Here is a 57,671-nt window from a genome sequence, read left to right as displayed (position 1 = left end):
CGTCATCGACGCCACCGGGCACGACCTCCGTGCCGGGATGGCTGCGGCGGCAAGCCTCGCGGCCTACCGGAACGCGCGCCGACAGGGCCACGGTCTCTTCGCGCAGGCCGAGGCCGTCCACCGCACCCTCGCCGAGCACTTCGGCGGCCAGTACATGTTCGCTACCGGAGTTTTCGGCGAGCTGGACTTGGACTCCGGCCGCCTGCGCTACTTCGTCGCCGGGCATCCCGCTCCCCTGCTCCTGCGCCGGGGCAAGGTCGTCAAGATTCTCGACCAGGGTCGTCGCTCGCTCCTGGGACTGGACGTCTCGAGTGCGGCGTTGGGTGAGGAGCGGCTCGAGGCCGGTGACATCGTCGTCGTCTACACCGACGGCATCACCGAGGCCCGCGACTCCGAGCGCGAGTTCTTCGGGACGGCACGACTTGTCGACACCATCGAGCGCGCCGCCGCCGACGGCAAGCCGCTGCCGGAGATCTCCCGCACCGTCCTCCGAGCGCTCCTGCACCACCAGGACGGAGTCCTGCAGGACGACGCGTCGCTCGTCCTCGTCCAGTGGACCACCGAGGGCCAGGCGGATCTGGACCCCACGCTCCTACAGGAGTGACCTTATGGGGCGCGCGCCCTGCTACCCGCAGAGGCGACCAGGTGCTCGCGAGCGGCGCCGGGCCGGGCCCACACCCTCCGCCCGGCGCGCGCACCCGCCCCGGCGGCGAGAGACTCGACACTCCTAGCGGCGTCGAGCAATGGAGCATGGGATGTCTCAGCAGAACACACTCGTCCGAAGCCTTCACGACCTCGGACTGGCGGCCTGGTTCGGTGGCTCGCTCATGGGGGCGATCGGCCTCAACGGTGCGGCGGCGGAGGCCGACAACCCCCGCGAGCGCCTCACCCTGTCCTCGGCGGGCTGGGCCCGGTGGGCGCCGGTCAACGCCGTCGCCATCGCCGCGCACGTCTACGGCGGCCTCGGGCTCCTCGAAGGGAACAAGGCACGGCTGGCCAAGCAGCCCGAGACGCAGGCGAACACCACGCTCAAGACGGTGCTCACCGGTGCGGCCGTCCTCAGCACCGCCTACAGCGGCCTGCTCGGCAGGAAGGTCGCCACGCTGGCCGACGAGGGCACCTACGGGGTGACCGAGCCGCGCCCGGGTGCCTCGACCAAGCTCAAGCGGGCCCAGCGGCGGCTGCGCACCATGCAGTGGGTGACGCCCGGCCTCACCGGTGCGATCGTCGTCCTCACCGCGCAGCAGGGTGAGCAGCAGCGACCGCTGGCCGGCCTGCTGCACCGCCGCTGAGCGGCTCGGCCGCCCGGCCCGGCTACGAGCCGGCTACCCGCAGAGGCGCTGGTGCCAGGCCTGAGCGCTGGTGTCGGTGAGGGAGGCGACCTGGTCGACGACGACGCGCAGGCGGGCGCCGTCGTCCTGGGCCGCCTCCCAGTCGGCGACGAAGATCGGCTCGAGCTCCGTCGGCCCGGCCGCGAGGAGGGCCTCGATGAGATCGGTGAGCACGGTGCGCTGCTGGCGGTAGACCGGCTCGCTCTCGCGCGGCGCCATGACGTAGTGCGCGGTCACGCCCTTGAGGACGACGATCTCGGCGAGCGTGTCGTCCGGGACGACGAGCTCGGCGCCGTAGCGGGTGAGCCGCCCGTCGCCGAAGCGCGCACGGGTGGCGTCGTGGGCGGCGTCGCAGAAGCGGCCGATGAGCTGGCTCGTCATGTCCTTGAGCGCCGCACGGTCACGCCGGCTCTCGCTGAAGGAGTCGAGCCACACCGGCAGCGCGACGAGCCGCTCGAGGGCCGCGCCGAGCACGTCGTCGGACACGGACGGGTTGTACCACTGGCGCGTCTGGGCGACGACGGCGGCCTGCTGGTCCGCCCGCCGCAGCAGCGCGAGGTCGACGCGACCGCCCACGACGGCGTCCTCGACGTCGTGCACCGAGTAGGAGATGTCGTCGGCGAGGTCCATGACCTGCCCCTCGATCGACAGCCGCCGGTCGGGGGCGCCCTGCCGCATCCAGGTGAAGACGGGCAGGTCGTCGGCGTAGACGCCGAACTTGCGCGAGGGGCGCCCGCCCGGCTTCTTCGGGGCCTCCTCCACCGGCCACGGGTACTTCGTCGCGGCGTCGAGGCTCGCGCGGGTGAGGTTGAGCCCCACGGGGGTGCCGTCGGCGGTGAAGGCCTTCGGCTCGAGGCGGGTGAGGAGGCGCAGCGTCTGGGCGTTGCCCTCGAAGCCACCGATCTCCGCGGCCGCCTCGTCCAGCGCCCGCTCACCGTTGTGCCCGAAGGGCGGGTGGCCGAGGTCGTGGGCCAGGCAGGCGGTGTCGACGACGTCGGGGTCGCAGCCCAGCGTCTTGCCAAGCTCGCGGCCCACCTGGGCGACCTCGAGGGAGTGGGTGAGACGGGTGCGCACGAAGTCGTCGCTCGAGGGGCCCAGCACCTGGGTCTTGGCCCCGAGCCGCCGCAGCGCCGAGGAGTGGACCACGCGGGCGCGGTCCCGCTCGAAGGCGGTGCGGTTGGGGTTCTTCGGCTCCTCCTGCCACCAGCGCTCGCGGTCCGCGTCTCCGTAGGCTTCCAAGTGCTCCACGGACCCGAGCCTATGGCGCCCGGCGCCGATCGGTGCCCATCCGCGCCGATGTCGGTGCTTGCCTCTAGCGTGAGGCCATGGCACTGACACATGACGAACGAGAGCAGTTCCTCGCCGAGCCGCACATCGGTGCGCTGTCCGTGGCGGCCGAGCCGGGCCGCGCACCCCTCGTCGTGCCCCTCTGGTACCAGTACACGCCAGGGGGCCGGCTGTGGGTGCTCACCGGAGGGGAGTCGCGCAAGGCGCGGCTCATCGAGGCGGCCGGGCGCTTCAGCCTCATGGCGCAGCGGGTGAGCCCCACGGTCCGCTACGTCTCGGTCGAGGGGCCCGTGACCGGCGTGCTGCCGCAGACCGAGGAGCGCCTCGAGGAGATGACCTACCGCTACCTCTCCGGGGAGGCGGCCGAGGGCTACCTCGAGATGGCCCGTCGCGACCTCACCGACCACGTGGTCATCGAGATGCAGCCCGAGCGCTGGCTCAGCGCGGACCTCGGCTAGCGGCGCCCGGCCGCCGGGGCTGGCCGTTGGTGCCACAATGACGCCATGACCGACCCCGCACCGCCGACGACGGCCGCGACACCGGGGACCGTGACCACCCGTCTGGTCCACCGTGCCTCCGCCGGCTGGCAGGAGTGGTGGCGCTCCTCCGTCGTCTACGTCAACGAGCCGCCGCTCCTCAGCGGCACGACGACGCTCGCGGAGGTCGCCGAGCGCGCCGAGCAGCTGCGCTCGGTCTCCCGCCTCGGCGCCCAGGCCGTGCGCATCGGGTGCCCCCCGCTGCCCGGTGAGGCACCGGAGGAGATCATCGACGCCGTCGCCGGGCTGCTCGCCCGCACCCAGCGCACCGGCCTGCGCGTGGTGCTGCGCATCGACCCGCTCGACCCCCGCGAGGAGGCCTGCGCGCGCTACTGGCTCAGCCGCGGCGCCGACGGTCTCGACCTCGGCCCCGTCACCGAGTCCGATCCGGTGTCCCACGCGCGCTACCGCGAGCTGCACGCGCTCATCGCCGAGCACGCGCGCCACGAGGACCCGATCCTCTCCACCCGCCTCAGCCCCGCCGTGCAGTCCCAGGCGGCGGACATGCTCCACGAGGACTGGCTCCACCACCTCGTCGACGCCGACCTCCTCCACGTCGCCGACCCCGCCCGGGCCCAGGCCTCCGTGACGGAGAGCCTGCGCATCCGTGACGCGCTCGGCAGCGCCGGCGCGTGGCTCGTCCCCGACGTCCTCGAGGCCGGCACCCCGCAGCTGGCTCTGGCGACGGCACTCGTCGTGCTCGCCATGCCCGGTGCGGTCTACCTGCGCCAGGGCATCGAGCTGGGCATGCCCGTCAAGACCACCCAGCACCCCGAGCCGGAGCGTGTGGCCGAGGCCGCCCGGCTCAAGGAGGAGCAGCGTGGGCAGGCCGGCTCGGTCTTCGAGACGGTCCGCGCCGCGCTGCGCCTGCGCGCCGATCACCGCCTCGGCCTGGCCCCCCTCGCCTGGGTCGACGAGCTCGATGGGCCGGTGCCCGACACCGTCCTCGCCTTCCTCTGCGGCGAGATGCTCGTCGTCGCCAACGTCGGCGCGGACGAGGTGCCCCTGCCCGAGCGGGAGGTGCTCCTGTCCTCCGGTCCGCTCACCGAGGGCACCGGCGGCCGCCGGCTGCTGCCGCCGAGCACCGCCGTGTGGCAGTGGCTCGAGCCGCAGCCGCCCGAGCGCGACCCCCGCGCCCGCCGTTGACTCCGGAGCCTCAGCCCTTGACGGACCCGGCGGTGAGGCCGGAGACGATGTAGCGCTGGAGGAAGAGGAAGATCAGCACGATGGGGATGGCGCCGATCGTCGCACCGGCCGCGAAGAGCCCCCAGTTCGCCGAGAGCTGGTCCGAGACCCACTGGTAGAGCCCCACCGCCAGCGTCCACTTCGACTCCGACTGCAGCACGAGCTTGGCGAGCAGGAAGTCGGAGAAGCTCGAGATGAAGGACAGCAGCGCGACGACGGCGAGGATCGGCGCGACGAGGCGCAGGATGATCGTCCAGTAGGTCTGCGCGTGGGTGGCGCCGTCGATCTTCGCCGCCTCGTCCAGCTCCCGCGGCACGGTGTTGAAGAAGCCGTACATGAGGAAGGTGTTCACGCCGAGCGCGCCGCCGAGGTACACCATGATGAGCGCGACCCGGGAGTTGAGGCCGAGCACCGGGGTGACGTCGCCCAGGACGAGCAGCAGCAGGAAGATCGCGACGAAGGCGAGCAGCTGCGGGAACATCTGGATGATGAGCAGAGCCACGAGCCCCGCCCGCCGGCCCCGGAAGCGGAAGCGGGAGAAGGCGTACGCGGCTGCCGCGCCCATGAGGACCGTGCCGACCGCCGTCGTCGTCGCGATGACGAGGGTGTTGCCGAGCCAGGTCCAGAAGTAGGTCTCCCCCAGCCGCCCGTAGTTGGCGGGGCTCACCTCGGCGAAGAGCGCGTTCGAGCCGGTGAGCGTGCCGCGCTCGGCCAGTGACGCCGAGACGATGTAGACGATGGGCCACACGGCGTAGACGATCGCGACGGCGGCGACGACGTAGCGCCAGCCGACCTCCCCCCACCAGCGGCGGCGGCTGGGGCGGTGCGACCGGGCGGGGGGCCGGGTGGGGACGGTCGTGGTGGCCATGTCAGTTGATGTCCTCCAGCGCCTGGGTCCTGCGGAACGTGACGGCCGAGATCGTCGCGACGATGACGAAGATGACGAGCGAGAGCGCCGAGGCGAGGCCGTAGTTGGTCGCGGCCCGGCCGTCGAGCCCGGAGATCGAGTAGACCATCGTGATGAGGATGTCGGTCGCGCCGACGGGCACCGAGGCGTCCTGGAACCGTGGCCCGCCCTCGGTGAGCATCTCGATGCCGTTGAAGTTGTTGAAGTTGAAGGCGAAGGACGAGATGAGCAGCGGCGCCACCGCGATGAACAGGAGCGGCAGCGTGAGCGAGCGGAAGATCCGCAGCCGGCCGGCGCCGTCGATGCGCGCGGCCTCGGTGACGTCGCTCGGGATCGACTGCAGCGCGCCGGTCGTGATGAGGAACATGTAGGGGAAGCCCACCCACAGCTGGACCCCGAGGACGACGGCGCGGGCCAGCCACTCGTTCGTCAGCCACGGCACCTCCGCGCCACCGAGGAGCACCTGGTTGACGAAGCCGAAGTCGGTGTTGAGCATGCCACGCCACAGCAGGTAGGACATGAGCGCGGGGAAGGCGTAGGGAAGAATGAGCAGCGCGCGCATGACCTTGCGGCCGCGGACCCGCTCGTCGTTGAGGACGAGCGCGAAGAACAGGCCGAGGAAGAAGGTCAGCCCCACGGTGAGGATCGCGAAGGCGAAGGTCCACAGGAGGACCTTGACGAAGGGCTCGGCGTATCGGGAGTCGCCGAAGGCCGTGGTGAAGTTGTCCAGGCCCACGGGCACGCGCCACCCGACGTTGAGGGTGGAGCCGTCCTCCGCCTCGAACTGGCCGTTGTCGTTGGGGCGGTAGGCGACGCCGGTCTCGAGGTTGGTCATCGTGTCCGCGGCCTCGTCGTACTCGAGGACCGAGCGGTAGACGAAGCCGTTGCGGGCGTCCTGGGTGCGGATCGAGCCCTCCTCGGCGTCGTCGGAGACCGCGACGCGCAGCTCGACGACCTCGCCCTGGCGGGCGATGACCTCCTGCCGGTCGAGCAGCTCCCAGCCCGGCACCTCGGCGACGGTGCCGTCGGTGACGACGGCGTCGTCCACCTCCTCGAGCGGGGACTCGGCGGTGCCGGCGCGGACGGTGCCGTCGTCGACGACGGCGAAGCCGAGCTCGCCGTCGCGCTCGACGACGGCGAGCGGGTAGGTGCTCGAGCCCTCCACCCGCTGCTCGTTCTGGATGAGGAGGGCCTCGATCGCGTCACCCTTGGTGGAGTTGTGGCCCTGCCCGTAGTTCGTGAAGGCGACGTAGCCGGTGTAGGCGACGGTGAAGACCTGGAAGACGAGGAGGAAGGCGAGCCCCGGCAGGATGTACTTCATCGGCAGCGCGCGGCGCGAGAAGTACACGTAGTCGGCCACGACGAGCAGGGCCACCATGCCCGCGAGCACGCCCCACGACTCCGCCACCCAGGCCTGGATGACGATGAAGACGCCGAGGGCGTTGATGAGCGCCATGAGGGCGACCTTGACGAAGAACCCGGGCGTGTACGTCCGCGCGTGCGGCGTGCTCCGGACGTGCAGCGGCTCGGGGCTTGTGTCCGCCGTCGAGAGCTGCGGGGCTTGGGGCTGGGACATCGCGTGCCTTCCAGGGCGAGAGGGGTGGAGGCGTGGCGCGGCACGCCCGTCGCCGGGCGTGCCGCGCGCATGGGTCAGCCGCCGATCGCGGCCGAGATGTCCGCGACCATCTTCTCCCAGCCCTCGACCGGGTCGAGCTGGCCGGAGATGATCTGCCCCTCGGTCACGCCCCAGAAGTTCCACACCTCGCCCATCTCGGGGATGGAGGGCATGGGCACGGCGCCGGCGCCGACCTCGCGGAAGCCCGCGGCGATCGGGTCCTCGGAGACGGTGTCGGCCGCCGCGGTCAGCGCGGGGGTGCGGTCACCGGCCTCGTAGAGCGCGATCTGCGCCTCCTCGGTGGCCATGTAGTTGACGAGGAAGTCGGTGGCGAGCAGCGCGTTGTCGCTCTGCGCGCTCACGTAGAAGCCCTGGACGCCGGTGAAGGGCTGGGCGGGCTCGCCGCCGGCCGTCGGGATCGGGTCGACCGCGACGTCGACGCCCTCGAAGGAGGAGAGCATCCACGGGCCGCCGAGGAGGTAGGCCGCCTCACCGTTGGCGAAGGCCTCGACGACGATGTCGTACTCCCACGAGGTGTTGAGCGTCCCCGCCTGGCCCTGCGCGGCCAGCCACTGGGCGAAGGCGTTGCCGTTCTCGCCGCCCAGGGCGAGCTCGGCGGTGTAGCTGCCGTCCTCGTTGGTCTCGAAGACCGGGGCGCCGAAGGAGGTCTGGAACGGGTACATCGTGTACGGGTCGCCGACCTCGGTGATCTGGACGAGGAAGGGGTACTGGGCGCCGGAGGCCTGGCCCATGGCGATCATCTCGTCGAAGGTCGCGGGGGTCTCGTCGACGAGCGCGGTGTTGCGGTAGATGGCGATGTTCTCGATCGCGTAGGGCAGGCCGTAGACCTGGCCCTCGTAGGTGAAGGCCTCGACGGCGACGTCCTCGAACTCGCCGGCCTTGTCGCCCAGCTCGACCGGGGCGACGACGCCGTTGGCGGTGAGCTCGCCCAGCCAGTCGTGGGCGCCGACGGTGATGTCCGGGCCCTCGCCGGTGGGGACCTGGGCGAGGAAGTCGGGGCGGATGTCGTCGAAGTTCTTCTGAACGAGCTCGACGGTGACGCCGGTGTCGGTCTCGAAGGCCTCGGCGGCAGCGGCCACGGCCGCCTCGCGGGTGTCGTCGACCCAGATCGTCAGCGAGCCGCCCTCGGCGGCGGGCTCCTCTGTCTCCTCGGTGGCCTCGGTGGTGCCCTCGGCCTCCGGCTCCTCCGCCTCGCCGCCGCAGGCGGCAAGTCCGAGCGTCAGTGCGACGGCTGCGGTGATCACGATGCTACGGCGCATCTGGTATCTCTCCTCTGTCGGGGCCGAGGCGAAACACGGCGCCAGAGCCGCGTCGCTGTGCCGTTTCGCCGCAGCGTAAGCCGCGCCGACAACGGAGTGCAACATGTTGCAGTAACTTTCATGCAACGATTGCACCGACACCGGACGGACAGGACAGCAGGGAGGAGTCTGCGATGCAGGGACGCACCAGACTGACGGATGTCGCCGACCAGGCCGGCGTGAGCACCGCGACGGTGTCCCGGGTCCTCAACGGGAAGCCCGAGGTCGCCGCCGAGACCCGCAAGGCGGTCCTCGCGGCCCTCGACATGCTCGGCTACGAGCGCCCCGAGCGGCTGCGCGCGCGCTCGGCCGGGCTCATCGGGCTCATCGTCCCCGAGCTGTCCAACCCCGTCTTCCCCGCCTTTGCGCAGTCCATCGAGTCGGTGCTCTCGACGCTCGGCTACACACCGCTGCTGTGCACCCAGTCCCCCGGTGGCACGACCGAGGACCAGTACGTCGAGATGCTCCTGGACCACGGGGTCGACGGGATCGTCTTCGTCTCCGGCCTCCACGCCGACACCCAGGCCGACGCCGAGCGCTACCGGCGCCTGCAGTCGCGCGGCATGCCCTTCGTCCTCGTCAACGGCTACACCGGCGAGCTCGACGCCCCCGCCTTCTCCACCGACGACGCCGGCAGCATGGAGCTGGCCGTGCGCCACCTCGTGTCGCAGGGGCACGTCTCGCTGGGGCTGGCGATCGGCCCCGACCGCTTCGTGCCCGCCCAGCGCAAGCGCGCAGGCTTCGAGCGCGCGGTCAGCGCCCTCCTGCCCGACGGCGCCGCGCACGTCGTGCCCACCCTCTTCACCTTCGAGGGGGGCCAGGCCGCCGCCGGCATCCTCCTCGACCAGGGCTGCACCGCGATCATCTGCGGCTCGGACCTCATGGCGCTCGGTGCCGTCCGCGCGGCGCGCAGCCGCGGACTGTCGGTGCCCGAGGACGTGTCGGTCGTCGGCTTCGACGACTCCCCGCTCATGGCCTTCACCGACCCACCGCTGACGACGCTGCGCCAGCCGGTCGACGCGATGAGCCACGCCGCCGTCACCTCGCTCGTCGCCGAGATCACCGGCTCGCGCACCCCGCGCAGCGAGCTGCTCTTCGTCGCCGAGCTCATCGTTCGCGGCTCGACCGCCGCCGCACCTCGCCGCTGAGCGACCGCCTGCCCTTGGGTGGCACCGCGCCCCGCGGGTAACGTACTGCGGACCCCCTCCACACCACCGACAGATGGACCTGCCCGTGAGCTCTCGCCAGCCCCAGACCGCCCTCACCGGAGAGGTCGTCCACCGGCCCACCGCCGACGCCGAGTGGTGGCGCACCGCCGTCATCTACCAGGTCTACCCCCGCTCCTTCGGGGACGCCGACGGCGACGGGGTCGGTGACCTGCCGGGCGTCACCGAGCGGCTGGACCACCTCGCGCGGCTGGGCGTCGACGCCGTGTGGCTCTCCCCCTTCTACCGCTCCCCGCAGAAGGACGCGGGCTACGACGTCGCCGACTACCGCGACGTCGACCCGCTCTTCGGGACGCTCGCCGACGCCGACGCGCTCATCGCCCGCGCCCACGAGCTGGGCCTGCGGGTCGTCGTCGACCTCGTGCCCAACCACACTTCCGACCAGCACGCGTGGTTCCGCCAGGCCCTCGCCGACGGGCCGGGCTCGGCCGCCCGGTCCCGCTACATGTTCCGCGAGGGCGGCGGCGAGCGCGGCGAGGAGCCGCCGAACAACTGGCAGTCCGTCTTCGGCGGCCCGGCGTGGACACGCGTGAGCGAGCGCGACGACGCCCCCGGCAGCCCGTGGGAGCGCGACGGCCAGTGGTACCTCCACCTCTTCGACTCCAGCCAGCCCGACCTCAACTGGGACAACCCCGAGGTCCACGAGGAGTTCCGCAGCATCCTGCGCTTCTGGCTCGACCGCGGCGTCGACGGCTTCCGCGTGGACGTCGCCCACGGTCTGGTCAAGGCGCCGGGCCTGCCCGACTGGGCCGGGCACGTGCGGATGGTCGAGGGCACCGAGGTCGAGGAGGGGCTGTCCGCGGAGGACGTCGCCGCACCCGACGCGAGCGACGACGCCGTCGCCGGCCGCAGCCCGATGTTCGACCAGGACGGCGTCCACGAGATCTACCGCGAGTGGCGGGCCGTCCTCGACGAGTACGACGGCGAGCGCATGCTCGTCGCCGAGGCGTGGGTGGAGCCGCTCGAGCGCCTCGCGCTGTACGTGCGGCCCGACGAGATGCACCAGGCCTTCAACTTCGACTTCCTCGTCACCCGCTGGGAGGCCGCCGCGCTGCGCGAGTCGATCGCCGGCTCCTACGCCGCCAACGACGCCGTCGGCGCCCCCACCTCGTGGGTGCTGTCCAACCACGACGTCGTCCGGCACGCCTCGCGCCTGGGCCTGGCCGAGACCGGCAAGGGTCCCAACGGGATCGGCGTCGAGGACACCCAGCCCGACGCCGAGCTCGGCCTGCGCCGCGCCCGCGCCGCCTCCCTCCTCATGCTCGGCCTCGCCGGCAGCGCCTACGTCTACCAGGGCGAGGAGCTCGGCCTGCCCGAGCACACGACCCTCGACGACTCCCTGCGCCAGGACCCGGCGTGGTGGCGCACCGGCCACGCCGAGAAGGGCCGCGACGGCTGCCGCGTGCCGCTGCCGTGGCGCTCGGACGCCCCGGGCCTGGGCTTCTCCCCCACCGGGCGCACCTGGCTGCCCCAGCCCGAGTCGTGGGCCGCGCTCGCCCCCGACGTCCAGGAGCAGCAGGAGGACTCGACCCTCCGCCTGTACCGCCGGGCGTTGGAGCTGCGCGCCGAGCACCGCCTCGGCGCCGGGGCGATGGAGCTCGTGACGGCCGGTGAGCACGTGGTCGCCGTCCGCAACAGCGGCGAGGGGCGGGCCACCGTCGTCGTCATGGCGAACCTCGGCGACGAGCCGGTGACGCTCCCCGAGGGCCACGAGGTGCTCGTCGCGAGCGGCCCGCTCGAGGGCGGGTCGCTGCCGACCGACACGACCGTCTGGCTGCGCGAGCGCGCCTGACACCACGCCGAGAGCCGGGCCCTACGGGGCCCGGCTCTTCGCGTCCCACCGTGCCCGAAAGGTCCTTCTCCGGTGCCGGTGCGCGGGCGTAGGCTTCCGAGCGGGCGATGACTTCCGGGTCCGGCACAGGTCCAAAGACCACCACCGCGAAGGAGCCACCATGGGAAACGGACCAGCCATCGAGGCCGAGGGCCTCGTCAAACGCTTCGGGGAGACGACCGCCGTCGACGGCGTCGACCTCACCGTCGAGCGCGGCACCGTCTACGGCCTGCTCGGGCCCAACGGCGCCGGCAAGACGACGATCGTGCGGATGCTCGCCACCCTCCTCGTGCCCGACGCCGGCACCGCCCGCGTCCTGGGGCACGACATCCGCAGCCAGGCGGACGCCGTGCGCACCGACGTCGGCCTCACCGGCCAGTACGCCTCGGTGGACGAGGACCTCACCGGCACCGAGAACCTCGTCGTGCTCGCCCGCCTGTACGGCTTCTCCCCCGCGCGGGCCAAGCAGCGGGCGGCGGACCTGCTGGCGGCCTTCGACCTCTCGGACGCGGCGGGCAAGCAGGTCAAGACCTACTCCGGCGGCATGCACCGCCGCATCGACCTCGCCGCGAGCCTCGTCATGAGCCCGCGCGTGCTCTACCTCGACGAGCCCACGACGGGCCTGGACCCCCGCAGCCGCAACCAGGTGTGGGACATCGTCCGGCTGCTCGTCTCCCAGGGCACCACCGTCCTGCTCACCACCCAGTACCTCGACGAGGCCGACCAGCTCGCCGACCGGATCGCCGTCATCGACCGCGGCCGGCTCATCGCCGAGGGCACCGCCCCGCAGCTCAAGGCCTCCGTCGGCACCGGCACGGTGACCCTGCGGGTGGCCGACCGCGCCGACCGGCCGCGCGCCGCCGCGGTCCTCGACGACGTCCTCGGCACCCCCGTCACCGAGCTGCCCGACGGGCTGGGCCTGTCCGCCCGGGTGCCCGACCACGCCCCCGACTCTCCCGCCCGGGCGCTCGCGGCCCTCCACGCGGCGGGGGTCGTGGTGCCGGAGTTCTCCCTCGGCCAGCCCAGCCTGGACGAGGTCTTCCTCGCCCTCACCGGCAGCCCGGCCGAGGAGCCGGCCGAGACGACAGCGGAGGTCACGCCATGAGGTCCCTCGACATCGGCGCCAACACCGCGCTGCGCGAGGCCGTCGAGGTGCTCGACCGGCCCAGCCGCGCCTCGGCCGTGGCCTCGACGCTCACCTTCGCCCACCGGGCGCTGCTCAAGATCAAGCACGTGCCGGAGCAGCTCTTCGACGTCACGCTCTCCCCGGTCATCTTCACGCTGATGTTCACCTACCTCTTCGGCGGCGCGATCGCCGGGGACACCCGTACCTACCTGCAGTTCCTGCTGCCCGGGATCATGGTGCAGACGGTGCTCATCGTCAGCGTCTACACCGGCTTCACCCTCAACACCGACATCACCAAGGGTGTCTTCGACCGCTTCCGCTCGCTGCCGATCTGGCGGCCGGCGCCCATCGTCGGGGCGCTGCTCGGGGACACGGTCCGGTACACGATCGCCTCGTGCGTCACGCTCGTGCTCGGGCTGATCCTCGGCTACCGGCCGGAGGGCGGGCTCACCGGTGTGGTGCTGGCCGTGCTGCTCCTGCTCGTCTTCGCCTTCTCGCTCAGCTGGATCTTCACGATCCTCGGCCTGGTCATGCGCAGCCCCAACGCCGTCATGGGCGTGTCGATGCTCGTGCTCATGCCGCTGACCTTCGCCTCGAACATCTTCGTCGACCCGCGGACGATGCCCTCGGCGCTGCAGACCGTCGTCGACATCAACCCGGTGAGCCACCTCGTCACCGCGGTGCGCGGCCTCATGGGTGGCGCGGCGACCTTCTCCGACGTCGCCTGGGTGCTCGTCGCCGCGGCCGTGCTCACGGCGGTCTTCGCGCCCATCACGATGCGGATCTACCGCACCCGCGGCTAGCCCCTCTCGCGCCGAGAGCCGGATGTCGCCTGGCGGAATCCGGCTCTCGGCGCAAGGGGGGTGGGTGGGGGCGGTCAGCCGCCAGAGATCGAGAGCTCGGCCTCGGTGAGGAGGCGGCGCAGGCGCTCGTCGACCTCCTGGCTGTCCAGCCAGGCCTCGGGCAGGTGGGGCACCTTCGGGGTACCCGCGCGCCCGCGCGGGCCCTCGGCACCCTCGCCCGGGTAGGGCTCGGTGAGGTCGAGGGCGGCGAGGCGCTCGTCGAGCTCAGCCAGGGTGCTCACCAGGCCGAGCTCGCGGCGCGCGTCCCCGCCGACGACGTAGCCCTTGAGGTACCAGGCCATGTGCTTGCGCAGCTCGCGCAGCGCCTTGGTCTCGTTCTCGAAGTGCTCGACCATGAGCTCGGCGTGCCGGCGGATCACCGCGGCCACCTCGGCGAGCCCGGGCTGCACCCGCAGCGGGGACCCGGCGAAGCCGGCGACGAGGTCGGTGAACAGCCACGGCCGTCCCTGGCAGCCGCGTCCGACGACGACGCCGTCGCAGCCGGTCTGCTCGACCATCTCGACGGCGTCCTCGGCGGACCAGATGTCCCCGTTGCCGAGCACCGGGACGCTGCGGACGGTCTCCTTGAGCCGGGCGATCGTCTCCCAGCGCGCCTGCCCGGAGTAGTGCTGGGCGGCGGTGCGGGCGTGGAGGGCGACGGCGGAGACCCCGGCCTGCTCGGCGATGCGGCCGGCGTCGAGGTAGGTGAGGTGGTCGTCGTCGATGCCCATGCGCATCTTGATCGTCACCGGGACCTCGCGGTCGCGGTGACGCGAGCCCTCGCGGGCGGCGTTGACGGCGCCGGTGACGATGGCCTGGAAGAGGTCGCGCTTCCACGGCAGGGCCGCGCCGCCGCCCTTGCGGGTGACCTTGGGGACGGGGCAGCCGAAGTTGAGGTCGACGTGGTCGGCGCGGTCCTCCGCGACGAGGATCCGCACGGCCGCGGACACCGTTGCCGGGTCGACACCGTAGAGCTGGACGGAGCGGACCGGCTCGAGCGGGTCGGGGCTCACCATCCGCATCGTCTCGGGCGTGCGCTCGACGAGCGCGCGGGAGGTGACCATCTCGGTGACGTACAGGCCCGCCGGGGCGTACTCCCCGGGGCGGGCGGCGGCGCGGGCGTCCTCGTCGAGCGCCGCGAGGCCGGCCTCGCGGCACAGGCGGCGGAAGGGCGGGTTGGTGACGCCGGCCATCGGGGCCAGCACCACGGGGCTGCCCACCGACACCGAGCCGATCTGGAGGGAGGTCACCCGGGCATTCTCCCAGGCGCCCGCGGCCCCGTCACCGTGGGTGCCGTCACGCCGGGGCTCGTCGGTGACCTCCCCGCTTCTCCCCACCGCCAGGCGAGCGAACCGAGGAGGTCGGAGGACAACCGGGGAGTCCACCCGGTGAACCGGCGCGGCTCAACCAGCGGCAGGCTCGGGACGGCGGGCGGCGCTCACGCGCACGAGGGCCGCAGCGATCGCCGTCGTCGCGGGGATGGCGAGGACGAGGCCGATCGAGGAGACGAGCGTGCGCACGACCTCCTCGGCGAGCTCGCCCGCCATGAGCGTGTCGAGGAAGGCGCGGTCGTACGAGGCGGCCATGAGCAGCACCGGCAGCGCCGTGCCGACGTAGGCGAAGGCGAGGGTGTAGACGGTCGAGGCGATGTGGTCGCGCCCGATCCGCATGCCGCCCGTCCACAGCCGGCGGCGGCTCATCGTGCGGTCGGCGGCGTGCAGCTCCCACACGGCCGAGGCCTGGGTGATCGTCACGTCGTTGAGCGCCCCGAGGCCGGCGATGACGATCCCGCACAGGAGCAGGTCCTGCAGCCGCAGCCCCGGGAAGGTGCCGAAGAGCATGAGGGAGGTCTCCGACGTCGTGCCGGTGAGGTTCGCGGCCCGGGTGCCCCACATCGCCAGCCCCGTCGTCACGGCCAGGCCGATGAACGTGCCGAGCAGCGCCGTCGTCGTGCGGATGGAGACGCCGTGGGCGAGGTAGACGGAGAAGAACATCATCGCGCTGCCGCCGACGAGCGCGACGGCCAGCGGCGGGGCGCCCGTCATGAGGGCGGGGAGCACGAAGAGGACGACGACGGCGAGGGAGGCTCCCAGCCCCGCCATCGCCGCCAGCCCGCGCCAGCGTGCGACGAGCAGGACGACGACGGCGTAGAGCGCGGCGAGCCAGCCCACGGGCACGGTGCGCTCGAAGTCCCAGAAGACGTAGGGCACTCCGGAGCCGAGGCCGGCAGTGGAGAAGAGCAGACGGATGCGGTCACCCACGTCCGTGCCGTTCTCGAGGATCTCCGGCGGCACCTGGACCGGGATGACCTGCCCCTCGCCCTCGCCGGTGAGCAGCTCGGCGCGCACCTCGGCGCCGGGGGTGCCGGTGAGCTCGACGACCTCCGCCGTCTCGATCGACATCCCGTCGGCGACGAGCTGCTGCGAGCCGACCGGCGTCTCCCCCGTCGGCCACAGCCACAGCAGGCCCGCGAGCGTGGCGAGGAGCAGCGGCACGACGAGCGCGGTGAGCACGAGCCGCGCCCGGCGCGCCTGGTCGGGCGGCAGCTGTGCGGTGGTGTCGTCGAGGACGTGGGTGTGGGTCATCGGGGCGAACCTAACCCGGCCCGCCGCGCCGTCGGCGGCACGACACCCGCGCGCCGGCGCCCGCCGCTCCCCGTCACGCACTGTGCGCCCGCTGGTACCAACGGGCGCACAGTGCAGCGGCTGGACGCCGCCTGATGGGGTCAGGCGCCGACGAGGCGCTCGGCGAGGTAGCCGCGGACCTGGCTGAGGGCCACGCGCTCCTGGGCCATGGTGTCGCGGTCGCGGATCGTCACGGCCTGGTCCTCGAGGGTGTCGAAGTCCACCGTGACGCACAGCGGGGTGCCGATCTCGTCCTGGCGGCGGTAGCGGCGGCCCACGGCACCGGCGTCGTCGAAGTCGACGTTCCAGTACTTGCGCAGGTCCGCGGCGAGGTCGCGGGCCACCGGGGAGAGCTGCTCGTTGCGGGAGAGCGGGAGCACCGCGGCCTTGACCGGCGCCAGGCGCGGGTCGAGCTTGAGCACGGTGCGCTTGTCGACCCCGCCCTTGGCGTTGGGCGCCTCGTCCTCGCTGTAGGCCTCGACGAGGAAGGCCATGAGCGAGCGAGTGAGGCCGGCCGCCGGCTCGATGACGTAGGGCACCCAGCGCTCGTTCTTGCCCTGGTCGAAGTAGGACAGGTCCTGGCCCGAGTGCTCGGTGTGGGTCTTGAGGTCGAAGTCGGTGCGGTTGGCGATGCCCTCGAGCTCACCGAACTCGCTGCCGGCGAAGCCGAAGCGGTACTCGATGTCCACCGTGCGGGTGGAGTAGTGCGAGAGCTTCTCCTGCGGGTGCTCGTAGTGGCGCAGGTTCTCGCGGCTGATGCCGAGGTCGACGTACCAGTCGGTGCGCGCGTCGATCCAGTACTGGTGCCACTCCTTGTCGGTGCCCGGCTCGACGAAGAACTCCATCTCCATCTGCTCGAACTCGCGGGTGCGGAAGATGAAGTTGCCCGGCGTGATCTCGTTGCGGAAGGACTTGCCGATCTGCGCGATGCCGAACGGGGGCTTCTTGCGCGCCGCGGTCATCACGTGGCCGAAGTTGACGAAGATGCCCTGCGCGGTCTCGGGCCGCAGGTAGTGCAGGCCGGACTCGTCCTCGACCGGGCCGAGGTAGGTCTTGAGCATCATGTTGAAGTCGCGCGGCTCGGTCCACTCGCCGCGGGTGCCGCAGTTCGGGCAGGAGATCTCGGCGAGCCCGCCCTCGGGGGCGCGGCCCTTCTTCTCCTCGAACTCCTCCTCCATCTGGTCCGCGCGGAAGCGCTTGTGGCACGAGAGGCACTCGGTCAGCGGGTCGGTGAAGACGCCGACGTGGCCGGAGGCCACCCACACCTGGCGGGGCAGGATGATCGAGGAGTCGAGCCCGACGACGTCCTCGCGGGCCTGGACCATCGTGCGCCACCACTGGCGCTTGATGTTCTCCTTGAGCTCCACACCCAGGGGCCCGTAGTCCCATGCGGACCGCGTACCGCCGTAGATCTCCCCGGCGGGGAAGACGAAGCCTCGCCGCTTCGCGAGGTTGATGACGGAATCCAGTCGGGAAGGCGCAGCGGCCACGGCAATCACTCCAATGTCGTTGGTCCGCACCTGGCTGGTGCGAACTGGGCAGACCCGCACCTGGCTGGTACGAGCGTCGGTCAGCCGCACCGCGGTGCGGACGTGGTGCCCGTGCGGGCACCGACCCAACCTACCTCCTCGCGAAGTTGACAACCGTTCTCAGCAACTTTGAGAATGAGTCTCATGAGTCGACCCCGCACCCTCGCTGCCACCCTCGCCGTCCTCGCCCTCTCCGGCTGCGCGGCCTTCCAGGAGCAGGACGGGAGCGGCACCACGGCCGCCAGCGCCGACGACGGCGAGCTCACCGTCCTCGCCAGCGTCTACCCCCTCGAGTACCTCGCCGAGGAGATCGGCGGCGAACGCGTCTCGGTCGACTCCCTCACCCCCGACGGCGTCGACCCCCACACCCTCGAGCTCTCCCCCCGCACGGTCGCCGACATGGGCAGCGCCGGGCTCGTCGTCCACCTCTCCGGCTTCCAGGCCGCCGTCGACGACGCCGTCGCCACCACCGGGGTACGCGCCCTCGACGCCGCGGAGCACACCCAGCTGCTCACCACCGAGGAGACCGGGCACGACCACGCGCACGACGACGGCGGGCACGCTCACGAGGACGAGCACGCACACGACGACGAGCACGACCACGACGGCGAGACCCTCGACCCGCACCTCTGGCTCGACCCGGCCCGCCTCGCCGAGGTCGGCACGGCGCTCGCCGAGGAGCTGGCGGACCTCGACCCCGAGGGCGCCGAGACCTACCGCGCGAACGCCGAGCGGGTGGTCAGCGAGCTCGAGGAGCTGGACGCCGAGCTCGCCGCCGGCCTGGCCACCTGCGAGCGCCGCACCGTCGTCGTCGCGCACGAGGCCTACGGCTACCTCACGAGCCGGCACGGCCTCCAGCAGGAGGGCCTGTCCGGCATCGACCCGGAGGCCGAGCCCTCCCCCGCCCGCCTCGCCGAGATCGCCGACGTCGTCACCGAGCACGACGTCACCACGGTCTTCGTCGAGTCCCTCGTCAGTCCCGCGGTCTCCGAGGCGCTGGCCCAGGACCTGGGCCTGCGCACCGCCGTGCTGGACCCGCTGGAGAACCAGCAGGACGAGGACGCCGACTACCTCGACGTCATGCGCGCCAACCTCGCGGCCCTGCAGGAGGCCCTGGCGTGCACGAGCGCGTGAGCGGGGACGTGGCAGCATACGGACCCATGGCCCTGCCCGTCCGCGCCCGCGACCTCCACGTCACTCTCGGCGGTGCGCGCATCCTCCAGGGCGTCGACCTCGACGTGCGCGACGGCGAGATGGTCGCCCTCCTCGGCGCCAACGGCTCGGGCAAGTCGACCCTCGTCAAGGCGCTCCTGTCCGTCGTGCCGGTGAGCCGCGGCAGCGTGAGCATCTTCGGCAGCGACGTCGTCGCCGACCGCCGCAGGGTGCCGTGGCGACGCGTGGGCTACGTGCCCCAGCGGGTGGGTGCGGCCTCCGGCACCCCGGCGACGGCGCTCGAGGTCGTCGCCTCCGGACTGCTCGACAACCGCCGGCTGCGGCCTCCGCGCGGCTGGCGCGACCTCGCCCTCTCCGCGCTCGACGAGGTGGGGCTGGCCGACCGCGCCCAGGAGACCGTCAGCGTCTTCTCCGGCGGCCAGCAGCAGCGCGTCCTCATCGCCCGCGCCCTCGTGCGCCGCCCCGACCTCCTCGTCCTCGACGAGCCGCTCACCGGCATCGACCGCGGCTCCCAGGAAGCCCTCGCCGCCACCCTCACCGGGCTGCGCGAGCGCGGCACGAGCGTCCTCAGCGTCCTCCACGAGCTCGGCTCGCTCGCCGGGCTGCTCGAGCGCGCCGTCGTCCTGCGCCACGGGCGGGTCGTCCACGACGGCCCGCCACCGCCGGCCGCTCCCGGCCACAGCGGCCCCGACCACGAGCACCACCACGCCCACGAGGACGAGCCGGTGGACCCGCACAACCCTGAGCTGCGGCTGGAGCTGTCATGACCGTCCTGCTCGACATGCTCGCCAGCCCGCTCATGCAGCGGGCGCTCATCGCCGCCGTCCTCGTCGGGCTCGTCGCCCCCGTCATGGGCACCTACCTCGTCCAGCGCCGCCTCTCCCTGCTCGGGGACGGGATCGGGCACATGGCCCTGACCGGTGTCGCCGTCGGGTGGCTGGTGGGCGGGGCGCTGAGCGCGAGCCCGCGCGACGTGCTCGCCGTCCCGGGGGCCGTCGTCGCCGCGATCATCGGCGCCGTCGTCATCGAGCTCGTCCGCGAGCGCGGCCGCACGAGCGGCGACCTCGCCCTCGCGCTCCTCTTCTACGGCGGCATCGCCGGCGGCGTCCTCCTCATCGGCATCGCCGGCGGGACGACGGCGAACCTCAACGGCTACCTCTTCGGCTCCATCGCCACGGTCACGCTCACCGACCTGTGGCTGACGATCGCGCTGGCCGTGTCGATCCTCGCCGTGGGGATCGGGCTGCGGCCCGCGCTCTTCGCCCTGTCCCACGACGAGGAGTTCGCCCGGGCCAGCGGTCTTCCCGTGCGGCTGCTCAACATCGTCGTCGCGGTGCTCGCGGCGCTGACGGTGTCGGTGGCGATGCGGGTGGTCGGCGTCCTCCTCGTCTCCGCGCTCATGATCGTGCCCGTGGCCACCGCCCAGCTCCTCACCCGCTCCTTCCGCGGGACCATGGCGCTGGCGATGGTGCTCGGTCTCGCGGTGAGCGTCTCCGGCCTGTCCCTCACCTACGTCTACCCGCTCTCGCCGGGCGCGACGATCGTCGTGCTGGCGATCGGGGTCTTCGGCGTAGTATCGCTGGCACGTCCGTTGCTCAGCCGTCGCCGCCCCGCGGCCGACCCGCACCCGGACGTCCAGGACGACGTCGAGCTTCGCGAGGCCTCATGAGACCCCGGATGACGCGGCAGCGCGCCGCTGTCAGCGACCTCCTCGAGCGCACCGACGACTTCCGCTCGGCCCAGCAGCTGCACGAGTCGCTGCGCGAGTCCGGCGACTCCGTGGGCCTGGCCACCGTCTACCGCACCCTCCAGGCGCTGGCCGAGGCGGGCGAGGTGGACGTCCTGCGCGCCGACGACGGCGAGGCGCTCTACCGCCGCTGCGAGAGCGTCAAGCACCACCACCACCTCGTGTGCCGCGAGTGCGGCACCACGGTGGAGATCAGCGGCGAGGCCGTGGAGACCTGGGCCGAGGAGATGGCGGCCCGGCACGGCTTCACCGCGATCGAGCACACCATGGACATCTTCGGCCTGTGCGCGCAGTGCTCGGCGCGGGGCGCCCGTGCCTGACTTCCTCACCGGCTGGCCCTTCTGGCTGGTCTTCGCCTTCCTCTTCGGTGGGGCGATGTTCCGGGGGCAGGGCATCTACTGGCTGGGTCGGATCGCGACGGTCCAGGCCCTGCGCCGCACCCACCCGGCCGAGGGCTGGCGGCTGCGGGCGCACCAGGCGCTCAGCGGGGAGGGCACCCAGCGGGGCGTCGACGCGATCCGCCGCTGGGGGCTGGTCATCGTGCCGCTCGCCTACCTCACCGTCGGCTTCCAGAGCATGGTCATGGCCGGGGCCGGTGTGCTCCAGGTGCCCTGGCTCCACTTCACCCTCGCGCAGGTCCCCGGCGCCCTGGCCTGGGGCGCGATCTACTCCACCGTCGGCTTCGCGGTGTGGAACGCGGCGCTCGCCGCGGCGGCCGGGTCCCCGGCGGGCATCGCGGTGATCGTCGTGCTGGTGCTCGCCGTCGTCGCCCTCGTCGTCCGCCGCCGGCGGCGCCGCACCGCCCCCGCCACCGAGGGCTGAGCCGCCTCTCCCGCGCCGAGCGGGGGATCAGGACTGGGTGGCGGCGTCGACGGCGCCGCCGTAGCGGCGGTCGCGGGAGGCGTAGATCTCGACGGCGCGCCACAGGCTGCGGCGGTCGACATCGGGCCAGTGCTCCTCGAGGAAGACCATCTCCGCGTAGGCCGACTGCCAGAGCATGAAGTTCGAGGTCCGCTGCTCGCCGGAGGTGCGCAGGAAGAGGTCGACGTCGGGCAGCTCGGGCTCGTCGAGGTACCGCGCGACGGTCCGCTCGGTGACCTTCTCCGGGTTGAGCCGGCCGGCGGCGACCTCCCGGGCGATCTGCCGCGCGGCGTCGGCGATCTCGGCGCGGCCGCCGTAGTTGACGCACATCGTCAGCGTGCACACGTCGTTGCCGGCGGTGAGCCGCTCGGCCTCCTCGAGCTCGGCGATGACCGAGCGCCACAGCCGCGGGCGGCGCCCGGCCCAGCGCACCCGCACGCCCCACTCGTGCATCTGATCGCGGCGGCGGCGCAGCACGTCGCGGTTGAAGCCCATGAGGAAGCGCACCTCCTCCGGGGAGCGCTTCCAGTTCTCGGTGGAGAAGGCGTAGGCGGACACGTGGGTGACGCCGATCTCGATGGCGCCGGCGACGAGGTCGAGCAGGCTCGCCTCCCCCGCCTTGTGACCCTCGACCCGGGGCAGGCCCCGGGCGTTGGCCCAGCGCCCGTTGCCGTCCATAACGACGGCGACGTGCTTGGGCACGAAGCGGGCGTCGATCGCCGGCGGGCGGGCACCGGAGGGGTGTGGCGGGGGCGGGACGAGGCTCATGCACGCTCCACGTGTCGCAGGGAGCGCAGCTGGCGCTCGAGGTGGTACTGCAGGTGGGCGGCGACGAGGCCGGAGGCCTCGTCGCGCTCGCGCTGGGCGGAGGCCTCGGCCGCGGGCCAGTCCCCCGACAGCAGCGCGCCGAGCAGCTCGAGGGTCTGCGGCGCGGGTGCGGAGGAGCCCGGTGGGCGGCAGCGGTCGCAGACCGCCCCGCCCTGGGCGACGTGGAAGGCGTGGTGGGGGCCGGGGCTGCCGCACTGGGCGCAGTCGTCGAAGCTCGGCGCCCAGCCGGCGACGGCGAGCGAGCGCAGGAGGTAGGAGTCGAGGACGAGGCTCGCCGGGTGGCGCTTCGTGGCCAGCGCGTGGAGGGCGCCGACGAGCAGGAGGTACTGCTGCGGCGCGGGCTCGGCCTCCTCCTCGGTGAGCCGCTCGGCGGTCTCGACCATCGCCGTCGCCGTCGTGTAGAGCGAGTAGTCGACGCCGATGGCTCGCCCGTAGGGGGCCTGGGACTCGACCTGCGTGATGATGTCGAGGCTGCGCCCGACGTGGAGCTGGACGTCGACGAGGGAGAAGGGCTCGAGCCGGGCGCCGAACTTCGAGCTCGTGCGTCGCACCCCCTTGGCCACCGCCCGGACCCGGCCGTGGGCGCGGGTGAGCAGGGTGATGATGCGGTCTGCCTCACCGAGCTTGTGGGTGCGCAGCACCACGGCCTCGTCCCGGTAGAGCTTCACCTGTCCATTGTCGCGCGGCGCGGGGCGGGGCAGCGACCCGGCTCGCCGGGCGGCTCAGGCCGCGCGGTGGCGCTGGGCGAGGACGGCGGCGCACACCCCGGCGGCGCTGAAGGAGAGGGTGGCAGCGAGGACGAGGAGCAGTGGTGCGGTCCAGCCGCCTGTCGCCCCGTTGAGGGCACCGACGACGGGGCCGGCGGAGGCGGCGGCCAGGTAGCTGCCGGTCTGCACCCGGGCGGAGACGGTCGCGGCCTCGCGGTCGCTGCCGCTCGTCTGGGCGATGATCGAGAGGATCGCGGTGAAGGCGCCGCCGTGGCCGATGGCGCCGAGGAGCGACCAGAGGAGGAAGGCCTGGGGCGCCACGAGCAGGCCCACGGGCATGGCCACCCAGCTGAGTGCGACCGCGGCCATGGGCACCCAGCCCGACGCGCGGGCGGCAAGGAGCGGCACGCCGAGGGCACCGAGGACGGCGAAGAGCTGGAAGACCGAGGCTGCGAGGCCCGACGCGGCGGCGTCCAGGCCGCGTGTCTCGGCCAGGAGCGTGGGCAGCCAGCCGGACAGGGCGTAGTAGGCGAAGGTCTGGCTGCCGAGGGCGAGGAGGAGCAGCCACCCGATCCGGCTCACGGACGGTGAGACGGGTCCGCCGCCGGACGCTGAGGTGTCGTCCGTCGCGGCGACCGTGCGGCGGGCGCGCAGCCGGGTCCAGTACAGCAGGCCGACGACGGCGAGCACGCCCCACAGCGCCAGCGCCCAGCGCCAGCCGACGAGGTTGGCCAGCGGCACCGTGCCCAGCGAGGTGATCGTCCCGCCCACGTTGAGGGAGGCGGTGTACAGGCCGGTGACGGCGGAGGCGCGCCGCCACGGGACGTCACGGCGGATGATCACCGGTACGACGATGTTGCCGATCATGATCGAGGCCCCGATGACCACGGTCCCGGCGAAGACGCCGGCGGTCAGTCCGGCGGACCGGATCACCGTCCCGAGGAGGATGCCGAGCAGGCACGCGAGCACCGCGCCCTCCGGACCCACCCGGCGGACGAGGCGCGGGACGAAGGGGCCGGCCAGCGCGAAGCACAGGACGGGCAGGCTGGTGAGCAGCCCGGCGGTCGTGGAGGAGAGCCCGAGGTCCTCGCGCAGCCACCCGAGCACCGGTGCCGGCGCGAGGATCGGTCCACGGAGGTTGAGCGCGACAAGCACGACGCCGACGACGGCCCAGGGCATGACACCGCGCGCCGGAGAAGGAGTGGAGGCTATTTCTCCGATGCTAAGCCGCCCCTCGACCAGCCCCTGACCCACCTGCCCGCCGCTCCGGAGAAGATGCGTTGCGAGCGCCTGTCGGCACAACGGGAGCCGTGTCGCGCGGATCGAGCGCTGCTCCCCCTCAGCGGGAACCGGTTCGCTCCGCGGGACGCATGCGCGCCCGACCGGCGTCGCGCCTGCTGCGCCACCGCTGCTCCCGAAGATCCGATGCTGGTTCCGGTGAGCCATCGCCACTCTCGCCCGCCCGGCGCCACTCCCGCGTCGCTACCCGGTTCCCGGTGGGCCGCACCCGTGTCGCGAGCTTCTACCGCGGGTACCGGCCAGCCGACAGCACCTCGACGAGGACCTCCTCCTCACCGGGGCGGGCCGAGCAGTGGAGCGCGGTGCGGGCGTACGGTCCGGTGCGGGCGTGCGGCACGGTGCGTGCGGCGGCGACGTGGCCTGTGGTCGTCGTCGCGGCCGCCCTCGTCGCAGCTCGGTCAGCGCACCGCGCGGTTAACGGCGGAGACGATGGCCTGGAAGGACGCCGTCGTGATCGACGGGTCGATGCCCACGCCCCACAGCACCTGGCCATCGACCTCGCACTCGACGTAGGCGGCGGCGGTCGCGTCCCCACCGGTCGACAGCGCGTGCTCGGCGTAGTCGAGGACGTTGACCTCGACACCCAGCTCGGCGAAGACGTTGGTGAAGGCGTCGACCGGTCCGTTGCCCGCCGTCGTCAGCTGCTTGGTCGTGCCGCCGTCGACCATCTCGACCGACAGGGTCGCCCCCTCCCCCTCACCACCGGAGGTCAGCGTCGTGCCGCGCAGCGCGAAGCGGCCCCAGGAGGTGAGGCCCGAGCCGGCCGGGGCGGGCAGGTACTCGTCGCAGAAGATGTCCCACAGGCGCTCGGCGCTGACCTCGCCGCCGTAGGCGTCGGTGACCTTCTGGACGACGCCGGAGAACTCGATCTGCAGGCGGCGCGGCAGGTCCAGGTTGCGGGTGCTGGCCAGCAGGTAGGCAACCCCGCCCTTGCCGGACTGGGAGTTGACGCGCACGACGGCCTCGTAGCTGCGACCGACGTCGACCGGGTCGACGGGCAGGTAGGGCACGTCCCACGGCACCGCCGTCGGGTCTCCCCCGGCGGCGGCGACGCGCTCGTCGCGCACGGTGAAGCCCTTCTTGATGGCGTCCTGGTGGGAGCCGGAGAAGGCGGTGTAGACGAGGTCTCCGCCGTAGGGGTGGCGCGGGTGGACGTCCATCTGCGTGCACTGCTCGACGGTGCGACGGATCTCGTCGATGTCGGAGAAGTCGATCTGCGGGTCGATGCCCTGGCTGAACAGGTTCATGCCCAGGGTGACGAGGTCGACGTTGCCCGTGCGCTCGCCCTGGCCGAACAGGCAGCCCTCGACGCGGTCCGCACCGGCCATGACGGCCAGTTCAGCGGAGGCGACGGCGGTGCCGCGGTCGTTGTGCGGGTGGACGGAAAGCGCGATGAACTCCCGGCGGGAGAGGTTGCGGCTCATCCACTCGATCTGGTCGGCGTAGACGTTGGGCGTGGCGCGCTCGACCGTGGCGGGGAGGTTGAGGACGATCTCGCGGTCGGCGTCGGGCTGCCACACGTCCATGACGGCCTCGCACACCTCGAGTGCGTACTCGATCTCGGTGTCGATGAAGATCTCGGGCGAGTACTCGTAGGAGAAGACCGCCTCGGGGTCGAGGACCTTCTCCGCGTAGGCCATGACCTCACGGGTGCCGGCGACGGCGAGCTCCTTGGTGGCCTCGCGGTCGTTGCGGAAGACGATGTCGCGGAAAACCGGCGCCGTCGCGTTGTAGAGGTGGACGGTGCCGCGGGCCGCGCCGACGAGCGAGTCGATCGTCCGCTGGATGAGCTCGGTGCGGGCCTGGGTGAGGACGGAGATCGTCACGTCCTCCGGGATCGCGCCGTCCTCGATGATCGAGCGGACAAAGTCGAAGTCCGTCTGGCTCGCGGCCGGGAACCCGACCTCGATCTCCTTGTAGCCCATGCGGACGAGGAGGTCGAACATGCGGCGCTTGCGGCCTGGGTCCATCGGCTCGATGAGCGCCTGGTTGCCGTCGCGCAGGTCGGTGGACAGCCAGCGAGGCGCCTGGGTGATGCGCCGGGAGGGCCACTGCCGGTCGGGCAGGTCGATGCCGTTGACCTCGTGGAAGGGGCGGTACTTGCCGATCGGCATCCGCGAGGGCTGCTGGTCGTTGGAGAAGGTGCGGGTCTTCATCGTTCATCCACTTCGCTGTTGTCTGGTGCGCCGGGCACGAGAGACACCGCGACGAGGGGCCGGCTGCTAGAGGGCCTCGCCGCGGCAGCGAAGGAGGAGAAGACTCCGGAGGTGGTGCACGCCACCGACTCTAGCGCACCGCGCGGCACGCTCCGGCCGCGTCTCACGCTCCCGGCGGCGCAGGCACACCACCCGGCCATCCGGGTGGCGTCATGGGGATCTCCCCGCGCGCGGCGCGGGCGTCGATCTCCGCACTCAGCCCGAGGACCTGCGCCCGGGTCGCGGCGGCACGGCGGAAGACGTTCCTGATCCGTCGGACGACGAGCGCCAGGAACACCGCGCCGGCGAGCACGATCCACCAGGACTGCGGGGTGACGGCGAGACCGGCGAGCCCGAAGGCGAGGAGCGCGATGGCGCCACCGAGTGACGCCCAGGTGAGGTAGATGCCCAGGGACACCGAGCCGGGCAGGTGGTGGACGAACACCTGCCGCGCGGCCTGCCGGAACTCCGCGACGGACGTCATGGGGATGTCGTCCACCTTGGTCACGAACGTCATCTCGCCAGCTCCCTACTACTCCGAGTCACAGCCATGAGCTCGTGCGCTCGTGCGGTGGTGCGGGCAGCGGCTCGCTCCAGCCGTCCGGCACGAGCGGGATGACGCCCCGCGCAGCGCGGGCGTCGACCTCACGGCTCAGCGTATCGACCCGCCGCCGCACGTCCGCCGCGCGTCCGAGGTGCTTGCGCACCCGCAGGACGACGAGCGTGATGACGACGACTGCGCCGAGTACGAGCCACCACGACATCGCCGTCTCGGTGAGCCCGTAGGTGCCCAGCACGAGCACGCAGAGGCCGGCGCCCAGGACTCCCCAGGTGAGGTAGAGCCTCATGACGACGGCGCCGCTGAGGTTGTCGTCGAGCAACGGCCACGCCGCCCGGCGGAACTCGGCCACGGACGTCGTCGGCAGCGCCTCCGGGTTCGCGACGCGCTTCATCTCAGCGGGGCTCGCGCAGGACGGTGTGCTCGACGTCGGTGTCCCCGACCGTCAGCGTCGTCGCGCCGAGCACGACGACGTCGCCGTCGGTCAGCTCGACCGGCTCACCGGGCGCCAGGGGCCGGGTGCTGCCGTCAGGCAGGTGGAGGACGGTGCCGTTCGTCGACCGGCGGTCGAGGACGACGACCCGGCCCGGCTCCACCGTCACCGTGAGGTGGGTCTTGGACACGCGCTCGTCGGCCACGGGCAGCAGCGCGGCCAGCTCCTCGTCGGCGCGGGGCTGCGGCGCGCGCCCGACGAGCGTCCGCCCCGGGCCGAGGGTGCGGCCGTCGGACAGGCGCACCGTGGGCAGCTGGGCGTCAGCCGGGTCCGGGCCGGTCGACGAGGCGGCAGCAACCGCGCCCGGCACCTGCACCGGGAGCGGCGGCACCGGCGCCTCCTGCGGCAGGGGCGGCGGGGTCGCCGCGCCCGGGACACGGCCCCCGACGACGATCGACCCGGTGCCCACCGCGGGGGTGAGGGCAGCGAACGTCGGGTCGGCGGAGGCCGGCTCGTCGTGTGCGACCCGGTGCATCCGGGCGCGGTGCACGCGGCGCAGGCCGCTGGCGGTGAGCAGCGCCGGCAGCAGGCAGACGAGCGCGAGGAGGACCTGGGTGAACCACTCGCCGCGCACGTCGTCGGCGGCGTAGGGCGTGGAGGCCTCGCCGTAGCCGAGCACGGCCCGGACGGCGAGGACGACGGTCGCCGCGGCGAGCAGCACCACCGCGGCGGTGCGCGGCAGCAGCGGTGGGCGCCACAGCTCCCCGGAGCCTGCGGCACGGTCGGCCACCACGGCCTCCTCGTGCGCGCGCACGGTGTCCCGGTCCGCCGTCGTCGTCTCGACGCGGCTGCCGTCGGCGCGCACGGCGGTCGCGAGCGTCCACCAGCCGGCGGTGGCGCGCGCCAGGGCGGAGCCGGTGGCGACGACGACGCCCCCGAGCACGGTGCCGACCAGCAGCAGCGCGATGCCCACGGTCGAGGCGGACCCGCCGTCGGCGATGCCCCGCCCGACGAGCACCGCGCCCGCGGCCGCGAGGACCCAGGCGAGCGCGCCGAGCCCGAGGCGGGACCACGAGCCGTAGGCGGCGGTGAGGCTCTCGAGCGCCTCCGCGCGGCGGATCATCATCGCCCCGTGGTTGGACCACGGCCGGTTGCGGGAGTCCGGGCCGAGCCAGGGGCGGACGGCGGGCGGCGTGAGGAGCATGTCAGGCGACCTCGGTGGGACGTGGGGCCGCGTCCGCACGCGCGTGCAGCCGGGTGCGGCCCAGGTGGATGATCGCGGGAGCCCGGACGGTCGTCTCCTGCCACGGGCGGCAGCGGACGAGGGACCCGTCAGCGGCCTCGAGCAGCGTACCGTTCGTCGACGCCCGGTCGACGACGCGCACCTGGTCCCCCGCGACGGTGATCGCGGCGTGCGTCTTCGTCACGGTCTGGTCGGTGAGGGCGACGACGTCGTCGACCATGTCCGCCGGGCGGGCGTGGGGACGGCGGCCCACGAGCGTCGTCCCCTCCCGCAGCCGGCGCCCGTCGGGCAGCACGACCTGCACCCGCGCCCCCTGCCCGGAGGTGGCCGCGGCGCCCTCGGGGCCGGCGAGGGCGGTGCGCAGGGAGGAGAGGTCGAGCTCGACGGTCGGTGGCCCGACGGTCGGCTGGACGCCGGCGGGCGACGGAGAGGCCGCGTGGGTCGCCGCGGCCGCTCGGGCACCCCCGTACGAGGGCACGGGACGGGGCGGCGCGAAGCTCTCCGGGGACCGCGGCACCGCGGGCGCCCCGGCGACGGTGGGGCGGCTCCACGCCGCCTCGAGGACGACGCGGACGCCGCCGAAGGTGCCGACGGCCACCCCGGCAGCGGTGAGCGCCGCCGCCGCCAGCGCGGCGATGACCACCGCGCGCGTCTCGTCCGGCACCGCGGCCGGGCTGCCCGTGGCGAGGTAGGTGCCACCGAGCGCACCGGTGCGGGCCACGGCCCACGCGAGGATGACGGTGAGCGCGACGGCCGCCGCGGCTGCCACGGCCGCGAGCACCGCCCGCCAGCGCAGCACCGCGAGCAGCCCCCGGGCGTCGGCGTCACTCGCGCCGGCGGCGGGCACGCGCAGCCAGGCGGCCGCCGCGCCGGTGATCCGCCGGCCGGCGCGCAGGACGACGGCGGCGAGCCACAGCCCGCCCGCCAGGGCGAGCGCCCCGGCAGCGGCGAGCGCCGCCGTCGCCGGCGTGCCGAGGGCCTGCCACGGGAGCACGGCGAGGAGCGTCGCTCCCCCGGCGGTCAGCGCCCAGGCGAGGACACCGAGGAGGGTGCGGCCGGCGGAGCGGTACCCGGCGGCGAGGACGTCGAGGGCCTCGCGCCGCAGCGGCGCCAGCTCGGCGTGGTGGGCGTTCGCGGGGACCGCCGGGTCCAGGTAGGGCATCGCCGCCCTCGGCACCAGCGCCTCGCGCACCGCCGTCATCCTCTCGTCAAACGCACACCGCCGGGCACGGGCGCGTGGCCCGTACCCGGCGGGTGTGTCAGCCGCGCGCCTGGGCGGCGAGGGCCTCGTCGGTCGCCTGCATCTGGTCGGCGGCGCCGGTGAGGTAGTTGCCGAGGTTGGTGAGGTTCTCGATGACCTCGGTGGCGTTGGTGGTGAACTCGGAGTAGGTCTCGTTGAACGCACCCGAGGCCTGGTCGGTGACGAAGCCGGAGTTCACGAGGTTCTCGATGTAGGTCTTGAGCTCGGCGAGCTTGGTCTGGACCTCGTCCTTGCCGGCGACGAGGTAGGTCGCGGCGTTGCGCATCTCCTCGTAGGTCACGTTGATGTTGGCCACGGGTGTCTCCTTCGGTTCGGGCCCCCACCGCCCACCGGCGGGGTTCTCACAGTGACATTCCTACCGGGTGGCGAGCCGCCTTGTCGCCCCACCGGCATGGGGAGAACTCCCCTCCCCTCAGCCGAGGAGGGGCAGCTGGACGCGCCGGACCTTGGCCTTGTCGACGAGCATGCCGCGGCCCACGGGGAACTCCTTGCGCTGGACGCGCGGGAAGGAGGTGCGGAACAGCGTGTCGCCCTCGAGCTGGTCGGGCTGGAGGGCCAGGCCGCGGCGGCCGTTGCGGATCTCGGAGACGAGCGGCCAGGAGGCGCCCCACGCGCTCGTGTCGCCCTCGCCGATGACGAAGTGCTCGTTGCGCTTGACGGCCTTGATGACCTCGACGAGGGGCGCGTCGGCGGGCGTCGTGAGGAAGTCCGCGAGCGCCTCGATGACGACGACGGTGCCCACCTGACCCTCCGGCGGCGGTTCCTTCAGCTCGGCGACGACGGCCTTGGCGAGCTCGGCGACGTCGGCCGCACCCGTGGCGGCCTGCTCCCACAGGTCCAGCCCGCGCAGCGCCGAGCGGCGCGCGCCGAAGTAGAGGAAGCGGGCCTCGGGGTGGGCGCGCTGCACCGAGCGGACGAGCCAGTGCAGGGCGTTGGTGCGCCCGGACTGCGGCGGCCCGGCGAGCAGGAAGGTACCCAGCGCCTCGATGCCGACCGGCTCGAGGGTGTCGTCGGCGACCCCGACGACGGGCAGCCCCGCGAGGTGGCCCGGCATCGTGTCCGCTGGGACGAGCTCGGGCAGGCGGCGCACGGCCGGCGCCTCGGGCACCCCGGCGCGGCGCAGGGTGCCGGCGAGCTTCTCGATGGCGCGCACCTGCTCGGCGAGGTTGGCCGAGCCGCCGAGCACCGCCACCTGCATCTCCAGGCCCCCGGCGATGGCCCGCCCGGGCGGGGAGGACTCGTCGAGGACGTCCTTGGGCGCCCCGAGCATCGCGTAGGCGGCAGCGTCGACCTGCCGCATGACGACCTTGCGCGGCAGGCTCCCGGCCACCGAGGACGGGATGGACCCGGCCCGGTCGGCGGTGACGGCGACGTGGACGCCGGCACCGCGGCCGTCGACGAGGAGCTGGAGGAAGAGCTGGTAGTAGGGCATCCGTGCGCCGACGGACTCCCACTCGCTGCGGAAGGCGCCGTAGCCGTCGATGAGGAGGAGGATGCGCGGCTCGTCGGGGCGCCCGGCGATCTCCCGGTACTCCTCGATGGTGCTGGCGCGGGCGGCGGCGTAGCGCGCCGAGCGCTCCTCGACGGTCTCGCGCAGCTGGCGCAGCAGCCGCTGGACGCGCTCGGCGTCGTCGCCGTCGATGACCGAGCCGACGTGCGGCAGCCCCTCGAGCGCGGCGAGGCCGCCGGAGGAGAAGTCCATCGCGTAGACCTGCACGGGCCCGCCCTTGGGGGTGATGCCGGCGGCGATGGCGAGGGTGCGCAACGCCGTCGACTTGCCCGAGCCGCTGGCCCCGTAGAAGGCGATGTTGCCGTCGACGTCGGGGCGGTAGTAGGTGGTGACCTGCCGCTGGTGGGCGGGGTCGTCGACGACGCCGAGCGGCAGCGCCGCGTCGGTGCGCGGGTGCAGGGCGGACAGGTCCTGCACCTCGGCCAGGGTCGGCAGCCAGGGCTTGCGCGGCTCGGGGACGCCGGCGCTGGTGGCAGCGGCGCGGATCGAGTCGACGACGCGCCGGATGTCGGTCGGCCCCTCGTCCACCGGGCCGGTCTCGAGCTCCTCGGGCCGCTCCGGGCGCTCCCAGCGGGTGCCGGCGCCCATCGCGAGGGTCTCGACCTCGACCTGCGGCTTGGGGCGCGCCGTCGTCGAGCGTCCGCCGGCGTAGCCGGTCTGGAACATCGTCACCCGACCAGGGCCGGTGCGGGCTGCGCCGCGTCCGGGCAGCGAGGGGTCGAAGGCCGCGGCGACCGGCAGGCCGAGGACGTCCTTGGAGTCGGACTCGTCGTTCATCCGCAGCGCGACCCGCAGGTTGGTGTTGGCGCGCAGGTTGTCCTTGATGACGCCGGCGGGGCGCTGGGTGGCGAGCACGAGGTGCAGGCCCAGGGAGCGGCCGCGCTGGGCGACGTCGACGACGCCGTCGACGAACTCGGGCACCTCGGTGGCCAGCGCCGCGAACTCGTCGACGATGATGACGAGGCTCGGCGGGCACTCCGGGTCGCCGGTCCGCTCGAGGGCGAGGAGGTCCTTGGCGCCCTTGCGGTTGAGCAGGTGCTCGCGGAAGTGGAGCTCGGCGCGCAGCGAGGTGAGCGCGCGGCGCACGAGGTGCGGGGACAGGTCGGTGACGAGGCCGACCGTGTGAGGCAGGTCGACGCAGTCGGCGAAGGCCGAGCCGCCCTTGTAGTCGACGAAGAGGAAGGTCACCCGGTCCGGGCTGTGCGCGGCGGCCATGCCGAGCACCCAGGACTGGAGGAACTCCGACTTGCCGGCACCGGTGGTGCCGCCGACGAGGGCGTGCGGGCCCTGGGTGCGCAGGTCGAGGGTGAAGGGCTCGGTCGCCGCCTGCCCGATGAGCGCGCGGAGGTTGGCGTCGTGGCGCCGCCGCTGGGGCGGGGTGCCGTCGCGCGGGACGAGGGAGCCGTTCTCCCGCCACCGCTCGAGGGTGGCGGCCGGCCCCTCCGCCGTCTCCGGGCCGAGGAGGCCGAGGTAGGAGACGCGGGCGGGCAGGTCGGAGGCGTCGTCGACGGGCGCACCGGCGTCGACGACGGCGGACAGGTGCTTGGCCAGCGCGAGGGCCTGGTCCTCGCCCACCGTGTCGCACACGAGCGGGCGGATCGCGGCCCCGGCCTGGACGTAACCGGCGGTGCCGGCGTCCGTCGTCGTCGAGACGGTGAGGAAGGTACGGCACACGGCGGGCAGCCGCTCCTGGGCGGAGGCGCACCACAGGACGTGGATGCCGACGGCGGGGCCCTCCTCCGCGATCCGCACGAGCCGGCCCCGCTCGATCGGGGCGTCGTCCTCGACGAGGAGGACGAGGGTGGGCAGCTGGAGGGTCGAGGTCGCCCCGGCGGCGCGGCGGCGGGCGTCGAGGAGCCCCTCGATCTTGCCGACGAGCTGGATGACCCCGGCCTGGTTGGAGCCGATGTGCGCGCCCTCGAGCGGGGAGTGGACCGAGCCGACGTGCGGCAGCCACTTCGTCCAGTCCCACCGGGCCGCGCTGGCGGCGGAGGTGGCGACGGCGAGGACGAGCTCGGCCGGGGAGTGCAGGGTGACGAGCTGGGACACGGCCGCGCGGGCGACGTCGTCCAGGACGTGCCGCGGGCCGGCCAGACCGAGGGCGCCGGACTCGCGCAGCTGGACGGTGGCGGGCACGCCGTCGATCTCGCGGAAGTCCTCCCGCAGGGCGGCGACCATCTCCCAGTGCTCGGGCACGGCGGCGTTGCGGGCCGGCAGCGTGACCGAGTTGCGGGAGGGCAGGGTGCCCAGGCCCAGGCGCAGGTCGAGGTAGGCGTCGTGCTCGGGGCGGCGGGTCCACAGGAGCGGCTCGAGCGCGAGGGCCGAGCTGCGGATGTCCTGGACGGCCGGCGACTCCCCCAGCCGGGTGGTCCGCTCGCGCTCCCGCTCGGTCTCGAGCTCGGTGCGCATGGCGTCGACCGAGCGGCCGAACTGCTCGATGGCGGCCTGGTACTCCCGCTTGCTCGTCACCCGCCGGTCGATGTAGTTGCCCATGACCATGAGCGGCATCATCGCCATGAACACCAGCCCCAGGGCGCCGCGGCCGAAGTAGAGGAACACCGGCGCCATGAGGAGCGGGACCAGGAGGATGACGACGGGGAACTTCGTCGGCTTCGGCGGCTCGGGCGGCTTGGGGGCGTCGCGCTCCTCCCCCTCGTAGACCGGGGCCAGGCGCGGGGAGCGGTTGAACTCCACGTGCGCGGCGCCGGGCGCCGCGTGCCGGCTGGCGGCGATGCGGGTGACGCGGATCGTCGTGTCACCGAGGGTGACGGTGTCCTCCGGCAGCAGCGCGGCGCGCTGGACGAGGCCGTCGCCCATGAGCAGGCCGTTGGCGCTGCGCAGGTCGACGATCTCGATGATGTCGGTGACGGCGAGGCGGGCGTGCTCCTTCGACACCGTGGGGTCGGAGAGCCGCACGTCGCAGCCCTTGCCGCGGCCGATGATCGAGGTGCCCTCCGGGAGGGTGACCTCGAGCCCGGCGTCGGGCCCGTCGATGACGGTGAGCCGGGCCGCGGCGGGCAGGTCCCCGCCCGCGCCGTCGAAGCGGGCCGCTGCCCGCGCGAGGGAGACGACGGAGCCGGAGCGGACGGTCTCGGCGGCCGCGTCCTCGGGCAGCAGCAGCCGGGTGGAGCGGTCCTCCGCCCCGGCAGCGCCGTGGACGCGCAGCGTGAGCTCACGCCTGTCCTGCTCGGAAAGCAGGGTGGGCACCGGGTCGGTCTCGGCGAGCGCGCGGGCCAGCTCGGCGACCGTGGCGGTGCCGTCGACGGTGACCGCGAGGTCCGCCGGCTCGGCGGCCGTCCGCAGCAGCGTGAGCTTGATCCGCATCAACGGCCCTTTCGCAGTGAGGTAAGCGAGACTCGCGAGCGTAGCCAGCGGCGCCGGCCCACCGTCTCGCGCAGGCGGCCCTCTGTGGACTCCACGTGCTCCCAGTAGCCCGCGACAGCACCCTCGTCCGGCAGGACGGGCCCGAAGACGCCGGCGTCGGCGTGCCGCGCGAGCGAGGCGGTGTCCAGGCCGGTGACGTCCACGGGCTGCTGGCTGCGGCGCCGGGTGCTGCGCCCGGTCGCCAGGCTCTCCTCCAGCTCGCGGGCCTGCTCGTAGCGGGTGGAGGACCCGGTGACCGGCACGCCGAGGTCGCGGGCCCGGTCGACGAGCTCGGCCCATCCCCCGGCCACCCGGCCCGAGCCGCTCCCCCGCGTCCGCCGTCGACGGCGCCGCAGCAGCTTGAGCAGGACGATGAGCAGCAGCGGGAGGAGCAGCACGAGCACCGAGGCGCCGACACCGAGCACGATGAGCAGGGCGTAGCCCAGCGGCTCGTCCTCGGGGACCTCCTCCTCGTCCGCGTCGACCTCGTCGCGGTCCATCGGCGGCGCCTCCGGCGGCTCCTGCGCGGGCGGCGGCGGCTGGAGCACCTGCGGCTGCGGGCGGTCCTGCGGCTCCGGCTCCTCGACCTGCGGGATGCGGTCCTCGTCCGGCGTCGGGTAGAAGGGCACCCAGCCGTGGTCCTCGAAGGCGACCTCGACCCAGGCGGTGACGTCGTCGCCGGTGATCTCCACCGGCCCGCCGCCGCCGACGGCCTGCGGCGCGAAGCCCATGACGACGCGGGTGGGCAGCCCGACGGCGCGGCCGAGGAGGCCCATGAGCGCCGCGTACTGCTCCTCGTCGCCGATCATCAGCTCCTCGGTGACCATCTGCGCGAGGCGGGCGGCGCCGTGGCCGGCGAGCGAGGGCGCGTCGCCCTCGAGGCCGTGGGAGAAGTAGCCCTCCTGCAGGCTGCCGACGAGGGCCTGGACCCGGGCCAGCGGCGTCTCGGCGGAGGCGACCATCGCCGAAGCCTCGGCGACGACCATCTCCGGCACGCCGGACAGCTCGGGCTGGTCGACGCGGGCGAGTGGCGCGCCCTCGAGCGCGCTGACCGGCGGCTCGATGACGGGGGTGGCGAGCAGCGAGTAGCTGTCGCCCTCGCGCAGGCCGCTCGTGATGATGCCGGTCCCGGACGTGCGGTTGAAGTAGAGGTCGCGCTCCCGCTCGACGGCGTCGGGGCCGGCGAGCTCGACGTCGTAGGTGCGTCCCACCGTGGGCAGCCACACGCCCGCGTACTCGCCGAGCTCGACCTCGACCGTGACGGCGTCGTCGGGCACGGTGGCCTCGACGCGCTCCCCGATGCGGGTGAAGGTGCCCGAGCCGGCGGCGCTGCCGTCCACGCTGCCGGCGACCGCCCACGTCGTGCCGTCGTAGGCGTCCATCGTCGCCAGGCGCACCGGCGCCCCGGCGGGCAGGCCGCTCACCGTGAGGATGGTGTCCTCGCGGTGGTCCTTGAGGTAGGCGCGGAAGCCGGCGAGCGGGCTCGGGTAGTCGTGCGGGTCGAGCGGCGGCTCGATGATCTCGCGCAGGACGACGCGGTGCGTGTCCCCGGGCGCGAGGAGACCGACGCCGGTCCCGCCCACCGCGGCGACCGCGACGAGGACGAGGACGGCGACGGGCCGTCCCTGCTGCAGGCGCCCGGTGCGCCACGTGGCCCACAGCAGCCCGCCGATGCCGCCGACGAGCGCGAGCGGGAGCGCGAGCAGCTCCCGGGAGGTCCCGAGGAGGATGGACAGCGCGAGGACGAGCGCGGGCGCGACGAGCGCCCACGCGGGCCGGCGGGTGCGCAGCGAGACGGTGACCGCGACGAGCGTGGCGAGCAGCGCGAGGAGGTAGGGCGCGGTCAGCGTGTTGCCGACGGCACCGAGCGGCGGGGCGAGGGTGACGACCTGCTTCCACGAGGTCACCGCTCCGCTGCCGACCGCGCCGATGGTCTGCGGGGTGGGCACGATCCCGCCCAGCGCCGTCGTCGGGGCCGCGAGGGAGGAGAAGACGACGGCGGCGCCCAGGGTGGCGGCCACGACGGTGAGGGTGGTCCAGCGCCGCCACGCGCCGAGGGTGGCGACGACGGCGCCGAGCACCGCTCCCCCGACGGCGGCGGCGACGAGCCGGCCGCTGCCGAAGACGGGCACGAGCGGGACGAGGGCGAGGAGGACGAGCCCGAGGGGCACGACGACGTCGGCCCACCGGGCGCGCAGCAGCGCGAGGTAGTCGCTCACCGGCGCTCCGCCTTCCGGAATCCGCGGCGCAGCTCGGAGAGCTCGCCGATGGTGAGCACGGTGACGACGCCGACGGTGTGGACGGCGGTCTCCGCGCCGCTGACGACCTGGACGGCGAAGGCGCGCGCGTCCACGGGCAGGACGGCGCCGGCCGCGCGGATCTGGTCGGGGGTGACCGTGGAGCCGCACACGAGGACGACCATCGAGGCGCGCTCGACGTCCCGGCTGATCTGGTGCGCGATCGACACGACCCCGGAGGGCCCGGCGCCGGTCTCGATGCGGGTGAGGAGATCGAGGTACTGCCCCGGGGAGACGGCGCGCAGCGTCTCGTGGCTGGTGAGGGTGGTGAGGTCCTTCTCCTCGCGCATCGCCTGGAGGGCGAGCGAGCCGAGGGTGGAGACGGCGGTCTCGAACTCGTCCTCGTCCGCGTAGTCGCGCTCGTTGCGGCTCATGCCGACGACGAGGTGGGAGCGGCGCGTCTCCTCGAACTGGCGGACCATGAGCTTGCCGGCGCGGGCGGAGGTGCGCCAGTGGACGTAGCGGCGATCGTCGCCGGGGACGTACTCGCGCAGGGCGTGGAAGGACAGGTCGGCGCTCGTGACGTCGCGGGTGGGCCGGCCCTCGAGGTCATGGATGAAGCCGGCCGCGGAGGAGCTGAGGACGACGGTGCGCGGGTGGACGTAGAGCTCCTCCGGCTCGCCCCACGCGACGCCGCGGCGCATGAGCCCGAGCGGGTCGCCGCGCACGGTGCGGACCGGGCCGACCGGGATGACGCTGCGGCGGCTCGTGGGGATCGCGAAGATCTCCTCGTGGTCCTCCCCCGCGCCCAGGCCCGGGAGGTGGAAGGCCACCTGCGCCGCACCGACCGGCAGCTCGACGCGGGCGGGCAGCACCGGGTGGTGGGCGGCGTTCCGCACCGTCACCCCCGCCATCGCGCGCTCGCCGACGACGACGCGCCGGTCGCTCATCCGCAGGCTCACCTCGTAGGGGTGGCGGCCCAGGGTGAAGACGAGCGCCGCGACGAAGGTCGTGACGAGCGTGGCACCGAGGACGACGAGCTCGAGCCAGCCCAGCCGGCGGCCCGCCACCCAGGCGACGACACCGACGGCGAGCACGGCCCAGCCGGCGACGTTGACCGCCCGCACGGCGCGCTCGATCCCCAGCCGCGGCCCACGGGTGCGCTCGACCAGGGTCCGCAGCGCACTGGTCTCCGAGAGGCGGTCGGAGAGGGCGGAGCGGCCCCGGGTGGTGGAGGAGGGCTCGGTCACGGCTTACTGGTCGCCGCCGCGGCGGGTGGGCGGGGCGATCTCGGCGAGGACGGCGCGGATCGCGCCGGCCGCCGTCGCGCCCTCGAACTCCGCCTCGGCGTCGAGCACGATGCGGTGGGCGAGCACCGGCTCGGCGAGGTCCTTGATGTCGTCGGGGATGACGTAGTTGCGCCCGTGCGCGGCGGCCCAGGTCTTGGCGGCGCGGATGAGCGCGATGGCCCCGCGGACGCTGACGCCGATGGTGACGTTCTCGGTGCGGCGGGTCTCGGCGACGATCCGCGAGACGTACTCGAGGACGGCGGAGTCGACGTGGACGATCCCGGCGAGCTCGATCATCTCGACGACGGCGGCACCCGTGATCACCGGCGTCACCCCGCCCGCGCGGTCGCGGGTGGAGGCGGCGGCGAGGATGCTCACGGTCGCGTTGTGGTCGGGGTAGCCGACCGAGGTCTTCATGAGGAAGCGGTCGAGCTGCGCCTCGGGCAGGCGGTAGGTGCCGGCCTGCTCGATCGGGTTCTGCGTGGCGAGCACGATGAACGGGCGCCCGACCTCGTAGGGCACGCCGTCGAAGGTGACCCGCCCCTCCTCCATGACCTCGAGCAGCGCCGACTGGGTCTTCGGCGAGGCGCGGTTGATCTCGTCCGCGAGGACGACCGAGGCGAAGATCGGGCCCTTGTGGAACTCGAACTGCTGGGTCTTGGGGTCGAGGATCGACACACCGGTGACGTCGGAGGGCAGCAGGTCCGGAGTGAACTGGATGCGCGAGCTCGTCGTCTGCACCGCGGCGGCGAGCGAGCGGGCGAGCTGCGTCTTGCCCGTGCCGGGGACGTCCTCGAGGAGCACGTGCCCACCGCTGAGCATCGTCGTGACGACGAGCCGGATGACGCCGGCCTTCCCGACGACCGCCCCGCCGACGGCGGCGACGATCTTCTCGAAGGTGTCGGCGAACCACACCGCCTGCTCGGGCGTCATCGTGGTCTGCTGCTCGGTCGTGGTCATGAGGTCTCCAGTTGTTGCGGGCAGAACGTCGTCACCGGACGCGTTGCTGAGGCTGTCGAGCGTGTCACTTCGGCCAGGTATGGCTGCTGGTCAGATCGACGCCGTTGCCACGGACCCGGACAGTGACGGTCTCTTCGGACCCACCCCGGTAGGCCGTCGCTTGCCACGTCCCGTTCCCCGACAGGTGAGGACGGTAGGTGCGCCACGGGTTGTTCTCCCCGGGAGCGCTGAACTCCACGGTGTAGGTCCCTGAGGGCAGGTTTCGATAGTCGAAGGCGAGGTAGGAGCACGAGTAGTAGGTGCACCCTGGCTGACCGACAGCAGACGCACCCCGCTTCATCGTGATGCTTGGCTGTGGCGGGTCGGGGCGACGCACCGGCGCGGCGTCGGTTCTGACGGACTTGTCGGCGGTGCGGACCTCACCGTCGGCCCGCTCGACGCGGATCTGTGCCTGGTACGTGGTGCCCCACTCCCCGTTGATCTTGCGACTGCCACTAGCCGGGACGGTCTCCCACCCGCCATCGCCGATCTTCAGCCGGACGCTGGTGACCTCGCGCCCGTTGCCGTCCGGAGTCGTCCAAGTGAAGGTCGCGCCGGGCTGCTCTGAGATCGTGTCGATGTAGCCGTCGTGCCGGCCGTGCTTCTGCGCCAACATGGTCGCCTGCCCGAAGGGGCCGTACGGCACCGCCGGCGCCGAGGCGGGGCTGGCCTCTCCGCAGTAGGTGTTGCACGCGCGCACGGCGAAGGTGTAGCTCGATCCGTCGTTGAGGCCGGCGACCTTCTTGTTGGAGGCTAGCTGGCTCCATCCACCGCCGTTGATGCTCACCTCGAAGCGGCGGATCGGGTCGCCGTTGTCCTCCGGGCTCGAGAACTTCAGCAGTACCTCGCCGTCGGCGCCGGTGGGCTCGGCGGTGACGCTCGGCACCCGGTCAGGTTTGATGAAGGAACGCACCGAACCGGACGGCGGGCTCGCCGGGGACGTGCCGGCCTTGTTCGTCGCGGCCACCGTCACGGTGTAGTCGCTGCCTGCGGGGGCGTCCTCGGTGAAGGAGGTCTGCCCGCCGGGCACGGTGAAGGACTTGAAGACGCCGCCGTCGCGGCGGATGACGACGTCGTAGGAGGCAACGGCATCGCCGTTGTTCGGTGGGGCCGTCCACGAGGCGGTGATCTGGGCGTTGATCGGTGAATCGACGCGTTGGGCCACGGGGGCGACCGGCTGGTCCGGGACACCGGCGGGGACCTCGGGCGCCGACCACTCCGACCACTCGCTCGGGTCGGGCGCATCGTTGTGGGCCCGAACCCGCACGGTGTAGGACTGCCCGTTGCGCAGCCCCGTCCACGTGTGGGAGTTGCCGCTCACCGAGATCTGGCCGCCGCCCGGCGAGGGGGCGATCTGCAGGTCGTAGGAGGTGACGTCGGAGCCGCGGCTCACCGGCGTCGTCCAGTCGACCTCGAGCTGGCCGTCACCGAAGGTCAGGGTCGGGGCTGCGGGGCGCTCGGGCTTGACGTCGGGACGGGCGACGGCGGAGGGACCCGAGGGCTCGGAGTCACCGACCTTGTTGATCGCCGTCACCGTGAAGGTGTACTCGACGTCGTTCGTCAGGCCGCTGATCGTGCACGTGGTCGTGGGGCACTGCTGGCTGACACCGGCCGCCTCCACCCGGTAGCCGGTGATCGGCGCGCCGTTGTCCGCGGGCGCTGTCCACGTGAGCACGACTGTCTGGTCGCGCACCTCCTCGACACGCGGAGGCGCGGGACGCTCCGGCACGCCGATGACGGAGTAGGTGATGCGCCCATCGACGTAGCGCTCCCGGTCACCGGTGGCGTCCTGGACGGTGTAGCGAACGCTGGCCCTGCCGACGAACTCCTCGCCCGCCGTGACGGTGACCGAGTCGGTGCTGATGCTCGGGGCAGCACTCCCGTTCTCAGGCACCGCGTCGACGACCGTGAGTGGCTCGCCAGGGAAGGGGTTGAAGGCGCCCTGGAGCACGTTGACCGTCTCCGACGCGCCCTGCTCGATCTCGCCCAGGTCGACGTCGTTGACCGAGGCGAGGCGGCGGTTCGAGGCGGTGACGTTGACCTCGACGACCCCGGGCACCGGCTCTGCCTTGGAGTCGGACACGGTGATCTCGATGTTGCCGGCCGTGCCGCGCGGGGTCTCCACCGGCGCGGACACCGTGAGGTTGGGCCCGTCGAGGCTCGCGTCGACGCCGTCGGGAATCCCGACGAGCGCGTAGTCGAGCTGGTTGTAGTCGCCGGTGTCCTGGTCCTCCGAGAGCTGGCGCAGGTTGAGCACCACCGGCTCCTCGGCGGGCACGACGTCGATGGAGGCGCCGTCGAAGGTCGGCGGCGTGTTCTCGGTCGACTCGACCGTGATGTCGAGGGTGAGCACGGCGCTCAGGCCCTCGGGGTCCTCGGCGCTCTCGCCGTCGGTCACCTCGAAGGTGAGGGTCGCCGGCCCTGCGTAGGTGGGCGCGGAGGTGAAGGTCAGCGTCGTCGGGCCGACCACCGGGGAGCTGCCGTCGGAGTTGGTCGCGCGGACCTTCTCCGCGTCGGTCAGGCGCACCTCCTTGCCGCTCGGGGCGATGACGTAGTCCGCCAGCTCGATCTGGCGGGTCTCGCCCGTCGCGACGACGATCGGGTCGACGTCGGTGCGCAGTACCGGCCCGGAGTCCTCCAGGCCCGGGACGTCGACGAAGGCGTAGGAGGTGAGCCCGTCGACGTCGGTCACCGAGTAGGTGAGCACCTGCCGGAAGGGCTGGACGTCCACCTGGACCTCGTTCCCGACGACGCGCGCGTTCTCCGGGGAGCCCTCGAGGCCCACCGTGAGGTCCTCGCGGGTGCCGTCCGGGTCGAAGTCGTTCTCCAGGACCGGGATCGTCACCCGCTCCTGGTCGAGGATCGTGATGGCGCGGACGAGGTCGTCGACCGCCGTCGGCGGCTGCAGCGGCGCGTCCGCGGACACCTGGACGGAGATGATCCCGGTGGAGGTGCCGCCGCGCTGGTCGCTCACGTGGTAGGGCAGGGCGAAGGTGCCCTCCTGCTCCGGCGTGGAGATCTGCAGCCGGCCGCTGTCGAGCTGCTCGACGCCCAGCTCCTCGACCGCGTCGAAGGCGGGGTCGCCGAGGTAGAGCGGGTCGCCGTCGGGGTCGGTGTCGTTGACGATCGGGTCGAAGTCGACGACGCGGCCCGGCCGCACGAGCACCTCGTCGTCCACCGCCTGCGGCGCCCGGTTGAGCTCGGGCGGCGGGACGACGGCGATCCGCGCCGTCGCCGAGGCGTAGGTGCCCAGCCGGTCGCGCACCGCGTAGGTGAAGGTGTCGGTCCCGTTCGAGCGGGAGTAGGCCTCGTAGTCGATGTACGTGGGCCCGACCTCGACGACGCGGCCCTTCGTCGGCGCCTGGTCGGCGCCGAGGAGCTGGACGGAGTCGCCGTCGGGGTCGATACCGAAGAGGGGCACCTGGATGCGCACCCGCTCCCCGGCGAAGGCGCGGGCCTCCACGGGCAGCGGCTGCGGGGGCGCGTTGCGCTCGCCGTCGTCGGCCTGGACGTAGACCGTCACCTGGGCCGACGCGCGCTGCCCGGCCTCGTCGACGATCTCGTACACCGCGTTGATCGTCTGCGGCTGCTCGGGGGCGCGGAAGCGCAGGGTGTCGCCCGAGGCGAAGAGGTGGCCGGCCTGCGGCTCCTCGACCAGCTCGGTCGACAGCTCGAACTCCAGGCCCGCCGGGTGGGAGTCGTTGGACAGCACGGGGATGGTGACGAAGTCACCGGCACGGACGTTGGCGACGTCGGCCTGGGCCACCGGCGGCTGGACGAGCGCGTCCGGCGGCACCTGCATGACGACGACCTCACCGGTCGCGCTGGCGGCACCGTTGGACACCTCGTAGGTGAGGCGCTGGGTCGTCTGGACGTCCTGGCTGGCGGTAATCTTGAGGATGCGGTGCTCGAGGACCGCGACGGTGAGCCCGGAGTCCGCCGGCACGTCGACCTGGCGCACGGCGAGCAGCTCGCCGCTCGGGTCCTCGTCGTTGGCGAGGACGTCGACGAGCACCTGCCCGCCGGCGGGCAGCAGGCCGACGTCCTGGACGGCGACCGGGGCCGCGTCGGCGGGCTCGCGCACGTCGATGCGGATGAGGCCGGTAGCGGAGGCGCCGGCGTCGTTGACGACGATGTAGGTGAGGTAGAAGGTCTGCGCGGTGTCCGAGGAGAAGCGGAAGGCCCCGGAGTCGTAGTCGGCGACAACCTCCGCCCCGGGCACCTGCTGGACGTCGGCCAGGCGCAGCGGCTCGGCCTCGCCGCCCGGGTCGGTGTCGTTGGCCAGGGGCTCGACGACGGTCTCCTCACCGGCGATCGCGGTGACGAAGTCGAAGACGGGCACGGGCGGCAGCGCACCGGCCGGGCGGACGTCGACGGAGAGCTCGACCTCGGCGGTGTCGGTGCCGTCGAAGACCTCGACGGCCACCGGCTTGATGCCCGGCGTGACGCCGGAGTCGACGAAGGTGACCGCGCCGTCGGGCGTGAAGCGGACGATGTCGTCGGTGCTCGCGGTGGCGCCGACGACGACGAGCTCATCGCCGTCAGGGTCCATCACCGTGTCGAGGACGTTGACGCTGCCGGTCGCGCCGGTGACGAGCGTGAGCGTGGCGGGCCGCACCTGCTCGGGCGGCCGGTTGACGTCCTGCGGCACGGCGGTGACACGGGCGGTGGCCTCGGCCTCTCCCCCGCGCCCGTCGCTCACCGTGTAGCGCAGCGCCGCCGCGCCGGTGGCGCCCGGCGCGACGTCGATCTGCAGGGCTCGCCCGCCCATGATCGGGCGGACGGTGCCGAAGGACTCGCCGGGCGAGTCGAAGGCGGAGACGGTGAGGAGGTCGCCGTCGGGGTCGGTGTCGTTGGCGAGCACCTCGAGGACGGTCGTGGACCCGGCGCGCACGCCGAGGTCGTCGTCCTGGGCGATGGGGTCGCGGTTCTCCTGCTCGCGGTCGAGCGGGAGCTGCTCCTGGATCTCCTGCTGGGACTCCTCCTCGTCCTCGCTCGCCTCCTGCGGCGGCACGACGTCGTCCCAGTTCTCGACGATCTCCATGGCGTTCTTGACCAGCCACACGGTGCCGGCGACGAGGTCGTTGAGGACGACGACGTCGCGGTTGACGCGGAAGACGAGCCGCGCGTCGGTGAGGTTCTTGTCGATGGGCTGCTCGACGACCTCGCCATTGCCGCAGCGGGACTGGTAGACACCGGTGCCGCCGGCCCAGGCGCCGTGGCTGCAGCCGGCGACGACGACCGGCTCGCTCGGCGTGCCGGGCTGGGAGACGGCGTCGACGCTCGGCTCGCCGCGGCCGAGGGGCACGCGGACGAGCCCGTCGCGGGCGGCGAGGACAACGTCGCGGGCGGCCGCGGAGGGCGCCTGGAGGGCGACCTGGGCGGTGTCGGCGACGTCGGCCAGCTCGAGCGGCTCGCTGTCGGGGCGCAGGAGGGTGACGCGGTCCTGCTCGTCGCGGACGAGCACGACCGGCTCGTCGCCGACCGCCGTCACCTGGATCTCGGCCTCGGTGAGGCGCTCGGGGCCCACGCCCAGCTCGGCGACCTCCGGCTCCTCCCCCGCCTCGGGGTCGAAGCCGGCCGGGACGGTGACGAGGGTGGCGTCGTCCGGGGAGACGCCGTAGGTGGTGCCGTCGACGCCGACGGCGATGACGGCGTTGGCGCCGAGCCCGGCGGTCGCCTCCCGCTCCTCGTCGGCGAGGGCGCCGACGCCGAGCACCGGGGTGGCGTGCAGCTGCCCGCTGCGGGAGTCGAGGACGGCGACGGTCTGCCCGCCCATCTCGATCTGCCTGGGCCCGGGCAGGGAGACGGAGGTCGTCGTCGTCACGGTCGCGGGGTCGACCTGCTGGAGGACGCCGGTGCCCTCGTCGACGAGGAAGACGTTGCTGCCGTCCTGGAGGACGTCGAAGCTCGCGCTGCGGGCGGCGAGCCCGCCGTCGAGGAGCTGGACCTGGCTGTTGAGGCGGCCCAGGCGCATGTGCTCCTGGCTGGTGACCCACACGCCGCCGTCGTTGAGGTCGACGTCCGCCGTGGCGACGCCGTCGTAGAGGACACCGGCGAGGACGAGTCCCGCGCCGAGGACGGTGACCGTCCCGGCGCTGACCATCCGCTGCCGTCGCTTGGGGTCCGTGGCCCGCCGGCTCCGGCGGGTGCCGGGAACTGCCGGAGTTGCCGCGGCTCGACCGCGTCCGAATCGCACAGCTGCGCCCCAGGATCTCGTGTGACTTCTTCGGGCCGGGAGCATGGGCCCCTACGCCGCCTCGCAGAGTAACAAAGGGGTGGGCCGAAGGTGCTACCGGACCACGGGGAGAACTACCCCTTGTGAAGGAGCCTCCCCTAGGAGTCGGAGTTGCGGGCCCGTTCCTCGTCGAGCGCGGGCAGCTGCTCGGCGCTGACGATCCGCGAGGCGACGGCGTGCTCGACCAGCCGCGCGCGGCGGTTGACCGCGAGCTGCTGGGGTCCACCACGCAGGCCCCGCACGCCGTTGCGGTCGAGCTTGTCGCACACGTTGTCGAGCTTGCGGTTGAACTTCGTCAGCGCCCAGCCCAGCCGCTCGGCGGCCTGCGCCGATGTGGGGATCGAGGCGCTGCCGCGGCCGGAGAGCACCGGCTCGGCAAGCGCGAGGACGAGCAGGTGCTGGGACGCGGTGAGCGAGACCGGGCCGATCGTCGTGTCGCCGACGTGCACGGGCTCGGCCTTGGCCGGGGCGAAGGCCGGGTCGGGGTTGACGAGGGTGATCTCGTAGGTGGTCGGCCCGGCGGTGAAGAGGATCGTCGTGCGGGCGTAGACGAGCGGCAGGCGCGCGCCGGGCGCGAGCCAGGCCTGGGTGTTGCCGTCGCTGTCCGCGAGCGTCGCCGACAGCCGCGAGCCGACGTTCTCGATCCACCACAGGTCCTCGACGCAGGCGATGCGGAGGAAGCGGCGGTGGAGGTAGGGGTTGTCGTCGATCTGCAGGGCGCCCTCGCGCCCGACGTAGAACGGCTCCTCGCGGGAGACGGGGAACCACTCCCCGCAGAACTCCAGCTGCACGGTGCTGTGCTCGGTCATCGTCCTCCTCAGTCGACGCAGGTCGCGGCCGGCTCGGCCGAAACCATGCCCTGCTCGGTGATGGTGCGCAGCTCGATGCACACCCGCTCGGCGGACTCCACGACCAGCGGCGCCTCGGCCACCGGCTGGCTCTCGCCGACCTTCCCGCCGTCGGTCCGCACCCACGAGTAGCTCGGCTCGCCCTCGACCTCGGGCGCGGACCAGGTGAACTCGACCCGCTCCCCGCTCACCCGCTCCCCGCTCAGGTCGACGGGCGGGGGGACGACGTCGGGGATGACGACGGTCCCGATCGTCGACGTCGCCGTCGGCTCGGGCTCCTCGTCCCCGCGCAGCTGGCCGGCCACGACGATCCCGCCGACGACGACGGCGGCCGCGGCCACCCCCGCGGCCACCCACCGCCACGTGGGACGACGGCGGTCGGGAGCGGCGTCGTCGGGCTCCGCGGCCGCGTCGGCACGTCCGCGGGTGCTCTCGGTGACGTCGTCGTGCTCCCACGTGCGCACGCCGCGGAGCACGGTGTGCGGCTCCTCCTCGACCGGGGCGGGGGTGGCGCCGGTGGGGTCGACCTCGGTGACGGCCCGGACGACCGTGCGGCCCTCGTCGGAGCCGTCGTCCGCCGGCGCGGTGGCCGAGGAGAGCCACGAGGTGTCGGGCACCTCGATGTCGGTCATCGCCAGGCGGAGCTCCTGCTCGACGACCTGGAGCGCGCGGGCGAGGTCGAGGGCCGTCGCGGGGCGGGCCGCCGGCGACTTGGCCATGGCGGCAGCGAGGAGCCGCTCGAGGGAGGCGGGCACGTCGGTGCGGCCGATCGGCGGCACCGGGTCGCGCTTGATGCGCATGGTGAGGTCGAGTCGGGTGTTGGGCCCGCCCGGCCGCGCGAAGGGCGAGCGGCCCGCAAGGAGCGTGTAGAGGGTGGCTGCTAGGGAGTACACGTCCCCGGCGACGCCGGAGGACTCCCCCTCGATCGCCTCGGGCGGGGCCCACGGGATCGACACGCCGCCGGACTCGTCGGCGCCGGTGAGGCCGGCGATGCCGAAGTCGGTGAGCGCGGGACGGCCGTACTCGGTGGTGAGGACGTTCGCCGGCTTGATGTCGCGGTGGACGATGCCGGCCCGGTGGGCGGTCTCCACCGCGCCGGCCAGCCGCACGCCGATGCCGAGGACCTCGGGGACGCCGAGCGGGCGCACCTTGACGCGCTCGGCGAGGTTGGGCAGCGGGCAGTACTGCATGACGAGGTAGGGGCGCCCGTCGGCGGCGGTGTCCGCGTGGTAGATCGTGACGATCGAGGAGTGCGTCGACAGCTGGGCCATGAGGTTGGCCTCGGCGGCGAACTGCTCGCGCGACTGCCCCTGCGTGGCCTCGTGGGTGAGGACCTTGATGGCGACCTGCCGCTGCGGCAGGCGCTGGGTGTAGAGGTAGACGTCGGCGAAGCCGCCCGAGCCGAGCAGGCGCTCGACGGTGTAGCCGGGCAGCTCGGGCGGCTGCGCGGGCTGGCGTCGTGGGCTCACCGCGCTCCCTCGACGCGGGTGACGGTGACGGTGACGCCGGTGCCGAGCTCGATGACGGCGCCGGCACCGACCGGCACCCCGGTCCCCGGCTGGAGCCGGAAGGAGGGCTGCTCGGGGAGGTGGACGACGGTGCCGTTGGTCGAGTTGAGGTCGGTGACGACGACGTGGCCGCCCGCCGGCCGGATCTCCACGTGCGTGGAGGAGATGTCCCGCTCCGGGTTGGACACGCTGACCAGTCGCGGCACCTCGGTGCCGACGAAACGCGCCGCCTCGGGCGCCCGGCCGAGGAGGACCGGACGGTCCATCTCGATGCGCGGGCCGGTGGACAGGGTGAGCTCGAGCTCCGACGGCGGACGCTCGACCTGCTCGAGGGCGATCGGCACGTTCGTCGCCGGGATCTCGGAGGTGAGGATGGTCTGGCCGTCGTGGTCGCCGTCCTCGCCGGGCGGCGGGGGCAGCGGCGCGCCGAAGGGCGCGGCGGCCGGCGCAGGAGGCGGCGGCCACGCGCTCACGGGGGGCGCGGTGGGCGGGCGCAGCCGGCCGGGGAGCGAGTCGATGATGCCGCCGGTCTCGCCGTCGTGGTCCTCCTCGGGCTCCGGCAGGCGGGTGGCCTCGAGCTCGGGGGCGACGTGGGCGCTGTCCGCGGGCTCGGCCGGGGTCTCGGCGGTGACGGCATCCGTGGTGCTGGGCTCGGCGTTGCCGGGCGGCTCGGGTGCCGCGGCGACGGTCTCGCTCGCGCGGGCCTGCACCTGCTCTGTGGGCCACAGGAGGAAGTCGTAGTCGTCGGACTCCTCGGCCTCCTCGGAGTCCAGCGGTGCCGGGGTCGCGGGCGTCGCGGCGAGAGCCGGCTCGGGAACGGGCTCCTCCGCAGGCTCGGCACCCGCCGGCGCGGGCTCGTCGGCCGGCTCCGGCTCAGGGCTCGCAGCGGTCTCCACGCGCACGGGCTCGGGCTCGGACTCGGGGCTCGCCGCCGTCTCCGCACCCACGGGCTCGGGCTCGGGCTCGGGCTCGGGCTCGGGCTCGGGGGAAGCCTGCTCGGGCTCGGGGCTTGCCGCCGTCTCCACGCCCACGGGCTCCGGGTCGGCCGGCGCCACCACGGGCGTGGCCGCGTGCCTGCCCGCGACCGCTGCCGCCAGGGCGGGCATCCGTGCCACGGTGAGCTCGACGTCGTCGTCCTCCTCCGTCAGCGGCGCGGCGGGGACCTCCTGGTCCACGGCGAGCCGCGCGGCGGCGGCGCGGACGATGCCGCCGCTGACGGGCAGCCAGCCGCCGTCGGCGGTCTCGGCGCGGATGGTGACGTCGGTGGCCGCGGGGAGGACCTCCTCGCGCCACGTCGCGTAGCCGCGGGCGGAGACCACCTGGCCACCGATCTCGACGTCGACCTCGCCGCGGACGAGCACGCGCAACCCGTCCGGGTGGGTCTCGACCATGGCGAAGGACGGCAGGGCCGCGATGCCGGTCGAGGCGAGGTACTCGACCCACGCGCCCAGGCGGCGGCCGGTCGTCGTCAGCTGCCACAGCTCCCGGGCGACGTCCTCGGGGACGGCCGGGTGGAGCAGCGCGAGCGCGCCGTCGCTCACCAGAGCGGTCCAGCCACCGCTCTGGTACTCGTGCGCCGTCATCGTCCGGCTCCCGCCTCGGCCCGCGGCAGCGTGGACCCGTTGTCCTCGTCGGCGCGTCGCTCGGTGCGGTCGACGTCGTCGTCGTCACCGGCGGCGAGCACGATGACGGAGACGTTGTCGTTGGCGCCACCGCCCTGGACGGCGCGGTCAAGGAGGGTGGCGGCGGCCTCGTGCGGGTGCCCGGCCGCGGAGACGACCTCGCGGATCTCGGCGTCCTCGAGCTCGCCGAACAGGCCGTCGCTGCACAGCACGAGCCGGTCCGGGCCGCCGGCGCGGAGCATCCAGAAGTCGATCTCGGGCACGGCACCGGTGCCTACGGCGCGGGTGATGACGTTGCGCTGCGGGTGGCGGCGCGCCTCGGCGCGGCTGATGGTGCCGGAGTCGACCATCTCCTGGACGAGCGAGTGGTCCACGCTCACCTGCTCGAGCGCCTGGTCGGTGCAGCGGTAGACGCGCGAGTCGCCGACGTTGAAGACGAGCCACACGGGGTGGCCGTCCTGCTCGGTGAGGATCGCGCCGGCCACCGTCGTGCCGGCCACCGCGTCCTCCCCCGCCATGGTGCGGCGGATGAGCTCACCGGCGCGGCGCAGCGCCTCGGTGACGTCCTCCGGCCGCAGCGGCCGGCCGCTGCGCGCGAGCTGGGCGAGCTCGGTGACGACCGTGTGGCTGGCCATGTCGCCGCGCGCGTGCCCGCCCATGCCGTCCGCGACGGCGAAGACGGGAGGCTGCGCCAGCACGGAGTCCTCGTTCGCCTGGCGTCGGCCACCCGCGTCGGTGGCCACGCCCCAGTGGATCTGCATCCGCTTCCTCTCGCCGTTCCGTGACGGATCCTACGCGGCGCCGGGCCCGGTGCGGACCAGCACGCCACCGCTGGTCACCACACGGTCGGGAACACGCCCCAGTAGCCGGCGGCGAGGAGCAGCACGAGCGCCCCGAGGTGCACGCCCACGAGGGTGATCGTGCCGACCGTGCCGGTGCGCACGCCGCTGCGCCGCACCCGCAGCCACGTGGTGGCGGACCAGACGCCCACCGCCGTCGTGCCGACGGCGACGAGCTGCACCCCGAGCCACCCGCCCTGGACGGCGAAGGGGTTGGTCTCGTAGTTGAGCGCGAGGTCGGCGACGACCATGAGGTAGGAGACGAAGAGGGTCCACACGGCGAGCACCCCCAGGGCCAGCGCCCCGGTGGAGCGCGCCAGCGGGGAGGGCAGCCGCTCGCTGGGACGCCGGACGAGCCGGGTGAGGAGCCACAGCGCCGGGCCGAGTGCGAGGAGGACGAGCGGGCCGACGAGGGTGAGGACGATCATGTCGCCCGAGGCGTACCAGCGCGGGCTGTCGACCGGCTCGGCGCGGAAGCGCTGCTCGGGCTGGCCGCCGGCGATGCGCGGCTCGGCGTTTGCCGTCTCCGGCAGGCCCTGCACCCAGCGGGCGATGGCGTCGGGGAAGCCGGGGGCGAGCTCGCCGTCGATGCGGATGCCGTGGTTGGCGCCCTCGAAGTAGCGGACCGTGTACCCGGTGTTGCCGGCCTCGGCGAGGTCGGCGATGACCTTGGCCGGGGCCTGGACGATCGGCATCGACACGTCCTCGGTGCCGTAGACCATGAGGACGGGCTGGTCCATGCGCTGCTGGTAGGGGCTGACGTCGAAGTCGGCGTAGACGAAGCCGCCGCCGGGGATCTCGCTGCCCAGCAGCCGGGGCACCGCGCGCAGGAGCTGCTGGGGGGCGCCGAGGTTGCGCAGGTAGGTGTCGGTGGCGAGGGCGAACTGCTCGCGGGCCGGCACCACGGGTGCGGACACGAGGACGAGCGAGGCCACCTCGGGGTGCTCCGCGGCGGCCACCGGTGCGATGAAGGCCCCCTCGCTCTCCGCGTAGAAGCCCACCCGCTCCGGGTCGACCCCCTCGCGCTCGCTCAGCGCCCGCCAGCTGTGCATGTAGTCCTCGGCCATCGCCGGGTAGTCACGGAAGCGGGTGGTGTAGGTGTCCATCCGCTTGTCCGGGACCAGGGAGACGACCCCGGCGCTGGCCAGCGCCTCGGTCATCTGCCAGAAGTTGTCGTGGGTGGCGGTGCCGGCGCCGTGCATGAAGACGAGGCCGGGGCGCAGCCCGGGGGCGTCGACGGGCTCGTGGACGGTGGCCCGGACCGTGGCGCCGTCGAGCTCGACGGTGAAGGTCTCGGTGCGGGTCTCGTAGGTGCCGACCGGGTCGGTGGCGACGTCACCGCCGATCGTCACGTCGGGGGTCTGCACGACGAGGGTCTGCTCGAGCGGCTGGGGGTGCCAGCCGGGTCCCGCGACGGTGCCGATGAGCCCGAACAGCAGGACCGCGACGACCGTCACGGCGACTCTCCACGACCTCACCGCGCCAGGGTAGTCGCATGCCGGGCCCGGTCAGCCGACCGGTGGCCGCGCGCCGGGCTCCTCCCCCACCCCCGCCGAGTACGCACATACGGTCAGCGGAGCGGCCCTGTCATGCCTCAAAACTGCCCGTAGGTGCGTACTCGAGTGAAGCGAGGTGTGCTGCAGGTGTGCGGCTCGCGACACCGGTGTCCACATGAGCGGACACCGACGCACCCCCGCGCGTGGGGCCGGGTCGACGATCTCGCCATGGGCATCGTCATTGAACCCCGCGACGTTCCGACCGCCTCGCTCACCTCGGTGGTCGGCAGACGTGCGGCGCGAGCAGCACTCCGGTCAGGGGAGTCCATGAGCGTGCGCCGCGGCGCACTGGTGCCACCACTTCCGGCGGGGAAGCGCTGGGAGGAGACAGAGGGTCACGCACTGGCCATGATTGCCTCTGCAGGGAGCAAGCTGCGCAACGACGCCGCCTTCAGCCACGCCTCCGCAGCCCTCCTCCACGGACTGTGGGTGCTGACCGTTCCCAATCGCCCGGAGGTCAGCCAGAGCACCCGGCCCAACATGCACGCCAAGAGCTCCCTCTGGCGTCATCACGCCAGACTCCCTCCCGACGACGTGACCACCCTCGGCGACCTGCGTGTCACCACGCTCGAACGGACCATCGCGGACTGCGCCCGCACCATGCGCCCACGAGACGCGCTGGCCGTCGCCGACAGCGGCATGCGCGCGATCCTTCACGCCGACCGACGCACCAAGGAGGCGGACGCGGCACGCGTCGCCGAGCTCCGGCGTCAGCTCCGACGAATGGTGGACACCGGACCGCCGCGCGGCCGGCGGCAGGCGCGTGCCGTCATCGCCGCTGCCGACCCGTACGCCGAGTCGCCGATGGAGACGGTGCTGCGATGGGTCGCCGTCTCACGCGGCCTGCCCACGCCCGAGGTGCAGATGCCGGTGATCACGCGTGAGGAGACCTTCTACGTCGACCTGGGATGGCGGTGGGTCCTGCGGCGTGCGGACGGATCGACCGTCGTGGTCGTCGTCCTCCTCGAGTACGACGGCGAGCTCAAGTACGTACCCGGCGACGGGCTGGTCGACTCCGTCGAGGAAGCGGTGGCGGCCGTCCTGGCGGAGAAGCGCCGCGAGGACCTCATCCGCGAGAACCCGGACAACGTCCTTCGACGGTTCAGCAAGGCCGACGTGTTCGACCCGAACCGTACCTTCGCACGCATCCTGTCGGTGGTACCGCGTGAGGTCCGTGCGAAGCTCAACCCGGTCCCCGAGCTCCTCGACGGCACGGCCCTCCGCCCACGCTCCTGAACGCGAGTACGCACTTGTGGTCAGTCTTGAGGCCATCTGGGGCTCCCGCCGTGACCGTAGGTGCGTACTCGCGAGAGGAGGGGGAGGGTCCCCGCTAGAAGCCGAGGCGGTGCAAGAGCTTGGGGTCGCGTTGCCAGTCTTTTGCCACCTTGACGTGGAGGTCGAGGTACACGCGGGAGCCGAGGAGCATCTCGATGCCGCGGCGGGCGCGGGAGCCGACGTCGCGCAGCCGGGAGCCGGCGCGGCCGATGACGATGGCCTTCTGCGAGTCGCGCTCCACGTAGAGGTTGACGCGCACGTCGAGCAGGTCGTCGCGGCCCTCCCGCTCGACGATCTCCTCGACGACGACGGCCAGCGAGTGCGGCAGCTCGTCGCGCACGCCCTCGAGGGCGGCCTCGCGGACGAGCTCGGCGATCATGACGACCTCCGGCTCGTCGGTGAGCTCGCCCTCCGGGTACAGCGGCGGGGACTCGGGCATCTGCGCGAGGAGGACGTCGGCGAGGACGTCGACCTGCTCGCCGTTCTTCGCCGACACCGGCACGATCTCGGCGTAGTCGCCGAGCGCGTCGATCTCGAGCAGGTGCTCGGCGAGCCGCTCGCGGCTCACCTTGTCGCTCTTCGTCGCGACGGCGACGACGGGGGTGCGCAGCTCGGCCAGCTCACGGGCGATGAACTTGTCACCGGGGCCGATCTTCTCGTCGGCCGGCAGGCAGAAGACGACGACGTCGACCTCGCCCATCGTGTCGCGCACGAGGTCGTTGAGCCGCTCCCCCAGCAGGGTGCGCGGGCGGTGCAGGCCCGGGGTGTCGACGAGCACGAGCTGTCCGTCCTCCCGGTGCACGATGCCGCGCACGGCGCGGCGGGTCGTCTGCGGCCGCCCGGAGGTGATGGCCACCTTCTGGCCGACCAGCGCGTTCGTCAGCGTGGACTTGCCGGCGTTGGGCCGGCCCACCATCGAGGCGAACCCCGCTCGGTAGCCCTCGGGCCACGAGTACGTCATGAGCTCTCGTCCTTCTCGTCGGACTCGGGCGCCTCGACGGCCCGGGCCAGGATGGTGGCGATCTGTCGGCGTCGCCCGCCGGCGCGCTCGGCCTGCAGGTGCAGGCCGGCGACCTCGACCTCGGCCCCGGGGATCGGGACCTTGCCGAGCGCCTTGGCGAGCAGGCCGCCCGCGGAGTCGACGTCGTCGTCGTCGAGCTCGAGGCCGAAGAGCTCACCGAGCTCGTCGACGGGCAGGCGGGCCGGGACGCGCACGAGGCCGCCGTCGAGCTCCTCGACGACGGGCTCGGCGCGGTCGTGCTCGTCGGTCAGCTCACCGACGAGCTCCTCAAGGAGGTCCTCGATGGTGACGAGGCCGGCGATGCCGCCATACTCGTCGACGACCATCGCGATGTGGAAGTTCTTCGCCTGCATCTCGCGCAGGAGGTCGTCGACGAGGATCGTCTCGGGCACGTAGACGGCCTCGCGGGCCGCGGTCTCGACGAGGTCGGAGCCGGCCTCGGGCCGCATGTGCGTGCGGCGCAGGACGTCCTTGAGGTAGAGGATGCCGCGCACGTCGTCGACCGACTCCCCCACGACGGGCACGCGGGAGAAGCCGGAGCGCACGAAGAGCGCCAGCGCCTTGGTCAGCGGCTTGTCGGCGTCCATCGTCACCATGTCCGGCCGCGGCACCATGACCTCGCGCACGAGGGTGCTGCCAAGCTCGAACATCGACTGGAGCATCGTGCGCTCCTCGTCGGCGAGCTGCTCGGACTGGCTCACCCGGTCGACCATGTCGCGCAGGTCCTCGGCGGCCTCCTCCCGGGCCTCCGCCTCGGTGAGCCGCGGCTTGGGCGTCAGCGCCCGGGCCAGGGCGACGGCGGGTCGGGTGACGGCGAGGACGACCCCGACGAGCGGCAGCAGCGCGTGCAGCACCCGCCCGGGCTGGCGGGTGCCCAGCCGCCGCGGCCCGGAGCCGGCGACGACGGCGACGAGCAGCGCCGTGACGACGACGGCGGTGAGCAGCACCTGCCACCACTCGGGCAGGAGGTCGGCGACGACGAGGGTGAGGGCGACCGCCGTCGTCATCTCCGCGAGGACGCGTGCCAGGGCCAGGGCGGGCAGCGCGGCGTCCCGGGCGTCGGCGAGCTGCTCGACGCGGTCGGCGCGGGGCCGCTCGGCGACGTGGAGCTCGTTGAGGGCGGTGCGTCCGATGCGCCGCAGCGCCGCCTCGGCCGCGACGAGCACGGCGGTGACGACGAGCGCGCCGAGCGCGAGGACGAGCAGCCACCACTCGGGAATGTCGGAGAGCAGTCCGTCCATGTCAGCGCTCGGCGAGGAAGGTGAGCAGCAGCTTGCGCTGCAGCGCGAACATCTCCTTCTCCTCCTCGGGCTCGGCGTGGTCGTAGCCGAGGAGGTGGAGGATGCCGTGCGTGGTGAGGAGGAGGAGCTCCTCGGCGGTGCTGTGGCCGGCGGTCTTGGCCTGTGCGGCCGCGACCTCGGGGCACAGCACGATGTCGCCGAGCATGCCCTCGACGGGCTCCTCGCCGGGCGTGCCGGGGCGCAGCTCGTCCATGGGGAAGGACAGGACGTCGGTGGGGCCCGGCTCGTCCATCCACTTGACGTGGAGCTCGGTCATGACGTCGCTCGTGACGAACATGATCGACAGCTCGGCCTGCGGGTGGACGTGCATCTGCTCGAGCACGTAGCGGGCGAGGGCGGCGAACTCCTCCTCGTCGACCTCGTAGCCGGACTCGTTGGCGACCTCGGTGCTCATGCTCGTCCCTCCCGGCGGGTCCCGGCCCGCCGCTGTGCCCGGTTGCCGCTCGGTCCGGCGTCCCAGCGCTCGTAGGCGTCGATGATCTCCGAGACGAGGCGGTGGCGGACGACGTCGGCCGAGGTGAGGCGGCAGAAGGCAACGTCCTCGATACCGGTGAGGATGTCCTCGACGACCCGCAGGCCGGAGGACGTGCCGCTGGGCAGGTCGACCTGCGTCACGTCACCGGTGACGACGACGCGCGAGTTGAAGCCGAGCCGGGTGAGGAACATCTTCATCTGCTCGGGCGAGGTGTTCTGGGCCTCGTCGAGGATGATGAAGGCGTCGTTGAGCGTGCGCCCGCGCATGTAGGCGAGCGGCGCGACCTCGATGGTCCCGGCCGCCATGAGCTTGGGGATCGACTCGGGGTCGAGCATGTCGTGCAGCGCGTCGTACAGCGGCCGCAGGTAGGGGTCGATCTTGTCGTTGAGCGTGCCGGGCAGGTAGCCCAGCCGCTCCCCCGCCTCGACCGCCGGGCGGGTGAGGACGATGCGGTTGACGCGCTTGGACTGCAGCGCGTGGACGGCCTTGGCCATGGCGAGGTAGGTCTTGCCGGTGCCGGCCGGGCCCACGCCGAAGGTGATGGTGTGCTCGTCGATCGCGTCGACGTACGACTTCTGCCCCAGCGTCTTGGGCCGGATCGTGCGCCCGCGGCTGGAGAGAATGTCGAAGGTGAGGACGTCGGCGGGGCGCTCCGCCGTCGGGGCGGTGAGCATGCGGATGGCGCGCTGGACGGCGTCGGCGGTCAGGGCCTGCCCGCTGCGGGCGACCTCGGCGAGCTCGTCGACGAGCCGCTCGGCGAGGGCGACGTCGCCCGCGGGGCCGGAGAAGGACACGACGTTGCCGCGGACGTGGATGTCGACGCCGGGGAAGCCGCTCTCGACGGCGCGCAGGACCTCGTCGCGCTGACCGAGGAGGAAGACCATGGGCACGTCGTCAGGGACGGTGATCTGGTGCTGGAGCATCGCATCCGGGCGGGACGCGTCGTCGCTGTGTGGCATGGGCGGGGGCGCGTGGCCCCGGTTCCTCCTGGGTGGGCGAAAAGACGTACGGAGAGCATAACGGCGAGGTCCAGCCGGAACTTCCCGGACGTCAGGACCAGCGGCCGAGTCTCTCGGCGAGCAGGGCGGCGGCGACGGGACCGGCGGTCGAGGTGCGCATGACGTGCGGGCCGAGGCGGACGACGACGGCGCCCCGCTCCGCCAGGTCCGTCACCTCCCGCTCGCTCAGCCCGCCCTCGGGCCCGACGACGAGGAGCACCTCGCCCTGCTCGGGAAGCGAGACGGTGGTGAGCGGCGCGGTGGCCGCCTCGTGGAGGACGACGACGACGCCACCGGCGTCGACGACGGACGCGACCCGGGCGAGCAGCTGCCTGCCGACGGCGAGCTCCTCGACCTCCGGCAGCCGCGCGCGGCGCGACTGCTTGGTGGCGGCGAGCGCGACGGCCTGCCAGCGCTCACGCCCCTTCGCGGCCTTCTTCCCGGCCCACACCGACACGCAGCGCTCGCTCTGCCAGGGCAGGACGGCGTCGATCCCGACCTCGGTCGCGGTCTCCACGGCCTGCTCGTCGCGCCCGCCCTTGGCCAGGGCCTGGACGAGGACGAGCCGCACGGCGGGCGCCGGCTCATGGGTGAGCTCGGTGACGTGGACGGCGAGCTCCTCGCCCGCCGCGGCGGTGACCTCACCGCGGGCGCGGGTGCCCTCGCCGTCGACGACGTCGACGACCTCACCGGCGCGCACCCGCCGCACGGAGACGGCGTGGCGCGCCTCGGGTCCGCGGACGGTGAGGACCGCCCCCTCCCGCGCGGCGGCGAGGTCCTCGGGCGCGCCGAGGAAGACTGGCGCGCTCATCAGCGGCCGGAGAAGCGGTCCCGCAGGCGGGAGAACACGCCGCTGGAGGCGGGCGTGAGACGCGGCTCGGCGCGCTCCTCCCCGCGCAGCGTCGCGAGCTCGAGGAGGAGCTCACGC

Annotated in this window: 46 protein-coding genes (2 of these 46 cut by a window edge); 14 read left to right on the top strand and 32 right to left on the bottom strand. The window is 73.3% G+C overall.

Annotation, left to right across the window (positions count from 1 at the left end):
• Positions 1-604: the 3' end of a PP2C family protein-serine/threonine phosphatase gene (locus AA0005_RS07440; RefSeq protein WP_413452778.1), read on the top strand. The gene continues 881 nt to the left of window position 1, outside the view; 604 of the gene's 1,485 nt are visible here — the last part of the coding sequence; its start codon lies beyond the left edge, outside the window; it ends in the stop codon at positions 602-604.
• A 151-nt stretch (positions 605-755) separates the two neighbouring features.
• A complete protein-coding gene (locus AA0005_RS07435) occupies positions 756-1,292 on the top strand; it encodes a hypothetical protein (protein WP_413452777.1) in 537 nt (178 codons plus the stop codon).
• A 33-nt stretch (positions 1,293-1,325) separates the two neighbouring features.
• On the opposite strand, the gene AA0005_RS07430 is transcribed toward AA0005_RS07435, so the two are convergent.
• Positions 1,326-2,579, bottom strand: a complete 1,254-nt coding sequence (locus AA0005_RS07430) for a deoxyguanosinetriphosphate triphosphohydrolase (protein ID WP_413452776.1) — start codon at positions 2,577-2,579, stop codon at positions 1,326-1,328.
• Between the two features lie 77 nt (positions 2,580-2,656).
• On the opposite strand from AA0005_RS07430, the gene AA0005_RS07425 reads away from it, so the two are divergent.
• A complete protein-coding gene (locus AA0005_RS07425) occupies positions 2,657-3,076 on the top strand; it encodes a pyridoxamine 5'-phosphate oxidase family protein (RefSeq protein ID WP_413452775.1) in 420 nt (139 codons plus the stop codon).
• A gap of 45 nt (positions 3,077-3,121) precedes the next feature.
• Positions 3,122-4,300: a DUF3459 domain-containing protein gene (locus AA0005_RS07420; protein ID WP_413452774.1), complete on the top strand. Its 1,179-nt coding sequence runs from the start codon at positions 3,122-3,124 to the stop codon at positions 4,298-4,300.
• A 10-nt stretch (positions 4,301-4,310) separates the two neighbouring features.
• Here AA0005_RS07420 and AA0005_RS07415 read toward each other — a convergent pair whose 3' ends face one another.
• The 3 genes from AA0005_RS07415 to AA0005_RS07405 form a co-directional block, all read right to left on the bottom strand.
• Positions 4,311-5,207 (bottom strand): sugar ABC transporter permease, encoded by an 897-nt coding sequence (locus AA0005_RS07415; protein ID WP_413452773.1) that lies wholly within the window; start codon positions 5,205-5,207, stop codon positions 4,311-4,313.
• A gap of 1 nt (position 5,208) precedes the next feature.
• On the bottom strand, positions 5,209-6,822 hold the full coding sequence (locus tag AA0005_RS07410; protein WP_413452772.1) for an ABC transporter permease subunit: 1,614 nt from the start codon (positions 6,820-6,822) through the stop codon (positions 5,209-5,211).
• A 74-nt stretch (positions 6,823-6,896) separates the two neighbouring features.
• Entirely contained in the window at positions 6,897-8,141 is a 1,245-nt protein-coding gene (locus tag AA0005_RS07405; protein WP_413452771.1) for an extracellular solute-binding protein, read from the bottom strand.
• Between the two features lie 173 nt (positions 8,142-8,314).
• Here AA0005_RS07405 and AA0005_RS07400 point away from each other — a divergent pair, with 173 nt between their 5' ends.
• From AA0005_RS07400 to AA0005_RS07385, 4 genes are all read left to right on the top strand, one after another.
• Complete coding sequence (locus AA0005_RS07400) at positions 8,315-9,328, top strand: LacI family DNA-binding transcriptional regulator (protein ID WP_413452770.1); 1,014 nt, start codon at positions 8,315-8,317, stop codon at positions 9,326-9,328.
• Between the two features lie 73 nt (positions 9,329-9,401).
• Positions 9,402-11,198 carry a glycoside hydrolase family 13 protein gene (locus AA0005_RS07395; RefSeq protein ID WP_413452769.1) on the top strand — a complete coding sequence of 599 codons (1,797 nt, stop codon included), beginning with the start codon at positions 9,402-9,404 and terminating at the stop codon, positions 11,196-11,198.
• Positions 11,199-11,358: 160 nt separating this feature from the next.
• Positions 11,359-12,342 carry an ATP-binding cassette domain-containing protein gene (locus tag AA0005_RS07390; protein WP_413452768.1) on the top strand — a complete coding sequence of 328 codons (984 nt, stop codon included), beginning with the start codon at positions 11,359-11,361 and terminating at the stop codon, positions 12,340-12,342.
• On the top strand, positions 12,339-13,166 hold the full coding sequence (locus AA0005_RS07385) for an ABC transporter permease (protein ID WP_413452767.1): 828 nt from the start codon (positions 12,339-12,341) through the stop codon (positions 13,164-13,166). Before AA0005_RS07390 ends, AA0005_RS07385 begins: the two co-directional genes overlap by 4 nt.
• 74 nt (positions 13,167-13,240) lie before the next feature.
• Here the strand turns inward: AA0005_RS07385 and dusB are convergent, their stop codons facing one another.
• The 3 genes from dusB to AA0005_RS07370 all read right to left on the bottom strand — a co-directional run bounded on the left by dusB (position 13,241) and on the right by AA0005_RS07370 (position 17,319).
• Complete coding sequence (gene dusB, locus AA0005_RS07380) at positions 13,241-14,455, bottom strand: tRNA dihydrouridine synthase DusB (RefSeq protein WP_413452766.1); 1,215 nt, start codon at positions 14,453-14,455, stop codon at positions 13,241-13,243.
• Positions 14,456-14,608: 153 nt separating this feature from the next.
• Entirely contained in the window at positions 14,609-15,790 is a 1,182-nt protein-coding gene (locus AA0005_RS07375; protein WP_413452765.1) for a YibE/F family protein, read from the bottom strand.
• 140 nt (positions 15,791-15,930) lie between these two features.
• The gene (locus AA0005_RS07370; protein ID WP_413452764.1) at positions 15,931-17,319 is read right to left on the bottom strand and encodes a glycine--tRNA ligase; all 1,389 of its coding nucleotides are present in this window, start codon (positions 17,317-17,319) and stop codon (positions 15,931-15,933) included.
• Positions 17,320-17,502: 183 nt separating this feature from the next.
• On the opposite strand from AA0005_RS07370, the gene AA0005_RS07365 reads away from it, so the two are divergent.
• From AA0005_RS07365 to AA0005_RS07345, 5 genes are read left to right on the top strand one after another with little or no spacing between them, the layout of a single operon-like run.
• Positions 17,503-18,492: a metal ABC transporter substrate-binding protein gene (locus tag AA0005_RS07365; RefSeq protein ID WP_413452763.1), complete on the top strand. Its 990-nt coding sequence runs from the start codon at positions 17,503-17,505 to the stop codon at positions 18,490-18,492.
• 26 nt (positions 18,493-18,518) lie between these two features.
• Positions 18,519-19,298 carry a metal ABC transporter ATP-binding protein gene (locus AA0005_RS07360; protein WP_413452762.1) on the top strand — a complete coding sequence of 260 codons (780 nt, stop codon included), beginning with the start codon at positions 18,519-18,521 and terminating at the stop codon, positions 19,296-19,298.
• Positions 19,295-20,200, top strand: a complete 906-nt coding sequence (locus AA0005_RS07355; RefSeq protein WP_413452761.1) for a metal ABC transporter permease — start codon at positions 19,295-19,297, stop codon at positions 20,198-20,200. Before AA0005_RS07360 ends, AA0005_RS07355 begins: the two co-directional genes overlap by 4 nt.
• Positions 20,201-20,208: 8 nt before the next feature.
• The gene (locus AA0005_RS07350; RefSeq protein WP_413452760.1) at positions 20,209-20,598 is read left to right on the top strand and encodes a Fur family transcriptional regulator; all 390 of its coding nucleotides are present in this window, start codon (positions 20,209-20,211) and stop codon (positions 20,596-20,598) included.
• Positions 20,591-21,100 carry a DedA family protein gene (locus tag AA0005_RS07345; protein ID WP_413452759.1) on the top strand — a complete coding sequence of 170 codons (510 nt, stop codon included), beginning with the start codon at positions 20,591-20,593 and terminating at the stop codon, positions 21,098-21,100. Before AA0005_RS07350 ends, AA0005_RS07345 begins: the two co-directional genes overlap by 8 nt.
• Positions 21,101-21,127: 27 nt before the next feature.
• Here AA0005_RS07345 and AA0005_RS07340 read toward each other — a convergent pair whose 3' ends face one another.
• The 19 genes from AA0005_RS07340 to AA0005_RS07250 form a co-directional block, all read right to left on the bottom strand.
• Positions 21,128-21,907, bottom strand: coding sequence for an isoprenyl transferase (locus AA0005_RS07340; RefSeq protein ID WP_413452758.1), 780 nt, complete (start codon positions 21,905-21,907; stop codon positions 21,128-21,130).
• Positions 21,904-22,635, bottom strand: coding sequence for a DNA repair protein RecO (gene recO / locus AA0005_RS07335; RefSeq protein WP_413452757.1), 732 nt, complete (start codon positions 22,633-22,635; stop codon positions 21,904-21,906). The genes AA0005_RS07340 and recO overlap by 4 nt, the downstream gene beginning before the upstream one ends.
• A 54-nt stretch (positions 22,636-22,689) precedes the next feature.
• Entirely contained in the window at positions 22,690-23,853 is a 1,164-nt protein-coding gene (locus AA0005_RS07330) for an MFS transporter (RefSeq protein ID WP_413452756.1), read from the bottom strand.
• Positions 23,854-24,371: 518 nt separating this feature from the next.
• Entirely contained in the window at positions 24,372-26,129 is a 1,758-nt protein-coding gene (leuA, locus tag AA0005_RS07325; protein WP_413452755.1) for a 2-isopropylmalate synthase, read from the bottom strand.
• A 163-nt stretch (positions 26,130-26,292) separates the two neighbouring features.
• Positions 26,293-26,685: a hypothetical protein gene (locus AA0005_RS07320; RefSeq protein WP_413452754.1), complete on the bottom strand. Its 393-nt coding sequence runs from the start codon at positions 26,683-26,685 to the stop codon at positions 26,293-26,295.
• Positions 26,686-26,710: 25 nt separating this feature from the next.
• Positions 26,711-27,121: a hypothetical protein gene (locus tag AA0005_RS07315; protein WP_413452753.1), complete on the bottom strand. Its 411-nt coding sequence runs from the start codon at positions 27,119-27,121 to the stop codon at positions 26,711-26,713.
• Between the two features lies 1 nt (position 27,122).
• The gene (locus AA0005_RS07310; RefSeq protein WP_413452752.1) at positions 27,123-28,364 is read right to left on the bottom strand and encodes an FHA domain-containing protein; all 1,242 of its coding nucleotides are present in this window, start codon (positions 28,362-28,364) and stop codon (positions 27,123-27,125) included.
• A gap of 1 nt (position 28,365) precedes the next feature.
• Entirely contained in the window at positions 28,366-29,595 is a 1,230-nt protein-coding gene (locus AA0005_RS07305) for an FHA domain-containing protein (protein WP_413452751.1), read from the bottom strand.
• A 67-nt stretch (positions 29,596-29,662) separates the two neighbouring features.
• Complete coding sequence (locus AA0005_RS07300) at positions 29,663-29,959, bottom strand: WXG100 family type VII secretion target (RefSeq protein ID WP_413452750.1); 297 nt, start codon at positions 29,957-29,959, stop codon at positions 29,663-29,665.
• 117 nt (positions 29,960-30,076) lie between these two features.
• Positions 30,077-34,498: an FtsK/SpoIIIE domain-containing protein gene (locus tag AA0005_RS07295; RefSeq protein ID WP_413452749.1), complete on the bottom strand. Its 4,422-nt coding sequence runs from the start codon at positions 34,496-34,498 to the stop codon at positions 30,077-30,079.
• Entirely contained in the window at positions 34,498-36,756 is a 2,259-nt protein-coding gene (locus tag AA0005_RS07290) for a transglutaminase-like domain-containing protein (protein WP_413452748.1), read from the bottom strand. Before AA0005_RS07290 ends, AA0005_RS07295 begins: the two co-directional genes overlap by 1 nt.
• Positions 36,753-38,024 carry a DUF58 domain-containing protein gene (locus AA0005_RS07285; RefSeq protein ID WP_413452747.1) on the bottom strand — a complete coding sequence of 424 codons (1,272 nt, stop codon included), beginning with the start codon at positions 38,022-38,024 and terminating at the stop codon, positions 36,753-36,755. Before AA0005_RS07285 ends, AA0005_RS07290 begins: the two co-directional genes overlap by 4 nt.
• A gap of 3 nt (positions 38,025-38,027) precedes the next feature.
• Entirely contained in the window at positions 38,028-39,023 is a 996-nt protein-coding gene (locus AA0005_RS07280; RefSeq protein ID WP_413452746.1) for an AAA family ATPase, read from the bottom strand.
• A 64-nt stretch (positions 39,024-39,087) separates the two neighbouring features.
• The gene (locus AA0005_RS07275; protein ID WP_413452745.1) at positions 39,088-45,168 is read right to left on the bottom strand and encodes an Ig-like domain-containing protein; all 6,081 of its coding nucleotides are present in this window, start codon (positions 45,166-45,168) and stop codon (positions 39,088-39,090) included.
• Positions 45,169-45,398: 230 nt separating this feature from the next.
• The gene (locus tag AA0005_RS07270; RefSeq protein ID WP_413452744.1) at positions 45,399-46,109 is read right to left on the bottom strand and encodes a hypothetical protein; all 711 of its coding nucleotides are present in this window, start codon (positions 46,107-46,109) and stop codon (positions 45,399-45,401) included.
• Positions 46,110-46,117: 8 nt separating this feature from the next.
• Complete coding sequence (locus AA0005_RS07265; RefSeq protein WP_413452743.1) at positions 46,118-47,617, bottom strand: serine/threonine-protein kinase; 1,500 nt, start codon at positions 47,615-47,617, stop codon at positions 46,118-46,120.
• Positions 47,614-49,239, bottom strand: coding sequence for an FHA domain-containing protein (locus AA0005_RS07260; RefSeq protein WP_413452742.1), 1,626 nt, complete (start codon positions 49,237-49,239; stop codon positions 47,614-47,616). Before AA0005_RS07260 ends, AA0005_RS07265 begins: the two co-directional genes overlap by 4 nt.
• Positions 49,236-50,039 carry a PP2C family protein-serine/threonine phosphatase gene (locus AA0005_RS07255; protein ID WP_413452741.1) on the bottom strand — a complete coding sequence of 268 codons (804 nt, stop codon included), beginning with the start codon at positions 50,037-50,039 and terminating at the stop codon, positions 49,236-49,238. Before AA0005_RS07255 ends, AA0005_RS07260 begins: the two co-directional genes overlap by 4 nt.
• A gap of 74 nt (positions 50,040-50,113) precedes the next feature.
• On the bottom strand, positions 50,114-51,595 hold the full coding sequence (locus AA0005_RS07250) for an alpha/beta hydrolase family protein (protein WP_413452740.1): 1,482 nt from the start codon (positions 51,593-51,595) through the stop codon (positions 50,114-50,116).
• Positions 51,596-52,021: 426 nt separating this feature from the next.
• Here AA0005_RS07250 and AA0005_RS07245 point away from each other — a divergent pair, with 426 nt between their 5' ends.
• Positions 52,022-52,909, top strand: coding sequence for a hypothetical protein (locus tag AA0005_RS07245; RefSeq protein ID WP_413452739.1), 888 nt, complete (start codon positions 52,022-52,024; stop codon positions 52,907-52,909).
• Positions 52,910-53,003: 94 nt separating this feature from the next.
• Here the strand turns inward: AA0005_RS07245 and era are convergent, their stop codons facing one another.
• The 6 genes from era to dnaJ form a co-directional block, all read right to left on the bottom strand.
• Complete coding sequence (gene era, locus AA0005_RS07240; RefSeq protein ID WP_413452738.1) at positions 53,004-53,909, bottom strand: GTPase Era; 906 nt, start codon at positions 53,907-53,909, stop codon at positions 53,004-53,006.
• Positions 53,906-55,210: a hemolysin family protein gene (locus tag AA0005_RS07235; RefSeq protein ID WP_413452737.1), complete on the bottom strand. Its 1,305-nt coding sequence runs from the start codon at positions 55,208-55,210 to the stop codon at positions 53,906-53,908. Before AA0005_RS07235 ends, era begins: the two co-directional genes overlap by 4 nt.
• A gap of 1 nt (position 55,211) precedes the next feature.
• Entirely contained in the window at positions 55,212-55,664 is a 453-nt protein-coding gene (ybeY, locus tag AA0005_RS07230; protein WP_413452736.1) for an rRNA maturation RNase YbeY, read from the bottom strand.
• Positions 55,661-56,704 carry a PhoH family protein gene (locus tag AA0005_RS07225; protein ID WP_413452735.1) on the bottom strand — a complete coding sequence of 348 codons (1,044 nt, stop codon included), beginning with the start codon at positions 56,702-56,704 and terminating at the stop codon, positions 55,661-55,663. Before AA0005_RS07225 ends, ybeY begins: the two co-directional genes overlap by 4 nt.
• 91 nt (positions 56,705-56,795) lie before the next feature.
• On the bottom strand, positions 56,796-57,554 hold the full coding sequence (locus tag AA0005_RS07220) for a 16S rRNA (uracil(1498)-N(3))-methyltransferase (RefSeq protein WP_413452734.1): 759 nt from the start codon (positions 57,552-57,554) through the stop codon (positions 56,796-56,798).
• A protein-coding gene (gene dnaJ, locus AA0005_RS07215; RefSeq protein ID WP_413452733.1) for a molecular chaperone DnaJ crosses the window boundary here: on the bottom strand, positions 57,554-57,671 show its 3' end. 1,004 nt of this gene lie beyond the right edge of the window; the window shows 118 of its 1,122 coding nt (coding positions 1,005-1,122); its start codon lies beyond the right edge, outside the window; it ends in the stop codon at positions 57,554-57,556. The genes AA0005_RS07220 and dnaJ overlap by 1 nt, the downstream gene beginning before the upstream one ends.

The organism is Georgenia phoenicis (assembly GCF_047302425.1).
Lineage (GTDB): Bacteria > Actinomycetota > Actinomycetes > Actinomycetales > Actinomycetaceae > Oceanitalea.
Note: the sequence above shows the minus strand (reverse complement) of the source record. Positions and strands in the feature narration are given on the sequence as shown.

Excerpts from the sequence above, each read along its gene's own strand:
- AA0005_RS07435 (WP_413452777.1), top strand. The coding sequence starts at position 756 with ATGTCTCAGCAGAACACACTCGTCCGAAGCCTTCACGACCTCGGACTG.
- AA0005_RS07425 (WP_413452775.1), top strand. The coding sequence starts at position 2,657 with ATGGCACTGACACATGACGAACGAGAGCAGTTCCTCGCCGAGCCGCAC.
- AA0005_RS07420 (WP_413452774.1), top strand. The coding sequence starts at position 3,122 with ATGACCGACCCCGCACCGCCGACGACGGCCGCGACACCGGGGACCGTG.
- AA0005_RS07415 (WP_413452773.1), bottom strand. The coding sequence starts at position 5,207 with ATGGCCACCACGACCGTCCCCACCCGGCCCCCCGCCCGGTCGCACCGC.
- AA0005_RS07410 (WP_413452772.1), bottom strand. The coding sequence starts at position 6,822 with ATGTCCCAGCCCCAAGCCCCGCAGCTCTCGACGGCGGACACAAGCCCC.
- AA0005_RS07405 (WP_413452771.1), bottom strand. The coding sequence starts at position 8,141 with ATGCGCCGTAGCATCGTGATCACCGCAGCCGTCGCACTGACGCTCGGA.
- AA0005_RS07400 (WP_413452770.1), top strand. The coding sequence starts at position 8,315 with ATGCAGGGACGCACCAGACTGACGGATGTCGCCGACCAGGCCGGCGTG.
- AA0005_RS07395 (WP_413452769.1), top strand. The coding sequence starts at position 9,402 with ATGGACCTGCCCGTGAGCTCTCGCCAGCCCCAGACCGCCCTCACCGGA.
- AA0005_RS07390 (WP_413452768.1), top strand. The coding sequence starts at position 11,359 with ATGGGAAACGGACCAGCCATCGAGGCCGAGGGCCTCGTCAAACGCTTC.
- AA0005_RS07385 (WP_413452767.1), top strand. The coding sequence starts at position 12,339 with ATGAGGTCCCTCGACATCGGCGCCAACACCGCGCTGCGCGAGGCCGTC.
- AA0005_RS07375 (WP_413452765.1), bottom strand. The coding sequence starts at position 15,790 with ATGACCCACACCCACGTCCTCGACGACACCACCGCACAGCTGCCGCCC.
- AA0005_RS07365 (WP_413452763.1), top strand. The coding sequence starts at position 17,503 with ATGAGTCGACCCCGCACCCTCGCTGCCACCCTCGCCGTCCTCGCCCTC.
- AA0005_RS07360 (WP_413452762.1), top strand. The coding sequence starts at position 18,519 with ATGGCCCTGCCCGTCCGCGCCCGCGACCTCCACGTCACTCTCGGCGGT.
- AA0005_RS07355 (WP_413452761.1), top strand. The coding sequence starts at position 19,295 with ATGACCGTCCTGCTCGACATGCTCGCCAGCCCGCTCATGCAGCGGGCG.
- AA0005_RS07350 (WP_413452760.1), top strand. The coding sequence starts at position 20,209 with ATGACGCGGCAGCGCGCCGCTGTCAGCGACCTCCTCGAGCGCACCGAC.
- AA0005_RS07340 (WP_413452758.1), bottom strand. The coding sequence starts at position 21,907 with ATGAGCCTCGTCCCGCCCCCGCCACACCCCTCCGGTGCCCGCCCGCCG.
- AA0005_RS07330 (WP_413452756.1), bottom strand. The coding sequence starts at position 23,853 with ATGCCCTGGGCCGTCGTCGGCGTCGTGCTTGTCGCGCTCAACCTCCGT.
- leuA (WP_413452755.1), bottom strand. The coding sequence starts at position 26,129 with ATGAAGACCCGCACCTTCTCCAACGACCAGCAGCCCTCGCGGATGCCG.
- AA0005_RS07320 (WP_413452754.1), bottom strand. The coding sequence starts at position 26,685 with ATGACGTTCGTGACCAAGGTGGACGACATCCCCATGACGTCCGTCGCG.
- AA0005_RS07315 (WP_413452753.1), bottom strand. The coding sequence starts at position 27,121 with ATGAAGCGCGTCGCGAACCCGGAGGCGCTGCCGACGACGTCCGTGGCC.
- AA0005_RS07310 (WP_413452752.1), bottom strand. The coding sequence starts at position 28,364 with ATGCTCCTCACGCCGCCCGCCGTCCGCCCCTGGCTCGGCCCGGACTCC.
- AA0005_RS07295 (WP_413452749.1), bottom strand. The coding sequence starts at position 34,498 with ATGCGGATCAAGCTCACGCTGCTGCGGACGGCCGCCGAGCCGGCGGAC.
- AA0005_RS07280 (WP_413452746.1), bottom strand. The coding sequence starts at position 39,023 with ATGACCACGACCGAGCAGCAGACCACGATGACGCCCGAGCAGGCGGTG.
- AA0005_RS07275 (WP_413452745.1), bottom strand. The coding sequence starts at position 45,168 with ATGGTCAGCGCCGGGACGGTCACCGTCCTCGGCGCGGGACTCGTCCTC.
- AA0005_RS07270 (WP_413452744.1), bottom strand. The coding sequence starts at position 46,109 with ATGACCGAGCACAGCACCGTGCAGCTGGAGTTCTGCGGGGAGTGGTTC.
- AA0005_RS07260 (WP_413452742.1), bottom strand. The coding sequence starts at position 49,239 with ATGACGGCGCACGAGTACCAGAGCGGTGGCTGGACCGCTCTGGTGAGC.
- AA0005_RS07255 (WP_413452741.1), bottom strand. The coding sequence starts at position 50,039 with ATGCAGATCCACTGGGGCGTGGCCACCGACGCGGGTGGCCGACGCCAG.
- AA0005_RS07245 (WP_413452739.1), top strand. The coding sequence starts at position 52,022 with ATGATTGCCTCTGCAGGGAGCAAGCTGCGCAACGACGCCGCCTTCAGC.
- era (WP_413452738.1), bottom strand. The coding sequence starts at position 53,909 with ATGACGTACTCGTGGCCCGAGGGCTACCGAGCGGGGTTCGCCTCGATG.
- AA0005_RS07235 (WP_413452737.1), bottom strand. The coding sequence starts at position 55,210 with ATGGACGGACTGCTCTCCGACATTCCCGAGTGGTGGCTGCTCGTCCTC.
- ybeY (WP_413452736.1), bottom strand. The coding sequence starts at position 55,664 with ATGAGCACCGAGGTCGCCAACGAGTCCGGCTACGAGGTCGACGAGGAG.
- AA0005_RS07225 (WP_413452735.1), bottom strand. The coding sequence starts at position 56,704 with ATGCCACACAGCGACGACGCGTCCCGCCCGGATGCGATGCTCCAGCAC.
- AA0005_RS07220 (WP_413452734.1), bottom strand. The coding sequence starts at position 57,554 with ATGAGCGCGCCAGTCTTCCTCGGCGCGCCCGAGGACCTCGCCGCCGCG.